Origin of the sequence: Caldifermentibacillus hisashii (assembly GCF_039654145.1) — a bacterium.
Classification (GTDB): domain Bacteria; phylum Bacillota; class Bacilli; order Bacillales; family Caldibacillaceae; genus Caldifermentibacillus; species Caldifermentibacillus hisashii.
Window position 1 is genome coordinate 1,026,372 of the sequence record NZ_CP155467.1, and the last position, 56,129, is coordinate 1,082,500.

Genomic DNA, 56,129 nt, shown 5'->3' on the forward strand with positions numbered 1-56,129 from the left:
AGCTTTAATTATTGATTATCTAATCGGAAAAATTGAAAATGGGATATCTTATACAAATAATATTGGAAACAACAAAACTGCCGCAAAGAGGACAGAAAAGAAATCTAAAAAGAAAGGCTTAATAGTAACTGCGATTGTTTTTGTCCTTTTATTAAGTGCCGGCGTTGGTTATTCCATGATGAATAAAAAAGATTCCATTGTCATCGGCTCGAAAAATTTTAGTGAGCAAATGATTTTAGGTAATATGTTGGCCGATTTAATTGAGGAAAAAACGGATTTGGACGTGGAAAGAAAATTAAATCTCGGTGGAACCCAAGTTGTCTTTAATGCGATTAACAGCGGGGAAATTGATATGTATGTTGAATACACTGGGACAGGATTGATTAATCTTTTGAAAAAGGAACTGGTGAATGATCCTGATGAGGTGTACAAAATTGTTCAAAAGAATTTTAACGAGAAATATGATTTGAAAATTTTACAGCCGCTCGGTTTCAATAACACTTATACATTGGCGGTAAAACCGGAAACGGCGGAACAATACGGATTAAAAACGTTTTCTGATCTCGCCAAGGTTAGTGACCAGTTGGTATTGGGCGGAACGATTGAATTTACAAACCGTGTGGATGGTTTAAAAGGTCTCAGTGAAAAATATAATATGGACTTTAAAAGTGTTGAAGCGGTCGATGGCGGTTTGCGCTATACAGCAATCAATAATAATCGAGCAGATGTGATCGATGCATTTTCAACGGATGGACTTTTAGAGGAATTCAAGCTAACTGTATTGGAAGATGACCAACACTTTTTCCCGCCATATTACGCAGTTCCAGTTATTAAAGAGGAAACATTAAAAGAGCATCCTGAATTGGAGGAAGTTCTTAATCTGCTTAGCGGGAAATTAACGGATGAAAAAATGCGGGAACTGAATTATAAGGTAGATAGTTTAAATGAATCACCTGAAAAAGTAGCCAAAGACTTTTTAATCGAAGCGGGTTTGATTGATAATAAATAATTTGGAAAACAGGTATTTCTATCGAGAACATAGGCATGGATGTTCCGATAGAAATGCCTTTTTCATTTTATTATAAAATTATTGAATTGCCGGGATTTTTATTTTTACTGTAAATGTTTCATCTTTATGGATAAAATCGAGGAAGCCATCATGTTTTTTTACAATGTCTTGGATAAGTTTCGTCCCAACTCCTTCATGTCCGGCACCTTTTGTTGTGTTTTCATATGTAACAAACAACTAAGTGCCCAGTAACAAATGTTTTGCAAAATATTCACCTTTTAATTGTATTCTTGTAAGGGGAAATAGCGGCTTTTTCCGCAAGCATTGAAAGCGGGGATAAGGCTACGATTACTCTGATTGGAAACTCATTTAGTCAAAATTCTTCTACTTTGATGACATTAGTAACGAATGCTTTTTCTTCGTATGAAAAGATGATTGTTTCAAGCAGATTGGAACAAACCGGAACTGACCCGAATTTGCTACAGCCATTTGTCATTGAACAAAAGGAAATTTCTGAAGATGATATTGGCAGTAATTTATTGGCGATGATGATTCCGCTTATGTTGGTGTTAGCCATTGGCATCGGTGCGGCTCCGAGTGCTTATGATTTATTTGCCGGTGAAAAAGAAAAGAAAACGATGGAAGCATTGCTGATGACACCGGTAAATCGTTCGACATTATTATTATCGAAATGGCTATCCATCTCTTCTATTGGTGTTCTAACGGGAATAATCACTTTGCTTGTTGTAATTGTGGAAATTGCCTTTTTTACAGAGAACTTAAAAAGTGGTCTTTCCTTTGGGGAGAATGTTTGGATGATTGTTCTGTTGTCATTACTTGTCATCATTGTTTTTTCAATGTTTAATGCCGCATTGCTCATGTTGACAAGTATTGTGGCAAAAACGGTGAAAGAAGCGTAAAGCTACAGTACACCAATCATGATGTTAGCTGTATTCCCAACAATGATTATTTCCAGTATCGGAGTCAACGAATTTGCCTTTTATCATTTTGCCATCCCGATTATGAACATTTTCAGTATATTGAAGGAATTACTGTTTGGCGTGATAAACTGCGAACATATACTCATTACGGTGTTGAGTAATCTTACCGCCGTGATTATTATCTTTATTCTTAGCCGAATTTTGTTTTTGAAAGATAAGTGGGTGATGAGCTAAGTTTTTCATTAAAAATAAAGTGGTACAAAAAGACCTTGGTCATGTCCTGATCAAGGTCTTTTATTTTGAATAACTCATTGAAAAATCTCACCAATCCGTACAATTTCATCTTCCGTTAATTGTACATCCAATGTTTTGAGGTTGGATAGGACTTGTTCCGGTTTTTTGGCGCCCGGGATGATTGCATCAATTCCGGCTTGGGCCAGGTACCAAGCAAGGACAACGTGGGCGACTTCAGCATTTTTTGCTTCGGCAATTGGCCGCAATTGTTCAACTTTCTCCAAATTGCGAATAAATGCTTCACCTTGGAAATGCGGTTTTTTGGCACGTAAATCATTGAATACCATATCCTTTGTATACTTTCCCGCAAGTAAACCGGATGCGAGAGGAAAATATGGGATAAAGGAAATTTGGTTTTCAATTGTATAAGGGAATATTTCTTTTTCAGCACTGCGATTTAGCAAATTATATTCACCTTGAAAAACATCAACATAGCCATCTTTATTTGCTTCTTTTAATTGCTCCAACGAAAAATTAGAAACACCGATGGCACGAATTTTTCCTTCATCCTTCAATTCTTTTAAAGCACCGACTGCTTCATATTTCGGTGTATGTTCATCCGGATAATGAATATAAAATAAGTCTATGTAATCAGTTTTAAGTCTCAACAAACTATCCTCTACCGATTGTTTTAAAAACGTTGGTGAATTATCAAAAACAACTTTATTATCGACAAATTTATGAGCAGCTTTTGTTGCTATGACTGCTTCTTGACGGTTCCCCATTTCTTGAATAACTTCACCGATTAATTCTTCGGAACGTTTCGGTCCGTAAATAAAAGCAGTATCCAGAAAATTCATCCCGTGCGTTAATGCGGTTCGAACAACTTCTTTTCCAACTTCTTCATCTAAATTTGGATACAGATTATGACCGCCGACTGCATTCGTCCCAAGACCAATCGGATTAACATATAAATCAGATTTCCCCAATTTAACATGAATAGACATTGCCACATTTCTCCTTTCTTTAAAAAACTGCCCTGTTATTACGTTTATGATAACACAATGAGATTAATTTTGGAAAATTGTGGGTTATCCCTTTTTATTTATAATGGTTTCATTTCATTGTAATTATAGATTATAATATATATAATATATAACTGTTTAAGGGGTGAATGGTTTGAATGTGGATGAATTTAAATTTTCTATTTTAAATTATTCGAGAAAAATAAATGACCATCTTACCGCTTCATTAAATAAAACCGGACTCGAGTTTGGTTTGACCGGCATGCAAGTGATTTTATTGTTGAAATTATTTAAGGATGGGACGACAACGATTGGAAATTTGGCAGAACATACTCGTGTAGCCGGAGCAAATATTTCATCAATGTGTAAAAAATTAGAGCAAAAAGGATTTTTGACAAGAAATAGGGATAAACGAGATGAAAGAATCGTTAATATATCTTTAACTGACAAAGGATTATCCGTTATGAGCGAAATCGATCAGATCTTTGAAGAAAAAATTCAATCCATCTTATCCGGGGAAAAACAGGAAACTTTGGATGCAATTATCAAAGGCCTAAAATTATTGGATATTTTATTTGAAAAGATAGAAATAGGGAATAAATAAATTGAACAACAAGTTGGAGGAATGAAAGTGAAAGAAGTAAAACCGCCGAAAAAAACTTATTTATACTATTACGGTATAATTTTATTAGTCATCATTTTATTGAATGCCTTTGTATTTCCAACGATATCCGGTCGATATGTCAAAGATGTTGATTACAGTACCTTTTTAGATATGGTTGAAAATAATCAAGTAGCTGAAGTGGAAATTGAAAACAACTATATTAACTTTGTACCGAAAGATGCAAATGATAAAAAAATGTATCGTACCGGGGTAATTGAAGACCCTGATTTAGTCGATCGCCTGCATGATGCAAATGTGAAATTTACAAAAATCGTTCCGCGGGAGCTTTCTCCGTTAATGACATTTTTAATTTCTTGGATTTTACCTTTATTGATTTTTATTTTAATCGGACGTTATCTTTCAAAAAAATTAGGTGACCGATTAGGTGCAGGTGGAGCGAGTCCGATGACATTCGGGAAAAGTAACGCAAAAATTTATGTAGAAGCTCAGACAGGAATTACCTTTGCTGATGTCGCCGGGCAAGATGAGGCAAAAGAAGCCTTACAAGAAATTGTTGACTTTTTGCATAATCCGTCCAAATACAAAGATATCGGCGCAAAAATTCCTAAAGGGGCACTGCTTGTCGGACCGCCGGGAACAGGGAAGACGTTACTGGCAAAAGCGGTGGCAGGTGAATCGAAAGTTCCGTTCTTTTCTATTTCCGGTTCTGAGTTTGTTGAAATGTTTGTTGGTATGGGTGCGGCTCGTGTGCGTGACTTGTTTAAACAAGCAACTGAGAAAGCGCCATGTATCGTGTTTATTGACGAAATTGATACGATCGGGAAAAGCCGGAATGCCGGTGGTTACGGTGGTAATGATGAACGGGAGCAGACGCTAAACCAATTGTTGACCGAGATGGATGGTTTTGATCCGGATAAAGGTGTCGTTATATTGGCGGCAACAAACAGACCGGAAACTTTAGATAAAGCGTTACTCAGACCGGGCCGATTTGACCGGCGAGTCCCGGTTGAATTACCGGATTTACGCGGTCGGGAAGCAATTTTAAGAGTTCATGCGAAAAAAGTAAAAATGGCCGGTGACGTCGACCTGAATGCAATTGCTCGTGCGACACCCGGGGCATCAGGTGCCGATTTGGCCAATATTATTAATGAAGCGGCATTGCGTGCGGTAAAATTCGGCAGAAACATCGTTGCCCAGGAAGATTTGGAAGAATCGGTTGAGGTCGTTATTGCCGGTTATCAACGGAAAAATGCAGTATTGTCAACGAAAGATAAATTACGAATTGCGTACCATGAAGTTGGACATGCCCTAGTTGCAGCCAAACAAACACATACGGCTCCGGTGCATAAGATTACGATAATCCCCCGGACGTCCGGTGCCCTTGGCTATACAATGCAAGTGGAACAAGATGAGCAAGTATTAATGAGTAAAGAGCAGGCTCTGGATAAAATAACAACCTTCATGGGTGGCCGGGCTGCTGAAGAAATTATTTTCAGTTCGATCACATCCGGTGCATCCAATGATATTGAACAAGCGACTAAAATTGCCCGGGCGATGGTTACTCGCTTCGGTATGAGTGAAAAATTTGATATGATGGCTCTTGAAACGGTGAACAATCCGTATTTAGGAGGAGATACCACGTTACTGGTCTCCTCGGAAACAGCGGCAAAAATTGATGAAGAAGTATTGTCGATTATTAAATCATGTCATGAAAAAGCCATTCAAATTTTAGAAGATAATAAAGATAAGCTCCATGAAATTACGAAATATTTATTTGAAAAAGAAACCATTACCGGTGAAGAGTTTATGGATATTTTGACGGGAAAAACAACCGCATAAAAAGAAATCAGGGGGACTTCTATCCATTTTGGACAAAAGTCCCCTTTGCTTGTTCGAAGGTTCATGGCAAATTGTTCAGTGAAAGCTTGCGTATCATCAGACATTTCCGATTATAAAATCAAGGTTTTAAACTTCAAAATTAGGTATCCTTTTTTGAATTAAAATTAAGAAAGCATGCAATCAACTTTTTCCATTTCCTGTATAAACAAAAATCGCATCCCGTAAAAACTCAGCTGCACCCGGGGCAATTTTATCATAGTTAGCTTTAAACCGTTCATCATCGACATACATTTGTGCAAGTCCTTGATGTGCTTCTTTACTGTAGTCATTCCAATAGTAGGTTAGCCATTGTTTGTGCATGTCGGCTACCTTTTGGGCAAGTTCTCCGGTTGGGTCTTGGGTTTTCATCGCTTCAGCAAGTAGCTTATTTATTGACTCCGCTAATTCAGTAACTTCGGCATACTCTTTTTCCGACAAATTCATTAGTTTCGCATTAGATGCGTCAACCGTCGTATCGCCGTATTTTTCTCGAATTTCTTTCCCATATTTCTTTTCATTTTCTTCGATTAATTGTTTCTTGAAACCAATAAACTTTTCTTGATCAGTCATGTTTCTTCTCCCCTCAAAATTTTCTACTGTATGGTGTACATTTTTTATCAAAAGATCAATTTGCTTTCTTTTTTCAAGAAGATGTTTCAAGTGATCTTGTAAAGCTTTTCTTTCATCAAACAGCGGATTTGTCATTATCTCTTTAATCGTCTCCAATGGAAATCCTAATTCCCGGTAAAACATAATTTGTTGCAGCCGGTCTACTTCTTTTTGTCCATATAATCGATAGCCGGATGAATTTATTCGTGCAGGCTTCAATAAATCAATTTCATCATAATATCGCAGTGTTCGAGTACTAATGCCCGCCAACTGAGCTAATTTTTGAATCGTGTATTCCATTTGTTACACCTCCCTTTAAAAAAACCATACACCTTAACGTAACGTAAAGGTCAATAGAAAAAATTAAACCCCGCGAATATTTTTCAGCGGGGCGTACCTTTATTTTTATATCCATCTTGTAATGCAGCCCAAAAGGCGAAAAAAATCGTTGCAAATAAAACGAGAAACGGGGCAACAAATATAAGAAATTCCTTCATTTACAAAAACCACCTTTCTTATTTTCCCGAAACATATTGTTTATTAAATAAGAACAACTTAAGCAGTAAATAAAGGGACGGGACCAGCAAGCAAAAACCGAGAATAAAGGCGACAATTAAACTAATCGCCATTGCATTATTCGTAAAGCTGTCATATAACGTTAAATGAGGATAAAGCAAATAGGGATAATGACTGATACCATAGCCAAAAAAGGCGAGGGCAAATTGAATGACAAGTAAAATAAATGCACTTCCGTAATTTCTTTTTTTCCAAAGAAACCAAACCGTGAGCAAAAAAAGTATAAACGACAGGGCGAACATCCACCATAAACTCATTAATTTTTCGTAATGGTCCGGGTTGTGCCCGCGTAATTCGACGATAATCCCGGCGGCCGTAAAAATCAGTGGAAATGCCCATAGCAAGGCATATTTTCTCATTAATCTCGTTGCTTCCGTGTCACCGGCTTGATTCGCGTACCATGTTAAAAAAGTTGCGGAAATATACAATACCGCAGTTACACTTAATAAAACGACAGCCCATGTTAACGGTTCTGTAAACAATATCCAATAATTTAAAACCGGTGCTCCATTTTCCATTGTAATAAAACCGCCTTCTGAAATCGTTAAAACAATGGAAAGGGATGCCGGAAGCAGGAGCCCGGATAAACCGTAAAGCAATGCATACCCTTTATGACCTCTTGCCCCGTAAGTTTCAAAGGCATAGTATGACCCGCGGACGGCAAGTAAAATAACACCGATACTTATCGGTACAAGCAAGGTTGTTCCGTAATAAAAAGCTGTTTTCGGAAAAAAGCCGATGATGCCAACAAAAAAGAAGACAAGAAAAACATTGGTGACTTCCCAAACCGGTGACAAATATCGTTGAATAATTTTTGTTAAAATATGTTGTTTTTCAACAATTAAGCTGTATGCATTGAAAAAACTGGCGCCAAAATCAATCGAGCCGATCATGATATATCCGAATAAAAATGTCCATAAGACGGAGATTCCGATTATTTCTAAGTTCATTTTTGCACACCGCCTTTTTCCATTTCACGATCTTTCAATTCTTGTTCCACCGGATTCCTTTTAAACATGCGAGACATAACAACAATTGTGCCGATGCCCAAGATGATATATAAGCCACAAAAAAGCATAAGCATCAAATCAACTTGGTTATTCGTTGTTGCCGCCTCGGATGTCCGCATAATCCCGCGCAAAATCCAAGGTTGTCTGCCCACTTCCGCCAGCCACCAACCCGCTTCAATGGCAAGCATCGAAAGCGGTCCGCTCAGTACACTCAATCCTAAGAAAAGTTTAGAGTGAATAAAAGCCCAGCCCCGTTTCACACCGATCCAATAAATGAGGGAAAGGACGACTAATCCCATACCAATCGTTACCATTGTATCGAACAAATAATGAATATAAAGCGGTGGGATTTCATCTTCCGGGAATTGATCCAAGCCAGTAACGACTGCCCCGGGGAGCCAATGGGCAAGAATACTTAAGGCAAAAGGAATTTGAATTGCATATTTAATATCGTTATTTTCATCGAGCATGCCCCACATAATTAACGGAGCCTCGCCATGTGTTTCAAAATGCCATTCGGCTGCGGCCAATTTTTCCGGCTGATATTCGGCAAGAAATTTTCCGGAAAAGTCACCGATTACTGCTGTTGCTATGGAAAATATAAGTCCCAGTTTCATCGTGAAAAACAATGCCTTTTTATGGTAAACATGTTTGGAACCGGTTAGCATTCGGAAAGCAGCAATGGAAGCAAGAACAAACGCTGCTGTCATATAAGCCGTTACCACGACATGAGTTACTTTGGTCGGCATAGCCGGGTTAAACATCGCAAGGAGCGGGTTAACATTTGTCAGTTTCTCATCGACTAGATCAAAGCCTTGCGGGCTGTTCATGAAAGAATTCACAATTGTAATAAAGACAGCCGAGAAGGAAGCCCCGATGGCAACGGGTACAAGCAACAATAAATGTTTCTTTTGATTTTCAAAGCGATCCCATGTGTACAAATAAATTCCTAAAAAAATCGCTTCAAAAAAGAAAGCAAAAGTTTCCATAAAAAGTGGTAGAGCAATAATATGACCGGCCAGTTCCATAAAATTTGGCCACAATAGGGAAAGCTGTAATCCAATTGCCGTCCCCGTCACAACACCGACAGCAACCGTAATAACAAAGCCGCGTGTCCAGCGCCGGGCAAGCAAAATATAATGTTCATCATTTTTTTTAATGCCTACCCATTGGGCGATCATAATCATTAGTGGAACGCCTACGCCAAGGGTGGCATAAATAATATGAAAAGTAAGGGTCGTTTCCGTTAATACACGACTATAAAAAACAGATTCCTCGTTAATCAATTGGTAACACAACCTCCTATTATGGCGAATTTATGGGAAGAATATCATTTTATCCGCCAAAAATACGACCTAAAATGGACAATAGTAAAAGAAAAGCAACCGTAAACGTAAGCCAAATCAGCTTTCGTTCGTGACTTTTATACATCCCCTTCACCTCACTTATAGTATTCCAAAAATCTCCATTTTTAAGCAGAATATTTCAATGAATCGCTTTTCAGGTTGCTCTTTTTGCAAAAACCTGCAATTCTCGATAAAATATAATCAATTTTTAAAATCAGATTTAGTTAAGAAGGGGATTCCATGTTAAAAAAAGTAACTGAAAATATAGAATTTGCTGTCGTAACTTATTCAGGCGGAATGGGTGCGACAAATTGTTATTTACTTAAAGGAGAAGACGGGTATACGGTAATTGATACCGGTATGTATTCAAAGAAAGCAATCCGTTTATGGGAAGAAATTTTGGAGACCGGTTATAAAATTGAAAAAGTGGTCCTTACCCATGTTCATCAAGACCATATCGGACTTGCCAAATGGTTTCAGCAGGAAAAGGGGGTTCCTATTGTTGTAGCCAATTTAAGTTATGGTGAAATAAAAAAATATCGTCGTCCTAATTTTAATGAACGGTTTAAAAAACTGGTGATGAGCCACGGTGTTCCGTTTGTTCCTGACCGACTGCCGGATACACGTTTTATCTATGAATTTGAACCAGATGCATTTTTTGATGAAGGGGATCACATTCAGTTAGGTATGGATATGTATGAAGTGATTTGGACACCCGGTCACGCATACGACCATTATTGTTTTTACAACCGTGAGAAAAAAATTATGATTCTCGGTGATCATGTGTTAAAACAGGTTTCACCGGTGATTGGTCTATGGGTCGGGGAAGAGATGGATTTATTAAAACTTTATTTTGATTCATTAAAAAAACTGGATGCCTATCCAACGAATATTGCACTGCCCGGTCATGGTGAGATGATTTACGATTTACAAGGTCGAGTTGAAGAGATTCAGAACAGCCATCAAAAAAGATTGCAACAAGTTTATCAATCTGTCGAAACGAACCCAAAAACGGCATTGGAAGTATGTTTGGATGTATACGGTTTATTAAGCCTTGAGAAAATGGTCAGTCCATTTATGGCGTCCTTAACACGGTTGATTTATTTGGAAAAGAACAAAGAGATTGAGAGAATAGAGGAAAATAACGTATTTAAATTTAAAGCTGTTAAAAAATGAATTAGGTTATATGCTTAATGATCCGAATCGGTTTCCGTTTACCGGTTCGGGTTTTTTGATAATTGTCATTCAATTATATTAATGAAATTACCTTTGCTGTGATAAAAATCACAAAAAGGTAAATATATGCCGCGAATTGTAAAAAATGTCACAAATTGGACGAAATGGTATGTCTGATTTGTAACAGGATTTCCAAAATAACTCCACAATAATTCCACCATTGCGATAGGAAAAACCTATATGATTAATATGTAAGTTATTATAATTCTTAAATAAGATTAGGTAAAAATGAACTGAAAATTTTAAAGGGGGAAAGCGGAAATGGAAGAAGTGTTACTGGCACGGATACAGTTTGCTTCAACAACTCTGTTCCACTTCATTTTTGTTCCACTGTCAATCGGTTTGGCGTTCATCATTGCTGTAATGGAAACACTTTATGTGGTGAAGAAGGACGAAATGTACAAAAAAATGTCCAAGTTTTGGGGCAAGTTTTTCTTAATTAATTTTGCCGTCGGTGTTGTGACCGGGATTATTCAAGAATTCCAATTTGGAATGAACTGGTCTGATTATTCGCGTTTTGTTGGGGATGTATTCGGGGCACCGCTTGCAATCGAGGCACTGCTTGCATTCTTTATGGAATCGACCTTTATCGGATTATGGATTTTTGGTTGGGAACGGTTACCGAAAAAACTACATTTGGCCAGCATATGGTTAGTTTCCATTGGGACGGCCTTATCTGCTCTATGGATACTGGCTGCTAACTCATTCATGCAAAACCCGGTTGGATATGAAATTGCCAATGGTCGTGCGGAAATGAATGATTTCTTAGGCTTGTTAACAAATCAAAAATTATTGGTGGCTTATCCACATACAATTTTCGCAAGTCTTTGTACTGCAGCATTTTTACTTATAGGTATTTCAGCTTGGAATATGATTAAAAAACGCGACATTGAGTTTTTCAAAAAATCAATGAACATTTCATTAATTGTAGGTCTAGTATCAACACTGGGGATTGCTTTTTCCGGGCATGCACAATCTCAATATTTAGTAGAAGCTCAACCGATGAAGATGGCTGCTGCTGAAGCAATTTGGGAAAATACAACAGACCCGGCTCCATGGACAGTCGTTGCCGGTATTGATACGGAAAATCAAAAAAATAATTGGTCAGTGGAAGTTCCATATTTATTAAGTTATTTATCTTATGGGAAATTTTCCGGTGATCTTCCGGGAATGAAAGCACTGCAAGCTCAATATGAAGACTTGTACGGAGAAGGGAACTACATTCCACCTGTAAAAACAACATTCTGGAGCTTCCGGATTATGGTGGCTGCCGGCGGTTTAATGATTTTATTTAGCTTAATAGGTTTGATTTTACTACGGAGGAAAAAACTTGAAACGAGTACACGTTTTTTGAAATGGTTAGTCGGAGCTTTATTCTTACCGTATATTGCTAACTCTGCCGGTTGGATGATGTCGGAAATTGGTCGTCAGCCTTGGGTAGTAAACGGATTAATGTTAACGGAAAGCGGTGTTTCACCGAGTGTTTCTTCCGGACAAATTCTCTTCTCGTTAATTGCGTTTTCATTAATTTATACATTGCTCGCTGTTGCGATGGTTTATTTGTTTATCAAAACGATTAAACAAGGACCACATGAAAAATTGAAAGACGACACAACCGCAACAGATCCTTTTGATGCAAATGCAGGGGGTGCTGTTAAATGGAATTAAGTGAATTGTGGTTTTTACTGATTGGCGTTTTATGGGTCGGGTTTATCTTTCTGGAAGGTTTTGACTTTGGCGTCGGTATGAGTACGAAATTTTTGGCGAAAAATGAAACAGAAAAACGAGTATTAATCAATACGATAGGACCGCACTGGGATGCGAATGAAGTTTGGCTATTGACAGCCGGTGGTGCGATGTTTGCTGCTTTCCCACATTGGTATGCAACGCTTTTTAGCGGCTATTATTTGCCATTCGTGCTGCTTTTGCTTGCGCTGATTGCCAGAGGGGTGGCATTTGAATTCCGGGGAAAACATCACGCGGCCAAATGGAAAACTACATGGGATTGGTCGATTTTTCTTGGCAGTTTAATCCCGCCGTTTTTGGTCGGCGTACTCTTTTCAGGATTGATTAAAGGACTTCCGATTGATGAAAATATGAATATGCACGCCACTTTCTTCGGAGATATGGTAAATCTATTTACATTAGTTGGTGGAATTGCTTTTGTTCTATTGTCCTATTTGCACGGTTTAATGTTTATTACGATGAAGACAAACGGCCAATTGCGTGCCCGTGCCCGCGAACAAGCGTTAAAAATTTATTGGGTAACCGGTGCAGTCATTGTTTTGTTCGTTGTGTTAACAGGGATATTCACAGATGCTTACGCCAACCGTGGAGCAATCATTATTCCAATGTATGCTGTAGCAGTACTTCTTTATTTAGCTTTATATAAAATGGTTAAAGATAAGAAAGAAGGATTTAGCTTTACTTTAACCGGGCTCATCTTAGTCCTTGTGACGGCATCGTTTTTCATTGCATTATTCCCGAATGTCATGATTAGCACGACGGATGTGGTAAATAATATCACGATCTATGAAGCAGCTTCGGGAGCCTACTCACTTAAAGTGATGACTATTGTTGCCTTAACAATGGTACCGATTGTATTAGCATATACGATTTGGAGCTACTATATTTTTAGAAAACGTGTGTCACATAAGGAGCATTTGGAATACTGATGGATAAAAATCTGTTTCTTTATAAAGATAGTAAAAAAACATTTGTGCTGATTGGAATCCTGACCGTATTGCAAAGTTTAGCAATTATCGCGCAGGCAGGGTTCCTTGCTAAGGCCATTATAACTGTATATGAAGGGGCGGGGTTCAGTGCCCTTCCCTTTTTTGCTATGTTTTTCCTTGCCCATGTATTCAGACATTTTCTCCAATGGTTAAAATCACGTATCGCTTATCGTTTTGCTGATCAAACATCCTCTCAACTTCAAAATGATTTAGTAGAAAAAGTTTTTATGATCGGTCCGAAAACAATCAGCAGGCAAGGTTCCGGTCATATTATTGCTTTATGTTTAGAAGGCATTCCAAGCTATAAAACATATCTTGAATTATTTATCCCAAGATTTTTATCATGTTTACTTATACCGGCAAGTATCGTTATTTATGTTTTTACGATGGATGTAACCTCAGCTGTTGTATTAATTGTTGTGATGCCAATTCTTATCATCTTCTTGATTCTATTAGGCCTTGTTGCCCAAAAGCAGAAAGATAATAAATGGGAAAATTATCAATTATTGTCTCGACATTTTGTTGATTCCTTACGGGGTTTGGTGACATTGAAATTTTTAGGGCGGAGTAAAGGACATCGCGAGGCCATTTATTCGGTGAGCAATAAATACCGGATTTCAACGGTACGTACATTGCGGGTAGCCTTTCTCTCATCCTTTTCCTTGGATTTCTTTTCCAGTTTGTCTGTTGCGGTGGTTGCGGTTGAACTTGGATTACGATTAATTAATGGACAAATAGATTTTTTGGCAGCGTTGACGATATTAATTTTGGCACCGGAGTATTTCTTGCCCGTTCGTGAACTGGGAAATGATTATCACGCAACGATGGACGGAAAGGAATCAGGGGAAAAAATCCGTGGATTACTTAATTTGGATGACGGTGAGAAGCAGGTTATGACTGTCAATTTACCCGATTGGAACAAAGAGTCAGAATTAGTTGTTCGTGGTTTAACAAAAACATTTACAGAGGAAAATCGTACAGTATTAGCGGATATTCATTTTACCATTCGCGGTTTTAAAAAAATAGGAATTATTGGATTATCCGGAGCCGGGAAATCTACATTGATTGATCTTTTATCAGGGTTTACAAAGCCGACAAGCGGGTCATTTTTTATTAATGGGGTTGAAATTCCGGATTTTTCAGTGGCAGCTTGGCAAGATCAAGTAACTTACATTCCGCAACATCCATATATTTTTTCAGGGACGGTCAAGGAAAATATTATGTGGTATGCACCGAATGCGACAGACAAAGAAATTACAGAAGCAGCGGAACGAACCGGTCTTTCAGAATTAATCAGTCAATTCCCGAATGGCCTTAATGAAAAAATCGGACAGGGTGGAAGAGCGTTAAGCGGCGGCGAAGAACAGAGGATTGCTCTGGCTCGGGCACTGTTGACGAATCGTCCGATCATGTTTTTTGATGAACCGACCGCCCATCTCGATATTGAAACGGAACATGATATAAAAGAAATCATGCTTCCATTGCTTGATAATAAGTTAGTGTTTTTTGCAACGCACAGGCTGCACTGGATGAATGAAATGGACTATATTCTCGTTATGGATGGCGGTCGGCTTGCAGAAAGCGGAACACCGGATGAACTTTTTAGAAAAAATGGTGTATTTACACAGTTAGTCAAGGTTCATCGAGGGGAGGTAAGTTAGATGAGAAACTTTAATAAATATATTCGTCCATTTATAAAACAGTATAAATGGTTCATGCTGGCAACCGTTTTTCTCGGTTTTTTAACCTTTTTAACTGCTTCGATGCTTACCTTCACCTCAGGGTTCTTAATCACACGAGCAGCTGAGGCGCCTTACAATATTTTAATGTTATATGTACCGATTGTTCTTGTGCGGGCGTTTGGTATTGCTCGCCCGGTCGTCCGTTATATGGAAAGATTGGTTGGGCACAATACGGTATTGAAAATTTTAGCGGATATGCGTGTGCGGTTGTACGACGCACTGGAGCCGCAAGCTTTGTTTATTCGTTCGCGATTCCAAACAGGGGACTTGGTCGGAACGCTGGCCGATGATATTGAACATTTGCAGGATGCGTATATTCGAACAATTTTCCCAACTATTGTTGCGTTATTCTTATTTGTTTTTTCGGTTACAAGCTTAGCGATATTTGATCCGTTTTTTGCTCTTTGGATTGCCGTATGTCTTGCCGTAATCATCGTCGTTTATCCACTTTTATCCTTGTATTTTTTGAAGAAGCGACAAATTCAAGTGAAGGAAAAGCGGAATCGACTGTACAAAATGTTTACCGACGCAGTACTTGGCATTAGCGATTGGATGATTAGCGGAAACAAGGAGCGATTTATCTTCCAATTTATGAAGGAAAGCAGGGAGACGAATAAGATTGAGAAAAAGTTAGCGGATTGGAATCATGCCCGCACATTTCAACTGCAAGTGATATCCGGACTTATTTTGATATTTGTCGGTATTTGGGCAGGTTTTGAAGCGCTTGAAGGAGAAATACTGCCGGCGTACATTGCTTCTTTCACGCTGGTGACTTTGCCGATTTTAGAAGGTTTAATTCCGGTTTCGAATGCAATCGAAAAAATTCCGGCTTATCAAGAGTCATTAGAGCGGCTGGAAAATATCGATCAATATAATGGAACTCAAGGTGTGGTTGGATCGTTTGAAATTGCAACGAATCCTGTCATTTATTTTGAACATGTTGATTATACGTATGGGTCGAATAAAGAACCGGCCTTAAAAAATATCAATCTGACAATTCGCCCCGGAGAGAAGGTAGCTTTGCTAGGTAAGAGCGGTGCCGGTAAATCTACTTTATTACAGCTGTTAATCGGGGCAATGAAACCGGATAATGGTACGGTTAAGATTGGTGACTTGTCGGCAAGCAGATATGGTGAACAGATTTATGAAGTTATCAGTGTATTGAACCAAAAACCTTATTTATTTGCAACGACGGTGGAAAACAATATTCGTTTGGGGAATCAGGAGGCAACGAGGGAAGAAATTGAAGACGTTATCCGGCAAGTGAAATTGGATCAATATATTCATTCTTTGCCAAAAGGACTGGATACCCAAATGGAAGAATCCGGGCAACGTTTTTCCGGTGGGGAGAGACAACGGATCGCGCTGGCAAGAATTTTATTGAAGAATACGCCAATTGTTGTGTTGGATGAACCAACTGTCGGTCTCGATCCATTGACGGAGCGGGATTTACTGGACACCATTTTTAAAACTTTGGAAGGAAAAACGGTTATTCTCATTACCCATCATCTAATGGGGATGGAAAAAATGGACCAAATTGTATTTTTGGACAATGGGGCGATTTCAATGCATGGAAATCATCGGTCTCTGCTTAAGGAAAACGAACGCTACCGGAAATTATATCGCTTAGACTTAGGAGAAATATAGGATGATGAATTGTGTTTGGGTAGAAAATAAACTATGTACCTGATTGGCAATCTAGGAGAATATAGGACGATGAACTGTTTCTGGGTAGAAAAAATAAACAATATCCCGGATTAATAATTATGAAATATTGGACGACCCAAAAGCTATCTGGTATGTGCAAATGGCTTTTTTAACTCGATCACTTTCTCTAATTACTATTTTTGATGGCGACGAGCCTCGTTCTCGTCACCGTTTTGAGGCGGAAAAGACCAATTTTTGACGACGAGACTTGTTCTCGTCACCGTTTTAGACGAAAAACACTCTATTTTGGCGATGAGCCTCGTTCTCGTCGCCGTTTTGAAGTGAAAAATGCTCTATTTTGGCGACGAGAATCAAACTCGTTACCATTTTAGGTCGGAAAACACCAATTTTTGACGACGAGACTTGTTCTCGTCGCCGTTTTTAGACGAAAAACACTCTATTTTGGCGACGAGCCTCGTTCTCGTCGCCGTTTTGAAGTGAAAAATGCTCTATTTTGACGACGAGACCTATTCTCGTCACCGTTTTGAAGTGAAAAATGCTCTATTTTGGCGACGAGCCTCGTTCTCGTCACCATTTTAAGGCGAAAAACACTCTATTTTGGCGACGAGGTCCGTTCTCGTCACCATTTTAGGTTGGAAAAGACCAATTTTTGACGACGAGACTTGTTCTCGTCACCATTTTGGGGTGAGAAACACTATTTTTTGGCGACGAGAATCAAACTCGTCACCATTTTAGGTTGGAAAACACCAATTTTTGACGACGAGACCTATTCTCGTCACCGTTTTGAAGTGAAAAATGCTCTATTTTGGCGACGAGCCTCGTTCTCGTCACCATTTTGGGGCGAGAAACACTATTTTTTGACGACGAGAATCAAACTCGTCACCATTTTAGGTTGGAAAACACCCTATTTTGGCGACGAGCCTCGTTCTCGTCACCATTTTAAGGCGAAAAACACCAATTTTTGACGACGAGCCCTATTCTCGTCGCCGTTTTGAAGTGAAAAATGCTCTATTTTGGCGACGAGAATCAAACTCGTCACCATTTTAGGTAGGAAAACACCTATTTTTGGCGACGAAAAATCCACCCGCCTTTAGGATCGTGCACCTCAAGTTACACAATTAACCAATTTTGAAGTAAAGGATCGACATATAACAACAAATTTTCCCCATCACTATAAAAATAGCAAAAGTCCGGTTATATAAAACTTTTGGCTTCAGGGAAAATTTCCGGATATAAAATATGTGCTAAATGTTCCAGACCTGTAACTAATCGCGGTGATGGGCGACAAAACCAGCCTTCTTCAAGAATATGGATCCTGTCTCTTTTCGCAAAAGGATACCCTCGCCACTCGGGGCGGTTGATGATTTTTTCGATTTTCACATTCTTCAACGGGATTCCTGTCCAAACAACCATTGTATAGTCCGGATTTGCCTTTACGACTCCGGCCCAGTCGGTTTTCACATTATCTTCCGGGATATCGGCAAAAACATTTGTTGCCCCAACTATTTCCGAAAGATCAGTGAGCCAATTTTTTCCACCGGGAGAAACGACTGGTTTTGGCCACCATTCCCAATAGAGGCGAAGAGGCGGATTTGCTTTCGGGCATTTTTGTCGGATTTCTTCAATCCTTTCTTTCATCCAATCTACTAAATCGCAAGCCTTTTGATAACGATCAGTTGCCTCACCTACCTTAATAATATCATTAAAAATATCACCCAGTCGATGCGGGTCGAGTATGAGAAAAGGTGTATTTAAGCTTTTAACACGTTCCACAACTTTTTCCATACCGGGAACACTTAAAGAACCGACAATGAAATCCGGTTTTAATTCGATCACTTTCTCTATATTAATATTTAAATCAGGACCGAGGTTTGGCAGTTTTTTAACGTCAGCCGGCCAATCAGAATAATGGTCAACACCGATTAGCTGAGCGGTTAACCCGAGACAAGCTAATATTTCTGTATTACTTGGACAAAGTGAAACGATACGCAAGGTTCTCACCTCATTCAATCATTTTTAAAAATCGTGTGCAACGATTGTCAACCAGTAACAAAGAGACATTATGCGTTAAACGATTTCAACACTTTCATTGATAAACACGCCACAGGGAGGTAGTTTGTTTATTATGCGCTCAATACCTTCATTGAAAAATAATCACAGAAAAGTATTTTGTTCACTGCTAAGCACAAACATTAACCGTGAGATAAATTTCTATCTCCATGTCCGGCACAATGCTATAAAATTTTCAACTATTTCCGGACAGGTGGCGAAATGGATATGGGTAAATCCCGCAACCAGATTTCTAGATTGGTAGCCCTCGTGTTTTTTGCCATATGTACTTTCTGTTTCATATGCATAAGGGACATCCCTGCTTGGAATGTAAACAGCGTAATGAAATTCATGTCCTCTTGCTGTTAATCCGTCTGTTAAAATAGGATTCCCGTTCATCCCCTTTATTTCTCGATATCCAATTGCCGCTAATCGGTTTTGCATAACGGTTTTTCCCGGAATCGCCCCAACCATTTCAAATCGGTTCCCATCATGTGTTTCAATTGCTTCTGTTAAAAACATAAAACCACCACATTCTGCAAGGGTTGGTATTCCGTCAGCTATCGCCATTTTTACTGATTGTTTAACCGCTGTTTGTTCTGATAAATTTTTTGCAAATTGTTCCGGAAAACCTCCTCCAATATAAAGACCGTCCACATTATCGGGAACTGTTTCTCCATTTAACGGTGAGAAAAAAGAAAGCTTTGCCCCAAATGATTCCAGTAGATCCAAATTTTCTTGATAATAGAAATGAAAGGCCGCATCTTTTGCAACGGCGATGTTCACCTTTTTTTCACACTTTACATCAAAAATTGAAGAACCTGTCTTCGTAATTGCCGGTACTTCTGCTAGTTGAGTCAGTAAATTCAAATCAATCGTTTTCGCAACAATTTCACCAAGTTTTTCAAAAAAGCTGTTTAAATCGCCTCTTTCAATAGAGGGAATTAGACCTAAATGCCGTTCCGGAAGAGATATATCAATCTCACTATTTACATAACCAATGACAGGAATTTGGCATTCTTTTTCAATGGCTGTTTTGACAAGGTGAAAATGCCCCTCTCCACCGACACGATTTGCGATAACACCAACAATGTTTGCCTTCTCTGTAAAAGCTTGAAACCCTTTCACAACAGCCGCTGCACTCCTCGCCATACTCCCACAATCGACAACAAGAATTACCGGGCAATTCAAAAGGGTACTAATTTCTGCTGTACTTCCTACATCCGATTCCGGCGAATGTCCATCAAAAAATCCCATTACTCCTTCGATAACGGAAATATCTGCGTCTTCACTTGCCCGTAAATAAATTTCCTTTAACAAATCTTTTCCGAACATCCAACTATCCAAATTTCTTGAAGGCCGGCCTGTTACGGCGGTATGGTAAGTCGGATCAATGTAATCCGGCCCGCATTTAAAACCTTGAACTTGCCAATTTCTTTTTCGCAGTGCCGCCATAAGTCCAATCGTTATCGTTGTTTTGCCGACACCGCTTCCAGTCCCGGCAATCACAATTCTTTTTGCAGCCATCTATTCACATCCCTTTTCGTTTTTCATTTCACCAACATTCCACTCATTATAAACAATTTGAAAAACGAATGATCAATAATAGGTTAGTAGCGATACTTATAAACGCTTACTTTTACATAACAATCACTTGCCATAGTCTACACCGTTTTCCTCACAAAATGCTATCGCTATATAAACGGGTATATCATGCTTATATACATTATACGTTTTTTCCACTGCCAGATAAATGTTTCTTTTTTATTCATTTCATAAATATTTGTCGTATTCTAGTGAGTCCACTGAAAAACTATTTAAAAAGATTTACTAACACAATATATAGTATGATAAAGCCCAGAGATACATCTAAATACGGTGTTTAGCAAGATTGTTACGCAGTTTTTCCAGTGACCTCTATTCTGGTAGCAAAAGTTGTCCACCAACTTGAAAAATGTATTTTAAAAAACAATAATTCTTGTGTATCCTCGAACAAATTGGTAAGTTTTAAATATATACCATTTTTCACAGAATAGGAAAGGAGGGCCCCCGGCTTGAGTTTGTTCCGTCCGATTCGTAAAGTTATTCAATTTTTTGTTGATAAATCGTTGGCACCGGGTGTTCATATCGATAACCGCTATCAAATTATCAAATTACTCGGTTCCAGTAGTTTTGGTCTGGTGTACAAATGTAAAGATTTACAAAAAAATCAAATGGTTGCTGTCAAACAACTGCGTCCCACTAAGCAAAAGTTCAAAAAGGAAGTTGCCCTTTTCAATCGGGAAATTTGCATGCTTGAACAATTAAACCATAAGGCACTACCAAAATTGTTGCATTCTTTTTCAGGTAATCTCGGACATTTTTATGTCATGGAATATATTGACGGGAAAAATATGGAAGAAGTAATTTTTGAAGAAAAACGTGTGTACGATGGAAAAGCGGCATTGGAATTTATTCGTGCGTTGACGGAAGCGGTAGGGTATCTCCATCGCCACGAAATATACCACGGTGATTTAAGAATTCCAAACATTATGCTAAGAGAAGAAAAACCGGTTATAATTGATCTCGGTCTGGCTTACGGGGAAAAAGAAGATTTTGTGGCACGAAATCTCTCATCCATTTTAAAATCAAAAAAGACTCAGGAAGAAAGGAAACAAGATGATTATCATGATTTAGGCGACCTATTATTATTCCTTCTATATACAACTTTTGAAAAGAAACATAAAAAAGCCCTCCCCTGGACAGAAGAGCTTCAACTCCATCATTCAACGACCAATCTGCTAAAACGGCTGCTCGGAATTGATGTACCTTATTCATCGATTAATGAAATTTTGGAGGATATCGATGTCGCTATAGAAAAGTTATGAACTGCTGCGATACTTTTTCCTTTTAAAATAGTCGCTTCCCTTATACGGGTTGTGACTATAACGACGTTTGCTGCTGCTACCGAAAAAAGATGAATGGCCGTGGCGGTGTCGACTGCTGCTGCCAAAATGGGCATGATGTCTTCGTCTGCTGCTGGAGTGTGAGCCTAACAAATGTTTTAAAATCCTCTTCAATATTCATCCTCCCTTCTCAAAATAAATCCTATATAAACACTTACGATTGTAAGTCCATGTTGGTTTCAAAAAATTTACTATTTCCACGATGTTTTTTTATTAATCATCCAAAACGACAAATTTACAGAATCTTAACAAACCTTAACAAACCATTTATACCAAGTTAATTTTTCCCCTTTATTGTTAGTTATGTAAGATAAACAAGCAAATTTCTTAGGGGGAAACGAAAATGAAAAACTATAAGAAACTGGCATTATCTGCACTCATCACGGGAGCGGTACTACTAACTGCATGCGGACCTCAAGAAGGAACGAGTGGAAACGAATCAGGATCAAATGGAAATAAAGCTTCAGAACAATCCGATCAACAACTGAAAGGAACCGTTGCAGTGGACGGATCTTCTACTGTTTTTCCGATTATGGAAGCGGTCGTTGAAGAATACAATATGAATCAACCGAATGTAAAAGTTTCTGTCGGTATGTCCGGTACTGGCGGCGGATTTGAAGCCTTTGCTGCCGGAGAAACCGATATTTCTAATGCCTCCCGTCCGATAAAAGACGAAGAAAAAGCGGCATTAGAAAAAGCAGGAATTGAATATACGGAATTTGAAATTGCCTATGACGGCTTATCAGTCGTTGTGAATAAAGATAATGACTGGGTTGACTATTTAACAGTTGATGATTTGAAAAAGATTTGGGTGGAAGATGGTACGACAAAAAAATGGTCTGATATTCGTGATGGCTGGCCGGAAGAAGAAATCAAATTTTATTCACCGGGTACTGACTCCGGTACATTTGATTATTTCGATGAAGTTGTTTTGGACGGAAAACCAATTGTTGAAAAAGCCACTTTGTCAGAAGATGATAACACACTTGTTACCGGTGTAACCGGAGATAAAAACGCCATTGGCTATTTCGGTTATGCTTACTATGCTGAAAACAAAGATCAATTAAAAGTAGTCCCGATTGATAACGGGAATGGAGCAGTTGAACCGACAAATGAAACGGTTGAAAGCGGCAAATACACTCCACTCTCCCGTCCGCTTTACATTTATGTAAAAAATGAATCCTTGTCAAAACCTGAAGTTTATGATTTTGTAAAATTTGCTCTTGAAAACGCAGGAACCCTATCTGAAGAAGTTGGCTATGTCAGCTTGCCGAAAGAAAAATATGATAAAGCTTTATCAACGCTTGAAGATTTAAAATAAAGAAAATAATCAAAGTGGGACAATCCCGGAGATATAAAGCAAAAAGGATAACATGTTTAGAGCTTTTCGATTTGGGAGGATTGTCCCAACATGTTATGGATGAAAGGGGTTTTCAACATGTCCTCGCAAAAATATGCTGCAACATTATCGGTTCAAGAAATGATCGCAAAAAAGAAACGACAAAGAAAAAATTGGAGCGAAAAGATCATGCCGGTGATCTTACAGTTGACAGCGATTATTTCTGTATTAACCACACTTGGTATCCTTTTTACACTACTTGTTGAAACTTTTGCCTTCTTTAAAGATGTTTCATTAAAAGAGTTTATTACCGGTAACACCTGGTATCCTTTTTCTGAACCTGGTCAATATGGAATTATGCCGTTAATATCCGGAACACTCAGGATTACCGGTATTGCCATCCTCGTAGCAGTTCCAATCGGTCTTGCCGCGGCCATTTATTTAAGTGAATTTGCATCGGACAAAGTGAGAAGAGTTATTAAACCGGTTTTGGAAGTGCTGGCCGGAATTCCAACGATTGTATATGGATTTTTTGCGTTAACATTTGTCACACCAATTTTACAAAAAATAATTCCTTCATTGGAAATTTTTAATGCACTAAGTCCGGGGATAGTGATTGGGATTATGATTATCCCGACAATTGCCTCCCTTTCCGAAGATGCATTAGGTTCTGTTCCAATAGCGATTCGAGAAGGGGGCCTCGCTTTAGGCGCAACCAAGCTAGAGGTGACGTTGAAAGTTGTTCTTCCTGCAGCCGTATCCGGGATTGTTGCTTCGATTGTTCTTGGGATTTCCCGTGCCATCGGTGAGACGATGATTGTCTCTATTGCCGGAGGTTCGACACCAAATCTTGGTCTAGATATAACCGGTTCCGTTCAAACAATGACTGCCTATATCGTCCAAGTTGCTCAAGGTGATGCAGGTTACGGAACTACGATTTATTACAGTATATATGCGGTCGGTTTTGCACTCTTTATTTTTACATTAATCATGAATCTGCTTGCCCAGTGGATTTCAAACCGGGTTAAGGAGGATTATTAATTTGCTGATCATTTGCCGTAATTTCTGCAGCTTTGCCAAGGAGGTATACACCAATGAAACTGATTGACCAGGAGCAAGTCATTCGTCGCATGAAACCAAGATTATTTCGTAATACATTTTTTAAATATTTATTTCTTTTAGCAACTGGATTATGTCTCATTGTTTTAGCGGTTTTATTTGGTCGAATTTTTATACAAGGTTTGCCGTACTTAGATTGGCAATTCATGAACAGTTTACCATCCAGAAAACCGGAAGAGGCCGGAATTTATACGGCACTAAATGGAACCATTTGGCTGATGGTGGTTGTGGTACCGGTCACGATGATTTTAGGAGTCGGTGCGGCAATTTATTTGGAAGAATATGCAAAAAAGAACCGTTTTACCACATTTATCCAAGTCAATATCTCGAATTTGGCCGGTGTTCCTTCTGTTGTATATGGCTTATTAGGGTTAACTTTATTCGTCCGCACTTTTGCTTTCGGTAAAAGCGTTTTGGCAGCCGGATTGACGATGAGTTTGTTAGTTTTACCGGTGATTATCGTATCTGCCCAGGAAGCGATCCGAGCTGTGCCGAGCAGTTTTAGGGAAGCCTCATACGCCATGGGGGCAACAAAATGGACGACAATTTTGCGGGTTGTCTTACCGGCATCCTTACCGGGGATATTAACGGGATCCATCCTTGCCTTATCACGTGCGATTGGGGAAACAGCACCACTTGTTGTTCTCGGTATTCCACTATTTTTAGCCTTTTTGCCAAATTCGGTTTTTGATGAATTCACGGCATTACCGATGCAAATCTACAACTGGACATCCCGCCCGCAAGATGAATTCCATGCATTGGCAGCAGCCGGAATTATCGTATTATTAGCGTTGTTAATCGTTATGAATTCGGTCGCCATCATGATTCGAAATAAATTTTCCAAACGGTATTAACAGTGCTTGAAGATTGGTGTTTTGTGAACTTTACGTATTTTAAAAAAGGAGGTTTTTATAATGGCAATTGTGGTTGAAATGAGGAAAGAAGAATTAATGATAGAGCAACCAGAGGTCAATAAAGAAGAGGTTTACCAAACAAAGGATTTGAACTTATGGTATGGGGATAATCATGCACTAAAACATATTAATCTGGATATTTTTGAAAATGAAATTACAGCTATTATCGGTCCGTCCGGATGCGGAAAATCAACCTTTATTAAAACATTGAACCGGATGGTCGAGCTTGTTCCGGCCGTAAAAACATCCGGGGAAATATACTATCGCGGCAGGAACATTTTCGATAAAAACTATGAAGTAGAGGAATTAAGAACCCGAGTCGGTATGGTTTTTCAAAAGCCAAACCCATTTCCTAAATCAATTTATGATAATATCGCCTATGGTCCACGTATCCATGGCATTAAAGATAAAAAAATTCTGGATGAAATTGTTGAAAAAAGTTTGCGGGGGGCGGCCATTTGGGATGAAGTAAAAGATCGGCTGAAGGAAAATGCTTACGGTTTGTCAGGTGGTCAGCAACAACGACTTTGTATTGCCAGATGTCTTGCCATTGAGCCGGATGTTATCTTGATGGATGAACCGACTTCCGCTCTTGACCCGATTTCAACATTGAAGGTGGAAGAACTTATTCAAGAATTGAGAAAAAACTTCAGTATCATTATCGTCACCCACAATATGCAGCAAGCGGCACGGATTTCGGATAAAACTGCATTTTTCCTGAACGGTGAAGTTATTGAGTATGACCAAACGAATAAAATTTTTTCAACACCTAGTGATAAACGGACGGAAGATTATATTACCGGACGATTTGGCTGATATAATAGGTGATATTCTTCATCCGGAGGCGCCGTTTCAATCCTTTTTTTAAAAACCATTTTTGTAGAGTAGATCATGAGTGCTGTACTACTATTGTTTGCTTAGATTTTCACTAGACTAATCTTAAGTTGACAGTAAAAACCCCAGAAAGCCCCGTTGTTAAGGCATTTTCTGCGGGTTTTTTAGTGCCAAAAAGTGCGTACTTTTTTGGTCTGCCTATAAAATTTTTATATTCTTTTGTCCCTTGCTTGATGAGATATCGAGGCTAGATTTTTACTAGAATAATCCTTCTGTTTTTAATATAATTTTAAAAAAGATGAGTCGAATAATCCATTTGCTCTTGCGCTATTGGCCGGCCAGTACCACGCCAAAACAAGAACAACCCCCGAGGAACGGTACACATATAAATGAAAACTCACAGAAATAACATCTATCTCGTTTCAAAAAATGATAAGATAAAAGGAAAACGCTTGATTTGGAGATTTTGCCGATGAGAAGCTCGTATTTAGAAATTCGCAAGGACCATAATGAATTTCCAATGGATTGCTTTTTAAATAGTGGGGATATGACATTGCTCCCCCACTGGCATAAAGAAATAGAAATCATTTATGTGAAAAACGGAACACTGAACGTTGGGATCAATGATACTATTTTCACCATGCAGGAGGGGGAAGTAAGAATTATTAATGGTGGGGAGGTCCACTACTATCTTTCCTCCCCCGATAGCGAAAGAATCGTGCTTATGTTTGACATCTCATTTTTTAAAGACATGAGATTAATCAACAACGAAGAGCTTTCCATGCTTGATATCTTTAACGGCATTGAAAAGTCCAGTCTTTCATGGCCGGGAAAAATTAAACAAAAAATCGAGGAGCTAATTCAAGAAATCTATTTAGAAATGGTGAATAAAGACAGGGGATATTTATTTGCCATCAAAGCAAAAATGTATGAAATGATTGTTACTTTGTATCGCAATGTTTATCAAGATATTTCACCGAATGAATTGAAATCGGAGCTGGTTTCCAACCCAAAATCATTTGTTGAGTCTTTAAGTAAAATTTTTGCATATATTGAAGAATATTATCAACAGAAAATTACATTGGATGACATCGCTCGCCATATGGGCTTTAACGCTCAATATTTTTCCCGTTATTTTAAAAGATTAACAGGACAAACCTTTGTGAAATTTTTAAATGATTACCGTTTAAATAAAGCAAAGTGGCTGTTGTTAAATGAGGATCTGCCAATTATTGAAGTGGCTGAACAAGCCGGTTTTAGCAGTGTCAAAACATTTCATCATTTATTTAAAACCAAATTTGGAACTTCACCTTTAAAATATAAAAAGTCAAAATACGGGAATAACATATAAATTTTCCAGGAAGAAAAAGACCTAACAGTTTTGTATGCTAAATGTACAGAAACTAGGTCTTTTTTGATTGGAGAGAATGAGATGATTAGGGTTACTGTTTGGAATGAATATCGTCATGAGCGGCACAACTCGGAGGTAAAAGCAGTTTATCCAGAAGGAATTCACGGCCAAATTGCATCATTTTTACATGAGGCCGGGTTTGGTGTGAAAACGGCTACATTGGATGAACCGGAGCATGGCTTAACAAGTGAGGTATTAGATCATACCGATGTTTTGATTTGGTGGGGACATATGGCACATCATGAGGTAGATGATCAAATCGTGGAGAAAGTGAAACAGCGGGTATTAAACGGTATGGGCTTAATTGTACTTCACTCCGGTCACTTTTCAAAAATCTTTCAATCGCTAATGGGAACAAGCTGTAATTTAAAATGGCGGGAAGCGGGGGAGAAAGAACGATTATGGGTAATTAGTCCAGGTCATCCAATCGCTGAAGGAATCCCCGAATATATCGAAATTGACCACGAAGAAATGTATGGGGAGCACTTTGATATTCCGGAACCGGATGAGGTCATTTTTACAAGCTGGTTTGCAGGCGGGGAGGTGTTTCGGAGTGGTTGTACATTTAAGCGGGGAAATGGAAAAATCTTTTATTTCCGTCCGGGACATGAAACTTATCCGACCTATTATCATAAACAAGTTCAACAGGTTATTATCAATGCCGTGAAGTGGGCAAAGCCGGTTAAACGCAGTTACCCGGTCTACGGAAATGCAAAACCGCTTGAAAAAATTTTATCCGAGGAGTGATGTTTATGAAGGAAATCCCTGTGTCCGTCCAATTATATACATTAAGAGAACAGTGTGAGAAAGATTTTGAAGGAACATTAAAAAGAGTAGCGGAATTGGGATATGACGGGGTTGAGTTTGCCGGACTTTATGGCAGATCAGCAAAAGAGATACGCAACTTATTAGATCGGCTGGGGTTAAAGGCTTCATCAAGTCATGTTCCGCTTCAGGAGTTGAAAAATGATTTAACTAAGGTAATAGAGGAGCAAAAAACATTAGGAAGCACTTATATTATCTGCCCGTTCCTAATGCCGGATGAACGGAATGAACCAGCCTATCAGGGTTTGATTTCATTTTTAAAGGATACCGGTGAACGAGTTAGAGAGGAAGGTCTTGTCCTCGGTTATCATAACCATGATTTTGAATTGGAACGGCTGAATAATGGGAAAACCGTATTAGAAACGATATTAGATGGAGCACAGTCAGTTATTGCCGAGTTCGATATCTACTGGTTGAAGAAGGCGGGGGAAAATCCGGTTGAATGGATTGAAAAATATATGAACCGGGTACCTATTGTTCATTTAAAAGATATGACAACCGATCAGTTAAAAAGCTTTGCCGAATTGGGGACAGGCGGCGTTGATCTTGAGACCGTTTTATCGCTGGGCGAAAAAGCCGGCATAAACTGGTGGGTTGTGGAGCAGGATATTTGTCAGCGTGATCCTTTCGAAAGTATTGAAATGAGCTTGAACTATTTAAAAACGAAATTGCCTTATCTAAACAAATAGAAAACTAGATATATGATGTTTTCCATCTTGTAGAGATGAAAAACGAAATCGCCTTATTTAAACATTGACGTAAAGAAATCTTTTTCTTTTAAAGGAAAATTTTGTAATTTGAAGCAAGTTCATACGTCCCTATATAAATGGGATGAATCATGAAAAAAGCAAACGGGAGGAATTGGCATATGAGTAAATTAAAAATCGGTGTCATTGGCTGCGGAAGTATTGCAAAATATCGGCATTTACCGGAATACGCTGCGAATGCCAATGTAGAAATTGTAGCGGTTTGCGACATTGTTCCGGAAAGAGCCGAAACAATGGCTGCCCAATATCGTGCAAAAGCTTTTACAGATTACCAAGAGGTGCTGAAGCTAAAAGAGGTGGACGCTGTCAGTGTATGCCTGCCTAACTATTTGCATGCACCGGTATCCATTGCTGCATTGAATTCCGGCAAACATGTGTTATGTGAAAAACCGATGGCCACATCAAGGGAAGAAGCAGAGGCGATGATCCAAGCGGCAAAAGCAAACGGAAAGAAATTAATGATTGCTCATAATCAACGCTTTGTGGCATCTCATCAAAAAGCAAAGGAAATTATTGAGAGCGGCAAGTTGGGCAAAATATACAGTTTTAAAACTACTTTTGGTCATAGTGGTCCGGAAGGCTGGAGTGCAGACGGTAAAGACAGTTGGTTTTTTAATAAAGAAAAAGCCTTTATCGGGGCAATGGGCGACCTTGGTGTACATAAAGCCGATTTAATGCGGTATTTGCTTGGTGAATTTAAAGAAGTTGGAAGCTTCATTGAAACAAATGCAAAATCTTATTCTGAAGTAGATGATAATGCAGTATGTGTGTTACGTACAGAAAGCGGCATCATCGGTACATTGACGGCTAGCTGGGCATATACAGCAGGAAGTGATGATAACTCGACGGTCATCTATGGAGAAAATGGGATTTTGAAACTGGAAGCTGATCCTGAGTATTCGTTAATCGAACAATATCGTACCGGCGAGGTTGTCAAACATCAATTAAGCAGAATCCAAACCAATGAAGAAGGCGGCCAGACGACATCCCATGTTATTAATCATTTTGTTGAATGTATTTTAGAAGACAAAGAGCCACTTATTACCGGTGAAGAAGGGAAAAAATCGTTGGAAATTATCTTAGCAGCCATCGAATCACAAGAAACAAAGCGGATTGTCATATTGTAATTTTTCAATAAACATAATGGACCCAACGACTCCCATAGTGATGTTGATTTTTGAACGGGTCCCACTGTTTGTCTGAAAATTAATTTTAGGAGGTTTTTCAATGAAATTAGGTGTATTTACCGTATTATTTTCCAATAAATCCTTTGAAGAAATGCTGGATCATGTGAAGGCTTCCGGTCTGGATGCAGTTGAAATCGGAACAGGAGGCTATCCGGGAAATGCCCATTGTCCATTAGATGAGCTTTTAGAAGATGAAAATAAACGAAAAGATTATTTGAATGCGGTTACTGCCAGAGGTTTAACCATCAGTGCCTTTAGTTGTCATGGCAATCCGCTTTCGCCTGATAAAGCATTTGCCAAACAATCGGATGAAACGCTGCGCAAAACGATTAAACTCGCATCATTGTTAGGTGTGCCAGTCGTAAACGGTTTTTCAGGAACGCCGGGAGACAGCGAGGATGCTAAACAGCCAAATTGGCCGGTTGTTGCCTGGCCAACGGAATATGCCGATATTTTAACATGGCAATGGGAAAATAAATTAGTTCCGTATTGGAAAGAAATTGGCGAATTTGCCCAACAACATCATGTCAAAATTGGCCTTGAATTGCATGGCGGTTTCCTCGTCCATACACCATATACCATGTTGAAATTGCGTGAATTAACTTGTGATGCGATCGGTGCCAATTTAGACCCGTCCCATATGTGGTGGCAAGGTATCGATCCGGTTGCCGCTATTAAAATTTTAGGAAAAGCAGGAGCCATTCACCATTTTCATGCAAAGGATACGTATATTGACCAGGATAATGTCAACATGTATGGCCTAACAGATATGCAACCATACGGAAATGTACAAACCCGTGCCTGGACATTTAGAAGTGTCGGTTGTGGTCATAGTATGCAAGAATGGTCGGATATGATGAGTGCCTTACGTACCTATGGGTATGACTATGTTGTAAGTATTGAGCATGAAGACCCATTAATGTCCATTGATGAAGGCTTCAATCGTGCCGTTAAAAACTTAAAAGATGTGATCATTCGTGAAACACCTGCTGATATGTGGTGGGCATAAGAGGAGGCTTCTATGACAACGAGAACATACAATTTAGCAGTCGTTGGCTATGGCGGCATGGGCAGCTACCATGTCGACCATTTGCTTAAAAGTAATCCGCAAATTCATGTGAAAGGCATTTTTGATATTAAGCAAGAAAGAAATGATGTGGCACTATCAAAGGGGCTGCAGGTGTACGAGTGTCTGGATGCCTTGCTTTCGGATAAGTCGATTCATATTGTATTAATTGCAACACCAAATGACGTCCATAAAGAAATTGCAATAAAAGCTTTAAAAGCTCACAAACATGTAGTTTGCGAAAAACCTGTAACGATCTATGCCCGTGATTTAGAGGAAATTATGACGGTAGCTGAGGAAACCGGACAAGTGTTTATGGTTCACCAAAACCGACGCTGGGATGAGGATTTTTTAACCGTGAAAAAAATATATAATGAAAAAATGACGGGTGAAATTTTTCATATTGAATCCCGTGTCCATGGTGCCAATGGGATTCCGGGTGATTGGCGCCATTTAAAGAAAAACGGTGGCGGCATGGTGTTGGATTGGGGCGTTCACCTGCTTGATCAGCTGTTGTTTATGATTCATAGCCCGGTTACGAGTGTATATGCAAATTTAAGTTATGTACTGGGCGATGAGGTGGATGATGGCTTCCAAACCTATTTGACTTTTGCCAATGGAATAACCGCACTTGTAGAAGTAGGAACAACGAACTTTATCTCGCTGCCGAGATGGTATTTAAAAGGAACAGAAGGAACCGCCATTATCGAGGATTGGGGTCTTAACGGAAAAATTGTTAAACAAAATAAAGATATCATAGCTTCTGCACCGAAGCCGATTAAAGCAGGGCAGGGCTTAACGAAGACGATGGCCCCTCCATCAGAGGAAGCAACTACAATGGTAAATCTTCCGGCAGCTTCCGTATTATCTCAAGATTTTTATGATAACCTTGTATCAGTTATTGAAGGTCGTACCGAAGCCATTGTTAAAAATCACGAAGTACTGCGTGTATTAAAGCTGATGGAAATTATTTTTGAATCTGCAGAAAAAAATGAAGTGGTTAAAACCAGTTTGTAGATTCAATTTTGTATTCGGATTGAATTCAACCCCTCTTCATTTGTCCCCGAGAGTCAATCTCGGGGATATTTGTTCTTCTATTGTTGCTTCTTTTGTTCTAGAGCGTTTCGAGACCGTTCTTCCTTTTATCGCTGCTCAATTTGTCCGTAAGTTTCGGCTGGTTGCCCTCGTAATATGTCCATAAGAACGATTTTATTGGACAGTTTCAGGAGGTTGGCTTTGAATTTTGTCCAAAAGAGTGGTTTTAATGGACAGTTTTAGTTGATTGGCATTGCATTTTGTCTAATAGAGCTGTTTTAATGGACAGTTTTAGTAAATTTCCCTCACATTTTGTCTATAAGAACCATTATATTGGATAAAGCCAATCTCGCGGACCAGGGGAGACCTATCTCGCGGGCTGGCAGTGACTACCAAGGAGAAATCGGCTCAACCCAAGCAACCGCGTAACCACAAGCTAACCCTGCCAATTATGAGAAAAAACGCCTTCTTGACAATTTGTAAAGATAAAATTATATTAAAATATAACTTTAGCACTTAAACGCTTTTATGTGATAAAGTAAATATTGTAGCATTATAATTTGAATTACGACTCAGGAGGAACAGCATGAATATAAAAAAAACCTATTATACTCCATCTGTAGTAGAAGCTGTGCTGCTTTCGGCAATAAGTATTTTCTTACTAAGTTTTGGCATCATTAAATTCGAGGCTGCACCACATATCCCCATTTTAGTGGTTATTATCTTTTTATTATTTTATGGCTTATTGAGGAAAATCCCTTTTAAAGTAATGGAAGAAGGATTAATTAATGGAGCAATGGCAGGTATTGGGGCGGTCATATTGCTCCTGTTTATCGGTTTATTGATCGGAAGTTGGATGATTAGTGGAACCATTCCAACTTTAGTGTCTACAGGTTTTTCACTGGCCACGAGCCACTATTTTTATGCCATTGTGTTTGTAATAACGGCACTTGTCGGCGTGAGTATTGGCAGTTCACTGACGACAGTCGCGACTATCGGTGTTGCTTTTATTAGTATTGCCCAAACGATCGACCTTTCTATGGCGATCACAGCCGGAGCCATTGTTTCCGGTGCTTTTTTCGGGGATAAAATGTCACCGTTATCCGATACAACCAATTTGGCATCGACAATTGTAAAAGTTGATCTGTTTGAACATATTCGTAATATGGGATGGACAACTGTACCGGCATTTTTATTGTCATTGCTCTTTTTTATTTTTGTTTCCCCACCCGTAGAGGAAGCGGATCTATCAAATATTAATCATTTTCAAGATTCATTGTACTCAACAGGGCTAATTCATTGGTATAGCTGGCTGCCTCTAGTTTTATTAATTGTCCTTTCGATAAAAAATGTCCCTGCGATTCTTTCTTTGGCAGCAAGTTCACTTTTGGCCGTTGTTCTTTCTTTTATTAATCAAATGTTGCCAATTGGAGACTTACTTAATGTTTTGTTTAACGGCTATGTGTCAGAAACCGGAAATACAGCACTAGATGAACTGCTGACAAGGGGTGGCGTCAGCAGCATGTTTTTTACGGTAAGCCTGGTTTTGCTTGCTTTAGCAATGGGTGGTCTGCTCTTTACGCTTGGTATTGTCCCGCGACTTATAGAATCCATTGCAGGCCTTTTAAATAATGTCGGAAGTGTGATTACTGCATCAGCAATGACTGCAATTGGCCTAAATGTCATGATTGGTGAGCAATATTTGGCGATTTTACTTACCGGCGAATCGTTCCAGTCCCAATTTGCTAAGGTTGGTTTGGCAAACAAAAACTTGTCCCGTGTATTAGAAGATGCTGGTACAGTAATTAATCCGCTTGTGCCATGGAGTGTTTGCGGTGTTTTTATTACGAGTATGCTTGAAGTGCCGGTTTTGAGCTATATTCCTTTTGCAATTTTTTGTTGGTTATCTCCAATATTATCTATACTATTTGGTATTTCCGGGAAAACATTGACGTATTTAAAATAAGGTATGAAGAATGCATGATTGCTAGGGAGGAAAGGATGTTGGTCACACAAGTGTTGTCATAAGGTTGTGGTGCTTTTAGCTTGTGTTCTATGTTAAGAATTATAAATTTTCAGCAGAGATGCGAATTCGAAGTAGTGAGAAAAAGTATAAGCTCACAAGAAAGGCTATGAAGAACCGAAAGTATAGGCTCCGTAGTTGAAAAAGCAATGTCTTTTTCAACGAATACATCGTACCAGAAAAAATTTTATATTTTTTCGGTGAACTTACGCATCACATGTGGCCTAAAGGCATAGACGCCCTAGTTTTCTTATTTGAAAAGAAGTGAAAGATAATTCCAAATTAATTCGTTTGTAGTATGTCTTTTGCAGTTCAGTTTGACCGTTTCCGCCATCAATTAAAATCCTCTTTTCTTTTTGGGGATATTTTCCAATATGTAGAAGAGTATAAATATATTTGAAAATCATATTGTCTTATAACAAATGATAAATTATAATAATCTATTATATCGCCAAGTTTCTAATTTTTTGAAAAAGTATTGTTTATAAAAACAAGGGGGTAGTGCAATGGCTGATTTTATTAATACGTTATATAGCTGGCTCTGGAGTACACCAATGATTGTGTTCTGTATTGCAGCTGGGGTTATTTTTACATTAATGACGAAATTTGCCCAAGTACGATTAATTGGGGACATGATCAAACAAATGTTTAGAGGAAAAAGTTCAAAATCCGGAATTTCCTCATTTCAGGCATTATCTTTAGCTTTATCCGGTCGTGTCGGTACGGGGAATATTGCAGGGGTAGCAACGGCAATTGCTTATGGTGGTCCCGGTGCTGTTTTTTGGATGTGGTTAATCGCTTTTTTCGGAGCTGCGACTGCATATGTAGAATCTACGCTCGGCCAAATTTATAAAGAAAAAGTCGATGGTGAGTATCGCGGCGGTCCTGCTTATTATATTGAAAAAGGTTTGAATCGTCGTTGGGCAGGAATGATTTTTGGGGTTGCCGGTTTGCTAGCAATGGCTGTTCTTATGCCGGGGGTTCAATCAAATGCCATCTCTGCCGGGTTTGATAATGCATTTTCGATTAGTCCGTGGATTACGGGGATCTTTTTAGCAGTTTTATTAGGTGTTATCATTATTGGGGGAGTTAAACGGATTGCCAATGTTGCCCAATTGGTTGTTCCATTTATGGCTCTTGGTTATATTCTTGTTGCGCTCGTAATCATTTTTATGAATATTGAAGCTGTTCCGGGCGTTTTTAAATTGATTTTTACTAGTGCATTTGGTGCTGATCAATTGTTTGGCGGTATTTTAGGAAGTGCCATCGCGTGGGGAGTAAAGCGCGGAATTTATTCGAATGAGGCAGGACAAGGAACCGGACCGCATGCTGCCAGTGCCGCTGAAGTATCTCATCCTGCAAAACAGGGATTGGTTCAAGCGTTTTCGATTTATATTGACACATTGCTCGTATGTTCCGCAACTGCATTTATGATTTTATTTACTGGTTCCTATAATGTATATGAATCTGACCAGTCAACGCTTATTGTCAATAATATCGGTGATAGTGTAGAAGTAGGGACAGCTTATACACAAATGGCCGTTGACAGTCAATTACCTGGTTTCGGCTCACCGTTTGTTGCAATAGCTCTGTTCTTTTTTGCCTTTACAACTATTATGGCTTATTACTATATTGCTGAATCGAATGTCGTTTACTTATTTAAAGGCCGTAATTTAAAAATTCCGATGATGATTTTAAAAATAGCTATGATTGCGGCAACTTTCTATGGTACGGTCAGGACTTCAACACTGGCTTGGACATTGGGTGACATTGGTCTCGGCTTCATGGTTTGGACTAACTTAATCGGCTTAGTATTCCTTTACAAACCGGCCATTCAGGCATTAAAAGATTATGAAGAACAGAAAAAGCAAGGTCTTGACCCGGAATATAATTCAACAAAACTTGGTGTGAAGAATGCTGATTTTTGGGAAGACGGGTATAAGAAAGAAGAAGAAGCTGTTTAACCAAGATTTCCTTTCAAGTAGCCACAAAACCTGGCTACTTTTTTACACCAGAAAGTATAAATTTCCAGGAAAGATTGTACGTTGTTGGAAATTTTAGTATAAGTATAAGTGCAAAATGCTACAACTAGAGAGGCTTCGGTAGCATTACCTCGCATGCGAAAATGTTTTTTCGCTGACTACGGCTCTGCCTTCGCCTAAAGGCTTGGCAGTCGCCGTTTTTACTAACGGATCATGTGTTAAGTTTTTTTATGACAAAAGGTAAAGTGGGGCCGGCATTGCAACAGGAGGGTGCGATTTAAGCCGGCCAAGATGTACGACGCTAAGCGGGCGCCTTGCACTTTCTTAATCGCGTTAAAATTTATCGCAGGAAGGGTGAGATGTAATAGGAGCAAAAGAAAGGGAACCCTTCAGATGAAGAAGAGTTCCTAAAAAATCTATTTATGATTGTTTAGCAATAGATAATTTTTGAAAAACGAAAAGTTGGCTCACGAGTCAATTTATTTTCTTTTTCCTCGCGCTTTTACCCGACTGTCGGCTGCATTGGATCGCGCAATAGCTTCTCGGTCTTGCAAGTCCGCCAATTCCTGTGCATACTCGATATCAAGACCATCTGACTTCATATTTTTCGGAACTTGAGGTAAGTTTGCTTTATTTTTGTCGCGAGTTCTTTGTCCACGAGCTCGTCCCATGTTGAGACCCCTTTCGTCAGGAGTTTTGAAGATAAATGATCTTCATCTTTTAGATTAGCCAAGTAACTCGCGAATATGACAGGTAAGTGTTAGCAAGTCTGTTATTATTCCCGGGCAGCTCTGTCAGCTCGTTTAAAATCGCGACCATAAATAATTTCCTGTGCTTTTTTCAACTGTTTCTTTTCTTCTCCCCGGTTTTTCTTTGGATTAGCCATCGCTTTTACACCTCCGTGTTTTCGTGTACACACTATATTTTTAGTTTTTCCATTCCCCGGCAAAGCATACGTAGACGAGCGAAATTGCATACAAATTTTCTATTTTATGATACATTTGTGCTAAAGAAACATGAATGGAGGTGTTCATCCTGCCAATCATAAAAAAGATTACCGTTCAGAAAAGAAATACGGATCGCTATAATGTGTTTTTTGACGATGGAAAAGATGGTCAATACGCCTTTAGTGTCAGTGAGGATATTTTAATAAAATATGATTTACGAAAAGGGAAAGAATTGGATGAACAACAACTTGCGGAAATTTTTTATAATGAGGAAATACAAAAGGCGTACATTCAAGCTGTTCATTACTTATCATTCCGCATGAGATCGATAAAAGAAGTTAAAGAACATTTACAGGAAAAAGGTTATGAGGAAAATGTAATTCAAGAAGTGATTGGGCGCCTTTTGAATCAAAAATATTTAGATGATCGGGAATTTGCACTTGCTTTTGTAAAAACACAAATCAATACCTCGGATAAAGGTCCGAATGTTATTAAAGAAGGTCTGCGGAAAAAAGGAATCCATCCGAGTATCATTGATGAATCATTGGCGCTTTTTACGAATGAAGAAAAACTGGAAAAAGCAGTTAAGCTTTGTGAAAAACAAATATTGAAAAATAAAACAGTTTCCACTAAGCAGTTGAGCAGTCATTTGCGTATTTTTTTAGTCCGGAAAGGGTTTGAACAGGTAACGATTCAGAAAGCCGTTTCACTTGCATTGGAAAATGTTCCCGATCACCGTGATGAAGAAACGATTCAAATTCAAGGTGAGAAAGCGTTGAAAAAATATCGACTAGTACCACCTGAAAAAAGGATTATGAAAGTTAAGCAATTTCTTTATCGTAAAGGATTCCAACTTGCTGATATTGAAAAATTTCTTGATGGAATTGACATAAATAATCATGAATAAAGAATGTATTAGCACGTTTACAGAAAAAAAGACAAAAAATGATGTGGAAGGTGTTTTCAATGACTAAAAAAAGGTATAGTGAAATGTCGGAAATTGAATTGAAACAAGAAATTGCACATTTAAGGGAGCAGGCAAGGAAAGCAGAGCAGCTCGGTATTATAAATGAATTTGCCGTGCTTGAAAGGAAAGCTTTGATGGCTGAGTGTTATTTACTGAACCCGGAAGATTTTAAAAAGGGTGAAATCTATCGACTGCGTAATGAACCGGATACGTACTTCCGAATAAAATATTTGAAAGGTTTCTTTGCTTGGGGAAATCGTCTGAATGGTGAAGGAAAAGAAGAAGGAATTCCGATTTCGCTTTTGGAAAAAGTAAAAAAATGTACTAAACTTACTGGACGGGCTGATTTATATAGAAGCAGCATAGTGGAGTAAAAGATGAGCATGAAGATTAACTGGAGGGAGCCCGCACTTCCTGGACTCCCGTTTCCGTTTTCAAGAGCTATGAATCGTCTCTTTCTCTTTGATTTGAGGCGTGCATCCGTTCCTGTGGTCTTGTATTGATCGTCCCGTCTGCCCTTAATGAGGCAAATCTTGCTTGTGCACGGGGCATTCCTTCCAATTTTTGGTCCTTTTGATTGGGGAACCCTCTTTCCTTGTTACGCACCATCGCTATTCCTCCTATAAGGATGCTATTTACCGTACCAGTTGTCGGAAACAGTAAATTTACATATAATGGTATAGAGTTTTTGACAAATCACGTTAAACTAAACAGAAAAAAATAGTGCGCAAATAATACGCACTAATAGTATGGCTAAAAAAAGATTTCGTTTACGACAATTTTTCAGGGAATTATTGGGGAAGGATTTCCAGCTTTTTGCGAATTTTTTCTTTGCTATAAATCCAACCGGTATATGAAGTTAGAATGTTCATATTATGATCCATCTTAACAACAGCAAAAAACGGGTAATGATCTTTACTGCGATAGCGTAAATCGATAAAGCGAACTTCAATATAACGGATTCCTTCTTCTATTTCCCAGCGATAAACCGGTGAAAAAGAAAGGAAGGCGGCGACATTAGTATCTTTAATAGCTGTATTCATAACCGGTGTATCCGGTAAAGGAATTCGCTCAAATTCATCAACGATTGTAAAACTGCTTTGATAAGCGTAGGCAACATAAAATTTGTTTTTGGTAATAACGGCAATACGCCATTGAAAAAATTTCATCGTTGGACTTAAGATGACTTGTTCTGTATCGGGAATTCGTTTTTTAATTACAGATACTAATGTTTTCCTTATAGAGTACCGGTACAAATAATAGCCAATCAAGACAATGTACATAGTAGAAAAGATTACCCTTGGATCATTTCCGAATATCCAGAATACGATACCGAGTGCATGAATGCCGAAAATAAACGGATCGAACGTGTTAATCCAACCGAGTGCAACCCATTTGGAGGAAAACGGACGTAAAGCTTGGGTCCCATAGGCATTGAAAATATCAACAAATACATGCAAGAAAACAGCAAGAAAAGTCCATAACCAAACATGCAGCAGATTAACTTCAGGATAAAATAAATACAATAGTAAGGCTATGATGAACGGCCACAAAACAACTGCGGGAATTGAATGAGTAATACCGCGATGATTTCGGATATATATCGCATTATTACGTAATTTTAATACTGTATCAATATCCGGAATTTGTGAACCGACAATCGTTGCGATCAAAACGGATTGATAGGTATCAGGATGATTGAATACAACCGGATCAATGGTGGCCAATCCACCAAGGGCAATACCCATGACAAAATGTGTACCAGTATCCACAAAAATACCTCCAGTATGATAACTCTTTAGATGACAAGCATACGATTAATATATGTACCATATCAAATAAATTTTGTGCGAATAATAAACTCTGCTTAATTTTATTAAAAATGATATGATTATTTTTAGCATAATTCAAAGAACGCATTATATACAAATTTTATTTTAACCAACTCTTAATCAGATTTTATCATGTGGAGGACAAGCTGTGAATGAAAGAGTATCCGTACTTTTAAAAAATTTTAACATAGAGGAATTTCAAAAATCTTTAATTGAATGGTTCCAAGAGGAAAAGCGGAACCTTCCGTGGCGTGCAGATAAGGACCCTTATAAGATTTGGGTTTCAGAGGTCATGTTACAGCAAACCCGGGTCGATACGGTGATCCCTTACTTTTACCGCTTTATTGAGAAATATCCGAATATCGAAGCATTAGCTAATGCGGATGAACAAGAGCTGTTGAAGACGTGGGAAGGATTAGGCTATTACTCACGTGTGAAAAATCTACAAGCAGCGGTAAAGGAGGTGCAAACTCAATACGGCGGGGTTGTCCCTGATGAGAAAAAAACGTTCAGTAAGTTAAAAGGGGTCGGACCTTACACGACCGGAGCCGTTTTAAGTATTGCTTATAACAAACCGATTCCGGCTGTTGACGGCAATGTGATGCGGGTATTATCCCGGATTTTTGAAATTGAGGATGATATTATAAAGGTAAGGACAAGAAAGCTTTTTGAAGAATTAGTGGAAGAGATCATTTCCCGTGAAGATCCGTCCAGTTTCAATCAAGGGTTGATGGAACTCGGTGCATTGATTTGTAAACCGACTTCACCGGACTGTTTGTTATGTCCGGTTCGTGACCATTGCCGTGCCTTTCAACATGGTACAGAAACGAGGCTTCCGGTAAAAAGCAAACAGAAAAAGGGAAGGACCGTTCAGTATGTTGCAGCAATTTTGCTGGATGAAAGAGGAAAAGTCGTTATTCGTAAACGCCCTGATGAAGGATTGTTGGCAAGTCTTTGGGAATTTCCAAACGAAGAAGTTATTAGCGGAAAGAAAAATATGATTATCGATTTTGAAAATGAATGGTTGGACAAGTATGGGGCAAATGTGGATTTATTGGAACCATTATGTGTTGTTGAGCATGTGTTCTCCCATTTAACATGGAAGATTCATGCATTTGTCGGCTTGGTAAAGGGGGAGTTGCCACAAAATATGAAAGTTGTGGCTTTTGAGGAAGTAGATGAATATCCGTTTCCGGTTCCGTATCAAAAGATGTGGAAAGAGTATAAAAAGAAGATCGCTATATAAGTATGCGTCCATATGTAATGTCCCACAATATTTACTTTAGAAAGGAATGAGTATATGTCGAACAAAGTAGCATTAGTAACCGGGGCCAGCCGCGGGATCGGCAAAAAAACAGCTCTTCGCTTGGCAGAAGAAGGTTATGATATTGTCATTAACTATGTTCGCAGTAAATCAGCTGCAGAGGAAACGGCTAAAGAAATTGAACAAATGGGGAGAAAAGCGCTTGTTGTCAGAGCCCATGTAGGGGATGTAGATAAAATCAAAGCAATGTTTCAAACGATTGATGAAACATTTGGCCGTCTGGATGTCCTTATTAATAATGCAGCTTCCGGTGTTTTACGTCCGGTAATGGAGATTGAAGAAACTCATTGGAACTGGACAATGAATATAAATAGTAAGGCACTGCTGTTTTGTGCGCAAGAAGCGGCAAAATTAATGGAACGGAACGGTGGCGGCAAAATAGTCAGTATTAGTTCGATTGGTTCCATCCGTTATTTGGAAAACTACACACTTGTTGGTGTTTCAAAAGCAGCCCTCGAAGCATTAACCCGTTATTTGGCTGTTGAATTGGCACCGAAAAATATTGTTGTGAATGCCGTTTCCGGGGGTGCGATAGATACAGAAGCACTTCAACATTTCCCAAATCGAGAGAAATTGCTGGAAGATGCCAGAAAAAACACGCCGGCCGGAAGAATGGTGGAGATGGATGATATGGTCAATGCAATTATGTTTTTCATATCCGATCAATCATCCATGATTCGTGGGCAAACGTTGATCGTTGACGGTGGAAGATCACTGTTAGTTTGAATGATTTTTTGCCATGGATGTTTCATGAACAAAACATTACCGTATTTTTCAATGCGTTCTATAGGAATAGAAATGCCGGAAAAATAAACTTTTGGTTATTTGAAAAGTGAAATCGTCAATTAATTGGTGATACCAAAAATTTCCACAAAATCTTTGGATACTTATCCCTCCACTTGGATATGTTAAGAACGTGGAGGTGATAACAGATGGCAAAAAACAATAAAACACAAGCTGGTACAAATTTTCAATCTGCACAAGGCGGACAAAGCCAATTCGGTACCGAGTTTGCTAGTGAAACGAATGTACAAAAAGTAAGACAACAAAATGCTCAATCTGCACAAGGTGGACAAGGTCAATTTGGTACTGAGTTTGCTAGTGAAACGAATGCACAAGAAGTACGTCGTCAAAATCAACAAGCAGAGGCTAAAAAAAATAAAAATTCATAACATATACATCACATATACATCTAGGGTGAACCATAAAGAACCAACCCCTTATAAGTTCCAAAAGGTGCTTCATTATCGGAGCACCTTTTTTGGCTAATAGGAAAGTAGAAATTTTTTAATTTCTACTTTCCTAACGCATAAGTGCTCTTGCGGCTCTGCTCTCGCCTAAAGTCTCGGACGCCCGAGTTTTCTTTATATCCCGGTTTTAAAAATTTGGTTGAAACGTTATAATATAAAAATAACGAATATAAATTGGAAACAATTATTTTATTGTCAGATAGAAAACTTGAGCGGGATGTAGAAAGTAGGGATTAAAAATGGGAGTTCCCATGGAAGGAGAAACAATCCAAATACATAGTTATAAACATAATGGACATATTCATCGCATATGGGAAGAAACAACGGTGTTAAAAGGAACAAACACAGTCGTCATTGGGGGAAATGATCGAACAATGGTAACAGAATCAGATGGACGAACTTGGATCACGAGAGAACCGGCGATTTGTTATTACCATTCCCAATATTGGTTTAATATTTTAGGCATGCTTCGAGAAGACGGAATTCACTATTATTGTAATTTAAGTTCACCATTTGTGTTCGATGATGAAGCATTAAAATATATCGATTATGACTTAGATATAAAAGTATTTCCGGATATGACTTATGTTTTACTTGATGAAGATGAATATGAAGAACACCGAAAATTAATGGGATACCCGGATGTTATCGATAAAATTTTGAAAGCAAATATGGAGAAATTAATTGATTGGATTCGTCAAAAAAAGGGACCGTTTGCACCGGATTTTGTTGATCAATGGTATGAACGATTTTTAACATATAGAAATTTTTAATAAGAATTCGGTTGGTAAAAAAAGGTCCGTGAATTTTTTTGTCAATACAATTAAAGGATATCGTTTCTTCACGCCATGTTGATCAAGTGGTGAAAAATGAATTTTTGAAATACTGAAGATACAAGAACCGAATCAATAAATGGTTATTTCGGATTCGTTTTGAAAGAAGCAATCTTAGTCATTTTCGTTTAGTTTGGAATAACGTGGAATGATTTTTTAGGGAGAGAAAAAAATGGGGAGTATCAAACGGTACATGCAATTCGTGAAACCGTATCGAGTTCAAATCATTGCTACACTGTTTATCGGTGTGATTAAATTCGCCATACCATTACTAATTCCACTACTATCGAAATATTTGATTGATGATGTCATTGTTAATGAAGCGTTATCGAAACAGGAAAAATTTTCCCAATTAGGGATAGCAATGGGACTAATGGCCCTTATTTTTATTTTTTTACGTCCACCGGTAGAATATTATCGCCAATACTTTGCTCAATGGACGGCAAATAAAGTGTTATTTGATATACGTGAAAAATTATATGCACATTTGCAAAAACTGGGATTGAAGTATTATTCAAATAAGAAGACAGGAGAAATTATTTCCAGGGTCATAAACGATGTCGAACAAACGAAGGATTTTGTCGTAACCGGTCTTATGAATGTATGGATAGACTTGACGACTATTCTGATTACAATAACGATTATGTTCACAATGAATGTAAAATTAACATTAATCTCCTTACTTATGTTTCCGTTTTATGGTTTTTCCGTCAAATACTTCTTTGGGAATTTGAGGAAGTTAACTCGGGAACGATCACAAGCTTTAGCTGAAGTTCAAGGATATTTGCATGAACGTGTTCAAGGCGTTTCCGTTATTAAAAGTTTTGCCATTGAAGAACATGAGAAAAAACGATTTTATAAAACGAATAACAATTTCTTACATCGAGCGATAAAACATACAAGCTGGAATGCAAAAGCGTTTGCTGTTGTCAATACGATTACGGATATTTCACCGCTCTTGATAATTGCTTTTGCGAGTTATGAAGTCATTCTGGGGAATTTAACGGTTGGTACAATGGTTGCCTTTATTGGTTATATAGACCGACTCTACAATCCACTTCGAAGACTCGTCAACTCATCGACAACATTAACCCAAGCAATTGCATCAATGGATCGCGTCTTTCATTTGCTGGACGAAGAGTATGACATCGTTGATAAGATAGATGCAAAACCGATTAAGAAAACGGAGGGAAATATTGAGTTTGACTCGGTTTCTTTTGCCTATGAAGAAACGGAGCGCCCCGTTCTTGAACATATTAACTTACAAATAAAAAAGGGACAAACGGTTGCTTTTGTTGGAATGAGTGGGGGTGGCAAATCAACTTTAGTCAGTTTGCTTCCACGATTTTATGATGTAACGGGAGGAAGTATTTTACTTGATGGTACGGATATTCGTGATTTGAAAGTGAAGGACTTGCGGGATCAAATTGGAATGGTTCTCCAGGACAACATTTTATTCAGTGATACGGTAAAAGAAAATATTTTATTGGGGAAACCGGATGCATCAGATGAGGAAGTGATTCATGCTGCAAAACTCGCCAATGCCTACGATTTTATTATGAATTTACCTCAAGGATTCGATACAAAGGTCGGGGAAAGGGGGGTGAAATTATCTGGTGGGCAAAAACAGCGAATCGCGATCGCTCGAGTTTTTTTGAAAAATCCGCCAATAATTGTATTGGATGAAGCCACTTCCGCACTAGACTTGGAAAGTGAACACTTGATCCAAGAAGCATTGGATAATTTAGCGAGAGATCGGACAACTTTAATCGTTGCCCACCGATTGTCGACAATTACCCATGCTGATTGTATCGTCCTTATCGAGCATGGAAAAATTGTCGAGAAAGGAACGCACGATGAATTGATGGCAAAAAAAGGTCATTATTATGATTTATTTACGGTCCAACAATTTGATTAAGAAGACAGGTTGTCGTATTTTGGCAGATTGATAGAGCAATCGTGCAATGATAATTTCAATTGCCAAAGGTTGAACAAAGTCCCACTATCTTGTTAATGGTGACAAAGTACAATTGGCCTGTCTCCTTTTTTGTAAAAGAAGTTCCGCGTGTTGTATTGTTGTTGAATGTACGCCCGATTTACATATTTACTTGTAAAAGCTCTAAGTAATGCTGAGTAATTCATATAAAACCGCACAGAATCTCCAACTTTGTAATCCTTTTTACATTTTGTTAAGTCCAAAATAAGGTGATCGGAACTTGCCCCTACGATTTCTATTCTTTTGTCGATTGGAACAAGACCTAAATGATCAATGTCCTGTCTGCCGATTGCGACAATTCCCCGGAGCATTTGTCCCTTATCGACAAATACCGGTTTTTGACCAAATGCATCCATACCGATATTTCCAAAGGGTACAGAAGGCTTTTCCTTTATTTCTACCAATTCAGCTGAAAGGGTAAATACGTCATGATGCATTTCGTCATAAAATTGTCCGAAAGCGGTTTCCTTTCCAATGACAATCGCTTCACCCAAACGTAAATTATTAATGCCCTCAGGAATTCCGTCTTTATCCAGTAAATAAAGCGAGCTTGAGTTGCCGCCGGAAATCATTGACAGTGACAAGCCGTATGAAGACTCGATTGAATTTTTATAATCAACAAGTTTTTGTAGAATACCTTTATCAGGAATGACGCCACCAAAACAGGTTAAATTGACAGCCAACCCGAATAATTGAATATTTGTCATGGTCACTATTTCGGCAACCGCTTTATGTAATTCTTTCACATCAAAATAGCCTTCGCGAAGATCGCCTAAATCAACCATGAGGACAACTTTATGGATCTTCTTTTGTCTTTTTGCTTCATTGTTTAAAAAACGGATCGTACTGATTTCGGAATTGAAACTAATATCAGTATAGCGAATCACATCCTCTATTTCACTATGCATCGGAATACGAATAAGTATTTTTGGTTTACTGACTTGGGGATAATTTTTAATGTTTTCAATTCGAGCATCGCCTAGATAATCAACATATTTGTTTTCGTCCGCTGCCTTGACAATTTTCGGATCAGCGGCGTATACCTTGGTTATATGAGTTAACGTTAGACTTTTTGCTTTCATTTTTTTGCCAATATAATCAAGATTATCCGTAAATTTGTTCAGGTCAATGATAATTTTTGGATTCATGCAAATACCTCCTTTTAAATCTCACTTGACTAGTAAAAACACAAGATCGATATTTCAAAAGGAAAGCAAATGATGAAACATTTCCACTCTTCACTACTTGGCTTACTTTTATTTTAGAATAGAGATTACAAAAGACGCAAGGAAGATGCTCCTTTCAAAACAAGTATCACGAATGACCGAACTCCCCTTGATTATGCCAAAATAATGTTTTTTTCCTCAAAACGATAAGTATTTTTATTTATTTTACATAAAAAACAGTGTTATACTATTCCCATCAATCTTCTTTGTTTAACCAAGGGAGTTTTAACACCCTGTTTAGAGTGGGATAAAAACGCAGAAATTTTTATACTACCAGATTTGATTTAGGAGGGAACAGCAATGAGTTTGAAAAAAACATTAACGCTTGCCGGATCAGATACGAGTGGCGGAGCAGGAATACAAGCGGACTTAAAAACATTTCAAGAACACGGAACATATGGCATGACTGCCCTTACATCAATCGTAGCAATGGACCCGAATGAAGGGTGGAAACATAATGTTTTTCCAATTGAAGCGAATATCGTGGATAAACAATTGGAGTGTGCCTTTTCTGTTGGTTTGGATGCAATGAAAACCGGTATGCTCGGTTCGGTTGAAATTGTTCAACTTGGAGCAAAGTATATCGACCAATACAGCTTAAAAAATGTTGTCATCGACCCGGTTATGGTTTGCAAAGGGGAAGATGAAGTCCTTTTACCGGAAACGGTCGATGCTTCCCGAGAGCTTCTTTTACCGAGGGCACTTGTTACAACACCGAATCTTTTTGAAGCTTGGCAATTATCAAAAGTAGGTCCAATTAAAACGGTAGCTGATATGAAAAAAGCGGCTGAAAAAATTCATGCCCTCGGTGCAAAAAATGTTGTTATTAAAGGCGGGAAAGCTTTGGATCATGAAAAAGCGGTGGATCTGTTCTATGATGGAAAAGAGTATGTCCTTTTAGAAACGGAAAAAATTGATACAACGTATAACCATGGTGCCGGCTGTACATTTGCTGCCGCGATAACAGCAAACTTGGCAAAAGGTGAAGAGGTATTTACAGCTGTGCTCAAAGCCAAACAATTTGTTGCTGCAGCCATCCGACATGGTTGGAAATTGAACGATTTTGTCGGTCCGGTCATGCATGGCGCATACAATCTGTTTAAAGACGATGTTTCGGATATCAATCAAGTGACAGTATAATCATCTGTCATTAGGTATAGACCGGGTGCAGAGCTTTTTTGTTTAATGAAAAAAAGAAAAGTACAGGCCTCGTACTTAGTGACGTATGTCGCTTAAGCGGGCGCCTTGTACTTTTCATTAAGAAAATTTTTTTTATGAAACATCAACCTCTATTTCTTCACGGTGATATTGTTGCAAACTGCTGATAAGGATTTCCAGTTTTTCGAGTTGCTCGTTATAATCAAGAATGGTAGCCATAAATTGTAACATATGGTCCATTGTCAACTGTTCGGAGCTGATTTTTTGCATGTCACCAAATAAATGTAGTAACTCATTTCTCTTTGCCACGTATTCTTCCATTTCTTCCGTATGAACTTGAACTGCTTTTCCAATATATCGGAGTAATAGGTGTTCGTGATTGTTATTTAAATGGGAAATTACACTTAATAATTGCTCCCTAATATTTTTTGGTAACTGGTAAAAATCATATTGATAGTGGTGCAACTTTCTCAAAATTTCCAATGCCTTTTTAGCCGTTGTAATCATTTGCCGGTAAATAACGACCTTCCGTATTTTCCCCCGCTTGTTCTTTTTCAAAAAAGTCCTTTCTTCTTTATAGAATAAATAAATTTGTTCAACATGGATAAATTGTTCTTTTAATAATTCGAGTTCTTTTTTTATTAAGGTATGGTCAACTGCATCATGGTTTGTAATCCGTGTCCATTTTAAAATATCATTCGTTATATCGGAAATGGATGTATAAAGTTTTGTTTCATATTTGGGTGGTAAAAAGATCAAGTTAATGATAAAAGCTGACAAAATTCCCAGCATGATGGTTGCAAATCGTAAAATCGCAAAAGTAATAAACTCATCTTGAGGTGTTTCCATAATAACGATTAAGGTTACAACCGATAATGATACGGTATCAATTTTTAATTTTAAATTGATAATAATAAGAATAATTGCTGCCAGCCCAACGATTAAAAAATGATTTCCAAATAACAAAACAAATACAATAGCGATAATCGCCCCTATGACATTTCCTTGTACTTGTTCCAGAATGGTTAAGTACGACCGGTAAATGGATGGCTGGATGGCAAAAACGGCAGAAATTGCTGCGAAAACGGGTGATGGCAGATGGAATAGTTCACCAAGCATAAGAGCCAATACGACTGCCAACCCCGTTTTAAAAATGCGGGCACCTAGTTTCATGAAAATAACCCCTTCTTATTAGAAGTTTACTATTCTTAAAAAATTGTGGAATTCTTTATATGAGAGATGCATCCACATAAGTTTACTATCCTTGAAAAATTGTAGTGTACTTGTGGGTCAATAACAATAGGCAAAACATATATTTTTAAACAACTGCATCCGGACCTGAATTTTACCAATTATTGGCAAAAGATGTCTACAACAATGAAAGTGAGTGAATCGATAACTTGAATAGTAGCTAAGGATGTCCGGAAGCAGATTAAGTGTGTAATCCAGAACTTGAATTTAACCAATTATCCCCGTTCTTTCTTAAAATCGACGACCGTTCTGACGATAAAGGAAGCTGGAACGGTATACCCAATCAATGCTTCAATAATCGCAATTCCCCTCCCTATACCGACCGGAACAACATCTCCATAGCCGACTGAGAATAAAGTAAGCCCACTGAAGTAAAAACATGTATGCAGTGAAGTTATCGTATCTTTTACTTCATTCCCGTTTACAAGCAAAATGGTAAAACCGTTTTGAATAAAAATAAAATAAATAAGACCAAAACCAAGAAAAATGGTCGAAAATATAAAAATTAAATAGATAAAACTTTCCCAGGATAAAAATTTCTCCTGTAAAGCAGTAGGAACAAATAAAGTTCTTAGACTCGACGTGATTATAAATATAATAACAAATAATAATAGATATCCAAGCATTTTGACCACATCCGTAACTTAATTAAAGATTTGGTTATATCACAATTTTAACGGTAAGTCGAGGACTCCCGCTGCAAAATTCGAGTGAGGTGGGAGTTTTTTGTCTCGTCGTTAAGTGGGATAAATGGGAACTGTTCCCTTTTTTATAGAATAAGAAAGTTTTAAAATACAAGTAATTAGCTTGGGATTAGTTTTATTGTCTAGCTCCGAGCGCCAGCGACTGAGAAACTAGCTCCCCTTTAATGTGCTCCTGCGCCATAGCCTATTCGAGGAAGCGGATGTTCAGCTCGTCGCAAAGCTTCATGAAGTATTTCATGGAAGATTACTCATGAAGTTCGCTCAAGTAGTAGCTTCACTACGATAAGTCAACATCGGCTCGTGCCTCGCCGTGTTTCCTATATCTTATTGCGGGGCGCTCCAGTTTGTACGTCGCTGAGCGGGCGCTCCAGTTTGTACGTCGCTGAGCGGGCGCTCTCCGCTTTTCTTATAATATACGCTTGTCCGTTCCGAAAAATGTCAAAGAGGAAAAGACAGGATGTTTTAGTTGTTTTATTCAAGGGATTGTTTTAATCTAATGCTTAGAAGGTGAATATGGAGGGACGTAAGATGACAATTACAATTGGAGAAAAAGTACCTGATTTTGAACTGTTAGCAAGTAATGGTGATAAGATGAAATTATCTGATTTCCACGGCAAACATGTAGTTCTATATTTTTATCCAAAAGATATGACCCCGGGGTGTACGACAGAAGCCTGTGATTTCCGTGATTATCATCAAGATTTTGCAGATGTAAATGCAGTTATTTTAGGAGTAAGTGCCGACCCGCTCGAAAAACACCAAAAATTTATTGAAAAACATGGATTACCCTTTTTGTTATTAGCAGATGAAGATCATAAATTAAGTGAACAATTCGGTGTATGGAAAGAAAAAAATGTTTTCGGGAAAGTCGGCTTTGGTATTGAACGTTCGACATTTATTATTGATAAGGATGGCGTTCTCGTTAAGGAATGGCGAAAAGTGAAAGTGCAAGGTCATGTTGAAGAAGCATTGCAATTTATTAAAATCAATTTGGCATAATTTTCTAACGGTAGAGAGCAGGGAGTTAGTCATGAGCCTGTTTTATGTAAACAAGGCATTCATCCATGCAAGTATACGGACAGTGCATATAGTAAAGTAGGGCATACCTCCTCATGGAATTTCACTCTAAATCTGCCGGCAAAATCATTAAAGCATTTTGCCGGTTTTTCTTATACGCTAAGAATGTATAAATTTCCAGCAAAGAAGCAAATTCGACATAGTTGGAAATTTTAAGAATTAAGTATAAGTGCATAAGGAAAGCTTCACTGGAATACATCGCAGCCGAAAAAATTTTATATTTTTTCGGTGAACTAGAGAAGCTTCGGTAGCATTACCTCGCAAGCGAAAATGTATTTTCGCTGACTGCGGCTCTGCCGTCGCCTGAAGTCTCGGCAGTCGCCGAGTTTTCTTTACGCTTATTCTTAGATTTACGGCAATGTGCGCACTTTATTTTATGTAATACTTTTTGATATAATAGATAAGTGAAATTTTTACGACAATTAACATAATTATATTAATAACCGTACAGAGACATTTTTGAAAGGAAGATGGGAATGCAAGTTGTGGCAACCGTAGGACGAAATGAAGCATTAGAAAAACGAATTCAGAGCGAATTTCCGACCGTTCAATTTACTTTTCTAAAAAAAATGAAGGAAATTGGGGAAAATCGGTATACTGCTGAAATATTGGTAACTTATGGTGAAGATCTTGATGAAAAATTAATTAATGAGATGAAAAACTTGCGATGGATTATGGTTATGTCGGCAGGGATTGAAAAATTGCCGCTTGTCGCAATCAAAAAGAATCATATTATTGTCACAAATGCACGGGGAATCCATAAAATCCCAATGGCAGAATTTGTCTTTGGCTACATATTACAATATGCAAAACAACTCCCTCTTTTTAAAAAGCAGCAAAGTGAAAAAGTTTGGAACAGGAAAGTACATCTTCAAGAAATTTATGGAAAAACTATGCTTGTTGTCGGTGCCGGTGCAATCGGATCACAAATTAGTCGTTATGGTAAAACATTTGGTATACACACAATCGGAATCAATCGCAGCGGGAAGGAAAACCCTGATTTTGATGCAACCTATTCGCTAGAACAACTAAATCATATTTTACCGGAAGCAGATTATGTTATTTCTGTTCTGCCCAATACCGTATCGACAAATAAAATTTTTTCAAGACAACAATTTTTTAAAATGAAAAAAGAAGCGGTTTTTATTAATATTGGCAGGGGAAATGCTGTTGATGAGCATGCATTAATGGAAGCATTGGAAGAAGGACAACTGGCCCATGCCTTCTTGGATGTGTTTGAAAAAGAACCATTACCGGCTGATCATCCATTTTGGAAATCGGATAAGGTGACGATTACACCACATTTGTCAGCAATATCGGATATGTATTTACCACGAGCCTATGAAATTTTTGTGAAAAATTTATGGAACTATGTAAATAAAGAAAACAACTGGATAAATTTGGTCGATTTAAATAGGGGGTATTAACGATGAGAATTTATACAAGATCTGGTGATAAAGGAACCACATCATTAGTATATGGAGCCCGAGTTCCGAAAGATGATCCGCGTGTGGAGGCGTACGGAACATGTGATGAAGCCAATTCATTTATTGGCTTAGCCGTTAGTTTTTTAAGGAATGAATCATTTCAAGGAAAAGAGAGAATATTAAAGATATTCCATGAGATTCAAACGATACTTTTTCACGTAGGAGCGGAAATTTCAACACCGGCAGGAAAAGAAGTTGTTTGGAAACTTAAGGAGGAGTATGTAAAAACTTTAGAAACTTATATCGATGAGCTTGATGCCAACCTTCCTGCTTTGAAAAATTTTATTTTACCCGGGGGTCATCCGGCCGGAGCAGCCCTTCATTCTGCACGGACAATTGTACGCAGGGCTGAAAGATGTTCAATCGGAATAGAGAATCTAAGTCCGGTTACGCTTGCTTACCTCAATCGGCTTTCGGATTTTCTCTTTGTGGCCGCCCGATATATTAATTTCATTTTACAAGTGGAAGAGCAACATTTGCATCAGGAAGAAAATGCTTAGAAACCCGAGTTATAAAGGATTAATTGACAAAACAGGGGTTAAGTGGTTACAATTATTATAGAAGTTATTATTTAATAATTTTTCTTAATAGAAAAGAGGTGCATGGCGGTGTCTCCCAATCAATTGAAAGAAGCATTAGATACGTTAAAAGTGTCTGGCGTTCGCATAACACCACAACGTCATGCGATACTTGAATATTTGATTAATTCGATGGCTCATCCAACTGCAGATGAAATATACAAAGCTCTAGAAGGTAAATTTCCAAATATGAGTGTCGCAACAGTTTACAATAATTTGCGTGTTTTTAAGGATGTGGGTTTGGTAAAGGAACTAACTTACGGGGATTCTTCAAGCCGTTTTGATTTTACCACTCATGACCATTATCATGCAATATGTGAAAGTTGTGGGAAAATTGTTGATTTCCAATATCCGGGTCTTGATGAAGTAGAACAATTTGCATCACATGTTACCGGTTTTAAAGTAAGTCATCATCGCCTGGAAGTATACGGATTATGTCCGGATTGTGCGAAAAAAGAGGCACATTAATTAATCTGATACAAACGAAAAACAATGCTCCCGATTATCGTTCGGAAGCATTATTTTTTTGCAACGGCTTTACTATATGAGTAGTTATGCCCCCAAGATTTCATAAAACAAAATCAGTAACTATGCTCCAGCAAAAGCAAGATTTTCCGCTAACTATAGAAGCCATTCAACATTCACGTCAAAAGAACTATTTTGACCAAGCATAGCAGTCAACGGCAAACGAGCAATTAGCTTTTTATAAACCATAGCAGTCAACCGATCCACCAGCAATTACTTTTTTCATAAAACAGAGCGACAGCGGATTTCAGCAAAAGTACTTGTGATAAAATACAACCATCACGCAGATTTAAAGCTTAGTAACTTTATTTTTTTTTCTGTTATAAGTCTCATCGAACTCTTTCCCCTCTAATTTGCGATCGAGTGTCAACGGTTCACGGCAATACATGCATATATCAACACGTCCCAGCATTTTGGTCACTTTGTTGCATGAGGGACAAACAACCTGTACGGCTTTTGTTGATAACATCCCGATCATAAAATAAACGACACAACTGGCAATGATCGATAAAAATCCAAGAAACATAAAAAGCATCATGAGTATTGGTGAATTTTTAAAAAGTAGACCTATGTACATAATAATAAACCCAATAAATATTAAACTTAAAGCAAATGTCCGAATTTTATTAATTTTACTTGAATACTTCATCGTGATTATTCCCCCTCTATAAACTATATCATAAATTAGCAATAAAATAGAAAATAAAGTGAAACTTCAATCAGGGGGCTTTATCTCCACTGGTGGTTAGTTGATCGATTTTCTTAAAGCTTTCTCTATGTTGACTCAACTTTATAAAAAATTATTGATTGCTCTGTCCGTCGCTTAACTGCGAGGTCAAAAACTCGTCGCAGAATTCAAGTCAACGGGGAAGTTAGCAGGGAGCGGAGAAGCTTGTATACGTTCAATAGGTTTTGATAGCAATCAGTGGGATTATTTTACTTTATTCCGCACAAACGGCCACTATATCTTCCTCTTGTGGCTTAAAGGAAATCAAAGATGTTAAGGAGGACGATAAGTGCCCGTAAGTGTCCGATTAGTTTGCAAAAGAACGTTCTTTTTTTACGTGAATAATCTGGAAACCACCTTCCATTCTTCAAGAAAAATTCCACCTATGAGCCGTCCTATACATCGAAATTCATAAAATTGTAAAGAACAAGGAAAAAAAGTTAGGAAATATGGAGGATTTTGATTGATTTTGTCGAAATGAACATAGGATTATATTTTTGGAGGATTTATTATGGATAATTTTGTTCGAACACTATATCAGGAAAGAGCGAGTCAACCTTCTACACTAGGTGTATTGTTAATCGAAAATACAGATCAATTACTTGCAACAACGGATACATTTGATTTGATTATTTTTATTATTTCTACTGATGAAGAGAAGGATTTGTATTTAAAACATTATTACTATGAAGAAAAAAAGCTTGCCCTTTATATGGTTAATAATAAAAAACTGAATGAATGGCTGATGGCTGGATCAAACAGGAGGATATATGATTGGCTGCTTAATGGAAAAATCCTCTTTGATCGAAATGATTTCGTGCATCAATTAATCCAGGATTTAAAAGATTTCCCTTTCCATGAAAGAAAATTAAAGATAGGTCTGGAATTTGCCAAACTAATTAGACGTTATACAGATGGTAAAAAATTGTATGAACAAAAGCATTTATTCGATGCATATAACCATGTTATCCACTCACTTCATCATCTTGCCCGGCTATCTTTAATCGAAAAGGGATTTCAACCGGAAGTAACTGTTTGGGATCAAGTGAAAAGTATTGAACCTGAAATTTATAAAGTTTATGAAGAACTTATTAATAGCGGGGAGCCGTTAAAAAAGAGATTAGACTTACTCTTTTTAGCAAGTGAATTTTTTATCCACATGAGGACAGATCTCGGAAGTTCACATCTTCTTGAAGTATTGGATAAAAAATTAAAATGGTCGATTCAAGATATTGTTGAGGAAGAAGAACTTAAGCTATATTCCATTGATATTTTTGCCCTTCTTGAATATTTAGTGGATAAAGGCTTTTTACATATTGTATTGGAGGAATCAAAAGGAAAGAAGATTTATCACCGATACTATACGACAAAAAATATTTAATTAAAGACCGATAAAAGGATCATCTTAATTAATGTTACACTCTAGCGGCGAATGGATAATATGCTTTATGAATAAGGATCCTAGATAATTAAACTTTTTTGGATGCCCCCGCTTTAAAATCTACTGGTAATTTAAGTGGTGGGTAGTCCAACATCTTTAGGTGAGGAGACCTTTCTCCCTTAAAACGTGATAGTGAACGGTGGGAAATGTCTCACTACTTAATCGACTATATATATGGAAAAAATGTTAACTTATTTACTAACATTCAGTTGAGAAAGGACCAGTACTTATATCTGAAAGAGCTTAGTCCTGTTTTTTAAAACTTGTATAGCGTAGGTTTGTATAATGATCAACGATATTATTTTGAGCAGAAAGCGTATCATAAATGCAAGATACAACATCATTTTGCGGAACTTTAGGCTACTAAACAGCAATATGGCTCAGCAATTCCTTAAGGAAGCTGAGCATGCTTTTCATTATCGATGGTCCACTAGGATTAAAGTGATAAAGTAGTTCAAAATGGATGTTGACAAAGGTCTTTTTTGTTAGTATACTGATATTCGTCGCTGCAAATTAGCAACAATAAAATTTGCAAAAAAGACAAAAGTTATTGACAAAGATAATATTTTTTGTTATTATATTAAAGTCGCTTTTGAATTGATTTGAAGTCAGTTGGTTTTTAAAAAAGTTCTTGACTTCAAAATCAATATTGTGATATAATAATAAATGTGTTTTC

55 protein-coding genes (1 of these 55 only partly in view) are annotated in these 56,129 nt (G+C 38.1%); 37 read left to right on the top strand and 18 right to left on the bottom strand.

Annotated elements, in window-relative coordinates; translation table 11 throughout:
• Positions 1 to 1,009 carry the 3' portion of a glycine betaine ABC transporter substrate-binding protein gene (locus tag NSQ14_RS04775; RefSeq protein WP_034768623.1) on the top strand. It extends 569 nt beyond the left edge of the window, so 1,009 of the gene's 1,578 nt are visible here — the last part of the coding sequence; the start codon falls outside the window, past its left edge; the stop codon is at positions 1,007 to 1,009.
• Positions 1,010 to 1,087: 78 nt separating this feature from the next.
• Here the strand turns inward: NSQ14_RS04775 and NSQ14_RS04780 are convergent, their stop codons facing one another.
• The gene (locus tag NSQ14_RS04780; protein WP_081912272.1) at positions 1,088 to 1,246 is read right to left on the bottom strand and encodes a GHKL domain-containing protein; all 159 of its coding nucleotides are present in this window, start codon (positions 1,244 to 1,246) and stop codon (positions 1,088 to 1,090) included.
• 86 nt (positions 1,247 to 1,332) lie between these two features.
• On the opposite strand from NSQ14_RS04780, the gene NSQ14_RS04785 reads away from it, so the two are divergent.
• Together NSQ14_RS04785 and NSQ14_RS04790 are read left to right on the top strand one after the other, a co-directional pair.
• Entirely contained in the window at positions 1,333 to 1,929 is a 597-nt protein-coding gene (locus NSQ14_RS04785; RefSeq protein ID WP_412679855.1) for an ABC transporter permease subunit, read from the top strand.
• Positions 1,930 to 1,947: 18 nt separating this feature from the next.
• Complete coding sequence (locus NSQ14_RS04790) at positions 1,948 to 2,184, top strand: hypothetical protein (RefSeq protein ID WP_346216950.1); 237 nt, start codon at positions 1,948 to 1,950, stop codon at positions 2,182 to 2,184.
• A gap of 74 nt (positions 2,185 to 2,258) precedes the next feature.
• Here the strand turns inward: NSQ14_RS04790 and NSQ14_RS04795 are convergent, their stop codons facing one another.
• A complete protein-coding gene (locus NSQ14_RS04795; protein WP_034768625.1) occupies positions 2,259 to 3,191 on the bottom strand; it encodes an aldo/keto reductase in 933 nt (310 codons plus the stop codon).
• Positions 3,192 to 3,369: 178 nt separating this feature from the next.
• Here NSQ14_RS04795 and NSQ14_RS04800 point away from each other — a divergent pair, with 178 nt between their 5' ends.
• Both NSQ14_RS04800 and ftsH read left to right on the top strand, forming a co-directional pair.
• A complete protein-coding gene (locus NSQ14_RS04800; RefSeq protein ID WP_251246247.1) occupies positions 3,370 to 3,813 on the top strand; it encodes a MarR family winged helix-turn-helix transcriptional regulator in 444 nt (147 codons plus the stop codon).
• Between the two features lie 27 nt (positions 3,814 to 3,840).
• Entirely contained in the window at positions 3,841 to 5,673 is a 1,833-nt protein-coding gene (gene ftsH, locus NSQ14_RS04805; protein WP_346216951.1) for an ATP-dependent zinc metalloprotease FtsH, read from the top strand.
• Positions 5,674 to 5,853: 180 nt separating this feature from the next.
• On the opposite strand, the gene NSQ14_RS04810 is transcribed toward ftsH, so the two are convergent.
• The 4 genes from NSQ14_RS04810 to NSQ14_RS04820 all read right to left on the bottom strand — a co-directional run bounded on the left by NSQ14_RS04810 (position 5,854) and on the right by NSQ14_RS04820 (position 9,193).
• A complete protein-coding gene (locus NSQ14_RS04810) occupies positions 5,854 to 6,621 on the bottom strand; it encodes a MerR family transcriptional regulator (protein WP_346216952.1) in 768 nt (255 codons plus the stop codon).
• 83 nt (positions 6,622 to 6,704) lie between these two features.
• Positions 6,705 to 6,818 carry a cytochrome bd oxidase small subunit CydS gene (cydS, locus tag NSQ14_RS18875; RefSeq protein ID WP_375293555.1) on the bottom strand — a complete coding sequence of 38 codons (114 nt, stop codon included), beginning with the start codon at positions 6,816 to 6,818 and terminating at the stop codon, positions 6,705 to 6,707.
• Positions 6,819 to 6,836: 18 nt separating this feature from the next.
• Positions 6,837 to 7,847, bottom strand: coding sequence for a cytochrome d ubiquinol oxidase subunit II (locus NSQ14_RS04815; protein ID WP_251241526.1), 1,011 nt, complete (start codon positions 7,845 to 7,847; stop codon positions 6,837 to 6,839).
• Entirely contained in the window at positions 7,844 to 9,193 is a 1,350-nt protein-coding gene (locus NSQ14_RS04820; protein ID WP_346216953.1) for a cytochrome ubiquinol oxidase subunit I, read from the bottom strand. The genes NSQ14_RS04815 and NSQ14_RS04820 overlap by 4 nt, the downstream gene beginning before the upstream one ends.
• 300 nt (positions 9,194 to 9,493) lie before the next feature.
• Between NSQ14_RS04820 and NSQ14_RS04825 the strand changes: the two genes are divergently transcribed.
• The 5 genes from NSQ14_RS04825 (at position 9,494) to cydC (ending at position 16,613) form a co-directional block, all read left to right on the top strand.
• Complete coding sequence (locus NSQ14_RS04825; protein ID WP_346216954.1) at positions 9,494 to 10,429, top strand: MBL fold metallo-hydrolase; 936 nt, start codon at positions 9,494 to 9,496, stop codon at positions 10,427 to 10,429.
• Between the two features lie 321 nt (positions 10,430 to 10,750).
• On the top strand, positions 10,751 to 12,157 hold the full coding sequence (locus NSQ14_RS04830; protein ID WP_251241523.1) for a cytochrome ubiquinol oxidase subunit I: 1,407 nt from the start codon (positions 10,751 to 10,753) through the stop codon (positions 12,155 to 12,157).
• Entirely contained in the window at positions 12,148 to 13,164 is a 1,017-nt protein-coding gene (cydB, locus tag NSQ14_RS04835; RefSeq protein ID WP_034768638.1) for a cytochrome d ubiquinol oxidase subunit II, read from the top strand. The genes NSQ14_RS04830 and cydB overlap by 10 nt, the downstream gene beginning before the upstream one ends.
• A complete protein-coding gene (cydD, locus tag NSQ14_RS04840; protein ID WP_034768640.1) occupies positions 13,164 to 14,885 on the top strand; it encodes a thiol reductant ABC exporter subunit CydD in 1,722 nt (573 codons plus the stop codon). Before cydB ends, cydD begins: the two co-directional genes overlap by 1 nt.
• On the top strand, positions 14,886 to 16,613 hold the full coding sequence (cydC, locus tag NSQ14_RS04845) for a thiol reductant ABC exporter subunit CydC (protein ID WP_034768642.1): 1,728 nt from the start codon (positions 14,886 to 14,888) through the stop codon (positions 16,611 to 16,613).
• 457 nt (positions 16,614 to 17,070) lie between these two features.
• Here the strand turns inward: cydC and NSQ14_RS04850 are convergent, their stop codons facing one another.
• Positions 17,071 to 17,208, bottom strand: coding sequence for a hypothetical protein (locus NSQ14_RS04850; RefSeq protein ID WP_346216955.1), 138 nt, complete (start codon positions 17,206 to 17,208; stop codon positions 17,071 to 17,073).
• Between the two features lie 127 nt (positions 17,209 to 17,335).
• On the opposite strand from NSQ14_RS04850, the gene NSQ14_RS04855 reads away from it, so the two are divergent.
• Positions 17,336 to 17,599, top strand: a complete 264-nt coding sequence (locus NSQ14_RS04855; RefSeq protein ID WP_346216956.1) for a hypothetical protein — start codon at positions 17,336 to 17,338, stop codon at positions 17,597 to 17,599.
• 229 nt (positions 17,600 to 17,828) lie between these two features.
• Here the strand turns inward: NSQ14_RS04855 and NSQ14_RS04860 are convergent, their stop codons facing one another.
• Both NSQ14_RS04860 and NSQ14_RS04865 read right to left on the bottom strand, forming a co-directional pair.
• A complete protein-coding gene (locus NSQ14_RS04860) occupies positions 17,829 to 18,626 on the bottom strand; it encodes an ABC transporter substrate-binding protein (protein WP_346216957.1) in 798 nt (265 codons plus the stop codon).
• A gap of 219 nt (positions 18,627 to 18,845) precedes the next feature.
• The gene (locus tag NSQ14_RS04865; protein ID WP_251241518.1) at positions 18,846 to 20,210 is read right to left on the bottom strand and encodes a cobyrinate a,c-diamide synthase; all 1,365 of its coding nucleotides are present in this window, start codon (positions 20,208 to 20,210) and stop codon (positions 18,846 to 18,848) included.
• 527 nt (positions 20,211 to 20,737) lie between these two features.
• Here NSQ14_RS04865 and NSQ14_RS04870 point away from each other — a divergent pair.
• The 13 genes from NSQ14_RS04870 (at position 20,738) to NSQ14_RS04930 (ending at position 36,112) form a co-directional block, all read left to right on the top strand.
• Positions 20,738 to 21,550 (top strand): serine/threonine protein kinase, encoded by an 813-nt coding sequence (locus tag NSQ14_RS04870; protein WP_051989006.1) that lies wholly within the window; start codon positions 20,738 to 20,740, stop codon positions 21,548 to 21,550.
• Positions 21,551 to 21,971: 421 nt separating this feature from the next.
• The gene (locus NSQ14_RS04875) at positions 21,972 to 22,949 is read left to right on the top strand and encodes a PstS family phosphate ABC transporter substrate-binding protein (protein ID WP_346216958.1); all 978 of its coding nucleotides are present in this window, start codon (positions 21,972 to 21,974) and stop codon (positions 22,947 to 22,949) included.
• A 117-nt stretch (positions 22,950 to 23,066) separates the two neighbouring features.
• Complete coding sequence (gene pstC / locus NSQ14_RS04880; RefSeq protein ID WP_034768650.1) at positions 23,067 to 24,008, top strand: phosphate ABC transporter permease subunit PstC; 942 nt, start codon at positions 23,067 to 23,069, stop codon at positions 24,006 to 24,008.
• A 53-nt stretch (positions 24,009 to 24,061) separates the two neighbouring features.
• Positions 24,062 to 24,940 (top strand): phosphate ABC transporter permease PstA, encoded by an 879-nt coding sequence (gene pstA, locus NSQ14_RS04885; protein WP_034768651.1) that lies wholly within the window; start codon positions 24,062 to 24,064, stop codon positions 24,938 to 24,940.
• A gap of 78 nt (positions 24,941 to 25,018) precedes the next feature.
• The gene (gene pstB, locus NSQ14_RS04890) at positions 25,019 to 25,816 is read left to right on the top strand and encodes a phosphate ABC transporter ATP-binding protein PstB (RefSeq protein WP_396122059.1); all 798 of its coding nucleotides are present in this window, start codon (positions 25,019 to 25,021) and stop codon (positions 25,814 to 25,816) included.
• Between the two features lie 490 nt (positions 25,817 to 26,306).
• Complete coding sequence (locus NSQ14_RS04895; protein WP_034768652.1) at positions 26,307 to 27,185, top strand: AraC family transcriptional regulator; 879 nt, start codon at positions 26,307 to 26,309, stop codon at positions 27,183 to 27,185.
• An 81-nt stretch (positions 27,186 to 27,266) separates the two neighbouring features.
• The gene (locus tag NSQ14_RS04900; RefSeq protein ID WP_034768654.1) at positions 27,267 to 27,992 is read left to right on the top strand and encodes a ThuA domain-containing protein; all 726 of its coding nucleotides are present in this window, start codon (positions 27,267 to 27,269) and stop codon (positions 27,990 to 27,992) included.
• A 5-nt stretch (positions 27,993 to 27,997) separates the two neighbouring features.
• The gene (locus NSQ14_RS04905; RefSeq protein ID WP_034768662.1) at positions 27,998 to 28,759 is read left to right on the top strand and encodes a sugar phosphate isomerase/epimerase family protein; all 762 of its coding nucleotides are present in this window, start codon (positions 27,998 to 28,000) and stop codon (positions 28,757 to 28,759) included.
• Positions 28,760 to 28,938: 179 nt separating this feature from the next.
• Positions 28,939 to 29,964, top strand: coding sequence for a Gfo/Idh/MocA family protein (locus NSQ14_RS04910; RefSeq protein ID WP_034768664.1), 1,026 nt, complete (start codon positions 28,939 to 28,941; stop codon positions 29,962 to 29,964).
• Positions 29,965 to 30,064: 100 nt separating this feature from the next.
• Positions 30,065 to 31,033 carry a sugar phosphate isomerase/epimerase family protein gene (locus NSQ14_RS04915; RefSeq protein WP_034768666.1) on the top strand — a complete coding sequence of 323 codons (969 nt, stop codon included), beginning with the start codon at positions 30,065 to 30,067 and terminating at the stop codon, positions 31,031 to 31,033.
• Positions 31,034 to 31,045: 12 nt separating this feature from the next.
• Positions 31,046 to 32,107 carry a Gfo/Idh/MocA family oxidoreductase gene (locus NSQ14_RS04920; RefSeq protein WP_095141527.1) on the top strand — a complete coding sequence of 354 codons (1,062 nt, stop codon included), beginning with the start codon at positions 31,046 to 31,048 and terminating at the stop codon, positions 32,105 to 32,107.
• A 604-nt stretch (positions 32,108 to 32,711) separates the two neighbouring features.
• Positions 32,712 to 34,091, top strand: a complete 1,380-nt coding sequence (gene nhaC / locus NSQ14_RS04925) for a Na+/H+ antiporter NhaC (RefSeq protein WP_216405410.1) — start codon at positions 32,712 to 32,714, stop codon at positions 34,089 to 34,091.
• Between the two features lie 563 nt (positions 34,092 to 34,654).
• Positions 34,655 to 36,112, top strand: a complete 1,458-nt coding sequence (locus NSQ14_RS04930; protein WP_034768671.1) for an alanine/glycine:cation symporter family protein — start codon at positions 34,655 to 34,657, stop codon at positions 36,110 to 36,112.
• A 497-nt stretch (positions 36,113 to 36,609) separates the two neighbouring features.
• Here NSQ14_RS04930 and NSQ14_RS04935 read toward each other — a convergent pair whose 3' ends face one another.
• Both NSQ14_RS04935 and NSQ14_RS04940 read right to left on the bottom strand, forming a co-directional pair.
• Positions 36,610 to 36,801 carry a YfhD family protein gene (locus NSQ14_RS04935; protein WP_034768673.1) on the bottom strand — a complete coding sequence of 64 codons (192 nt, stop codon included), beginning with the start codon at positions 36,799 to 36,801 and terminating at the stop codon, positions 36,610 to 36,612.
• 104 nt (positions 36,802 to 36,905) lie between these two features.
• Positions 36,906 to 37,016: a YfhE family protein gene (locus NSQ14_RS04940; RefSeq protein ID WP_072012641.1), complete on the bottom strand. Its 111-nt coding sequence runs from the start codon at positions 37,014 to 37,016 to the stop codon at positions 36,906 to 36,908.
• A 134-nt stretch (positions 37,017 to 37,150) separates the two neighbouring features.
• Between NSQ14_RS04940 and recX the strand changes: the two genes are divergently transcribed.
• Together recX and NSQ14_RS04950 are read left to right on the top strand one after the other, a co-directional pair.
• The gene (gene recX / locus NSQ14_RS04945; RefSeq protein WP_051989008.1) at positions 37,151 to 37,984 is read left to right on the top strand and encodes a recombination regulator RecX; all 834 of its coding nucleotides are present in this window, start codon (positions 37,151 to 37,153) and stop codon (positions 37,982 to 37,984) included.
• A gap of 59 nt (positions 37,985 to 38,043) precedes the next feature.
• The gene (locus NSQ14_RS04950) at positions 38,044 to 38,418 is read left to right on the top strand and encodes a YfhH family protein (RefSeq protein ID WP_051989009.1); all 375 of its coding nucleotides are present in this window, start codon (positions 38,044 to 38,046) and stop codon (positions 38,416 to 38,418) included.
• Positions 38,419 to 38,485: 67 nt separating this feature from the next.
• Here the strand turns inward: NSQ14_RS04950 and NSQ14_RS04955 are convergent, their stop codons facing one another.
• Both NSQ14_RS04955 and NSQ14_RS04960 read right to left on the bottom strand, forming a co-directional pair.
• The gene (locus NSQ14_RS04955; protein WP_034768730.1) at positions 38,486 to 38,650 is read right to left on the bottom strand and encodes a small, acid-soluble spore protein K; all 165 of its coding nucleotides are present in this window, start codon (positions 38,648 to 38,650) and stop codon (positions 38,486 to 38,488) included.
• A 185-nt stretch (positions 38,651 to 38,835) separates the two neighbouring features.
• A complete protein-coding gene (locus NSQ14_RS04960) occupies positions 38,836 to 39,816 on the bottom strand; it encodes a metal-dependent hydrolase (RefSeq protein ID WP_034768674.1) in 981 nt (326 codons plus the stop codon).
• A 208-nt stretch (positions 39,817 to 40,024) separates the two neighbouring features.
• Here NSQ14_RS04960 and mutY point away from each other — a divergent pair, with 208 nt between their 5' ends.
• The 5 genes from mutY (at position 40,025) to NSQ14_RS04985 (ending at position 45,201) form a co-directional block, all read left to right on the top strand.
• Complete coding sequence (gene mutY, locus NSQ14_RS04965) at positions 40,025 to 41,122, top strand: A/G-specific adenine glycosylase (protein WP_095141522.1); 1,098 nt, start codon at positions 40,025 to 40,027, stop codon at positions 41,120 to 41,122.
• A gap of 54 nt (positions 41,123 to 41,176) precedes the next feature.
• A complete protein-coding gene (gene fabL, locus NSQ14_RS04970; protein ID WP_034768678.1) occupies positions 41,177 to 41,926 on the top strand; it encodes an enoyl-[acyl-carrier-protein] reductase FabL in 750 nt (249 codons plus the stop codon).
• Positions 41,927 to 42,132: 206 nt separating this feature from the next.
• Positions 42,133 to 42,372 (top strand): gamma-type small acid-soluble spore protein, encoded by a 240-nt coding sequence (locus NSQ14_RS04975; protein ID WP_034768680.1) that lies wholly within the window; start codon positions 42,133 to 42,135, stop codon positions 42,370 to 42,372.
• A 317-nt stretch (positions 42,373 to 42,689) separates the two neighbouring features.
• Positions 42,690 to 43,223 carry a nucleoside tri-diphosphate phosphatase gene (ntdP, locus tag NSQ14_RS04980; RefSeq protein WP_034768682.1) on the top strand — a complete coding sequence of 178 codons (534 nt, stop codon included), beginning with the start codon at positions 42,690 to 42,692 and terminating at the stop codon, positions 43,221 to 43,223.
• 232 nt (positions 43,224 to 43,455) lie between these two features.
• Entirely contained in the window at positions 43,456 to 45,201 is a 1,746-nt protein-coding gene (locus NSQ14_RS04985; protein ID WP_041845744.1) for an ABC transporter ATP-binding protein, read from the top strand.
• Positions 45,202 to 45,293: 92 nt separating this feature from the next.
• Here NSQ14_RS04985 and orr read toward each other — a convergent pair whose 3' ends face one another.
• Positions 45,294 to 46,427, bottom strand: coding sequence for an ornithine racemase Orr (orr, locus tag NSQ14_RS04990; RefSeq protein ID WP_082041222.1), 1,134 nt, complete (start codon positions 46,425 to 46,427; stop codon positions 45,294 to 45,296).
• A gap of 378 nt (positions 46,428 to 46,805) precedes the next feature.
• On the opposite strand from orr, the gene pdxK reads away from it, so the two are divergent.
• Positions 46,806 to 47,645 (top strand): pyridoxine/pyridoxal/pyridoxamine kinase, encoded by an 840-nt coding sequence (gene pdxK / locus NSQ14_RS04995; protein ID WP_041845745.1) that lies wholly within the window; start codon positions 46,806 to 46,808, stop codon positions 47,643 to 47,645.
• 132 nt (positions 47,646 to 47,777) lie between these two features.
• Here the strand turns inward: pdxK and NSQ14_RS05000 are convergent, their stop codons facing one another.
• Both NSQ14_RS05000 and NSQ14_RS05005 read right to left on the bottom strand, forming a co-directional pair.
• Positions 47,778 to 48,836: an FUSC family protein gene (locus tag NSQ14_RS05000; RefSeq protein ID WP_041845746.1), complete on the bottom strand. Its 1,059-nt coding sequence runs from the start codon at positions 48,834 to 48,836 to the stop codon at positions 47,778 to 47,780.
• A 293-nt stretch (positions 48,837 to 49,129) separates the two neighbouring features.
• Entirely contained in the window at positions 49,130 to 49,540 is a 411-nt protein-coding gene (locus NSQ14_RS05005; RefSeq protein ID WP_041845747.1) for an ion channel, read from the bottom strand.
• Positions 49,541 to 50,146: 606 nt separating this feature from the next.
• On the opposite strand from NSQ14_RS05005, the gene bcp reads away from it, so the two are divergent.
• Positions 50,147 to 50,617, top strand: a complete 471-nt coding sequence (gene bcp / locus NSQ14_RS05010) for a thioredoxin-dependent thiol peroxidase (RefSeq protein WP_346208312.1) — start codon at positions 50,147 to 50,149, stop codon at positions 50,615 to 50,617.
• 121 nt (positions 50,618 to 50,738) lie between these two features.
• Here the strand turns inward: bcp and NSQ14_RS05015 are convergent, their stop codons facing one another.
• Positions 50,739 to 50,870, bottom strand: coding sequence for a hypothetical protein (locus NSQ14_RS05015; protein ID WP_342019877.1), 132 nt, complete (start codon positions 50,868 to 50,870; stop codon positions 50,739 to 50,741).
• A gap of 301 nt (positions 50,871 to 51,171) precedes the next feature.
• On the opposite strand from NSQ14_RS05015, the gene NSQ14_RS05020 reads away from it, so the two are divergent.
• The 3 genes from NSQ14_RS05020 (at position 51,172) to perR (ending at position 53,228) form a co-directional block, all read left to right on the top strand.
• Positions 51,172 to 52,122, top strand: a complete 951-nt coding sequence (locus tag NSQ14_RS05020; protein ID WP_346208313.1) for a D-2-hydroxyacid dehydrogenase — start codon at positions 51,172 to 51,174, stop codon at positions 52,120 to 52,122.
• Positions 52,123 to 52,124: 2 nt separating this feature from the next.
• On the top strand, positions 52,125 to 52,682 hold the full coding sequence (locus tag NSQ14_RS05025) for a cob(I)yrinic acid a,c-diamide adenosyltransferase (RefSeq protein ID WP_041845750.1): 558 nt from the start codon (positions 52,125 to 52,127) through the stop codon (positions 52,680 to 52,682).
• Between the two features lie 102 nt (positions 52,683 to 52,784).
• Complete coding sequence (gene perR / locus NSQ14_RS05030) at positions 52,785 to 53,228, top strand: peroxide-responsive transcriptional repressor PerR (RefSeq protein ID WP_034768694.1); 444 nt, start codon at positions 52,785 to 52,787, stop codon at positions 53,226 to 53,228.
• A gap of 346 nt (positions 53,229 to 53,574) precedes the next feature.
• Here the strand turns inward: perR and NSQ14_RS05035 are convergent, their stop codons facing one another.
• The gene (locus NSQ14_RS05035; RefSeq protein ID WP_041845752.1) at positions 53,575 to 53,940 is read right to left on the bottom strand and encodes a YgzB family protein; all 366 of its coding nucleotides are present in this window, start codon (positions 53,938 to 53,940) and stop codon (positions 53,575 to 53,577) included.
• A gap of 583 nt (positions 53,941 to 54,523) precedes the next feature.
• On the opposite strand from NSQ14_RS05035, the gene NSQ14_RS05040 reads away from it, so the two are divergent.
• The gene (locus NSQ14_RS05040; RefSeq protein ID WP_034768696.1) at positions 54,524 to 55,393 is read left to right on the top strand and encodes a nucleotidyltransferase-like protein; all 870 of its coding nucleotides are present in this window, start codon (positions 54,524 to 54,526) and stop codon (positions 55,391 to 55,393) included.
• Positions 55,394 to 56,129: the final 736 nt, after the last annotated feature.

Bases quoted from the DNA above. Each gene is read 5' to 3' on its own strand.
- NSQ14_RS04790 (WP_346216950.1), top strand. From the start codon at position 1,948: ATGATGTTAGCTGTATTCCCAACAATGATTATTTCCAGTATCGGAGTC.
- NSQ14_RS04795 (WP_034768625.1), bottom strand. From the start codon at position 3,191: ATGTCTATTCATGTTAAATTGGGGAAATCTGATTTATATGTTAATCCG.
- NSQ14_RS04810 (WP_346216952.1), bottom strand. From the start codon at position 6,621: ATGGAATACACGATTCAAAAATTAGCTCAGTTGGCGGGCATTAGTACT.
- cydS (WP_375293555.1), bottom strand. From the start codon at position 6,818: ATGAAGGAATTTCTTATATTTGTTGCCCCGTTTCTCGTTTTATTTGCA.
- NSQ14_RS04815 (WP_251241526.1), bottom strand. From the start codon at position 7,847: ATGAACTTAGAAATAATCGGAATCTCCGTCTTATGGACATTTTTATTC.
- NSQ14_RS04825 (WP_346216954.1), top strand. From the start codon at position 9,494: ATGTTAAAAAAAGTAACTGAAAATATAGAATTTGCTGTCGTAACTTAT.
- NSQ14_RS04830 (WP_251241523.1), top strand. From the start codon at position 10,751: ATGGAAGAAGTGTTACTGGCACGGATACAGTTTGCTTCAACAACTCTG.
- cydB (WP_034768638.1), top strand. From the start codon at position 12,148: ATGGAATTAAGTGAATTGTGGTTTTTACTGATTGGCGTTTTATGGGTC.
- cydD (WP_034768640.1), top strand. From the start codon at position 13,164: ATGGATAAAAATCTGTTTCTTTATAAAGATAGTAAAAAAACATTTGTG.
- cydC (WP_034768642.1), top strand. From the start codon at position 14,886: ATGAGAAACTTTAATAAATATATTCGTCCATTTATAAAACAGTATAAA.
- NSQ14_RS04850 (WP_346216955.1), bottom strand. From the start codon at position 17,208: ATGGTGACGAGAACGAGGCTCGTCGCCAAAATAGAGCATTTTTCACTT.
- NSQ14_RS04865 (WP_251241518.1), bottom strand. From the start codon at position 20,210: ATGGCTGCAAAAAGAATTGTGATTGCCGGGACTGGAAGCGGTGTCGGC.
- NSQ14_RS04875 (WP_346216958.1), top strand. From the start codon at position 21,972: ATGAAAAACTATAAGAAACTGGCATTATCTGCACTCATCACGGGAGCG.
- pstC (WP_034768650.1), top strand. From the start codon at position 23,067: ATGTCCTCGCAAAAATATGCTGCAACATTATCGGTTCAAGAAATGATC.
- pstA (WP_034768651.1), top strand. From the start codon at position 24,062: ATGAAACTGATTGACCAGGAGCAAGTCATTCGTCGCATGAAACCAAGA.
- pstB (WP_396122059.1), top strand. From the start codon at position 25,019: ATGAGGAAAGAAGAATTAATGATAGAGCAACCAGAGGTCAATAAAGAA.
- NSQ14_RS04895 (WP_034768652.1), top strand. From the start codon at position 26,307: ATGAGAAGCTCGTATTTAGAAATTCGCAAGGACCATAATGAATTTCCA.
- NSQ14_RS04900 (WP_034768654.1), top strand. From the start codon at position 27,267: ATGATTAGGGTTACTGTTTGGAATGAATATCGTCATGAGCGGCACAAC.
- NSQ14_RS04905 (WP_034768662.1), top strand. From the start codon at position 27,998: ATGAAGGAAATCCCTGTGTCCGTCCAATTATATACATTAAGAGAACAG.
- NSQ14_RS04910 (WP_034768664.1), top strand. From the start codon at position 28,939: ATGAGTAAATTAAAAATCGGTGTCATTGGCTGCGGAAGTATTGCAAAA.
- NSQ14_RS04915 (WP_034768666.1), top strand. From the start codon at position 30,065: ATGAAATTAGGTGTATTTACCGTATTATTTTCCAATAAATCCTTTGAA.
- NSQ14_RS04920 (WP_095141527.1), top strand. From the start codon at position 31,046: ATGACAACGAGAACATACAATTTAGCAGTCGTTGGCTATGGCGGCATG.
- nhaC (WP_216405410.1), top strand. From the start codon at position 32,712: ATGAATATAAAAAAAACCTATTATACTCCATCTGTAGTAGAAGCTGTG.
- NSQ14_RS04930 (WP_034768671.1), top strand. From the start codon at position 34,655: ATGGCTGATTTTATTAATACGTTATATAGCTGGCTCTGGAGTACACCA.
- NSQ14_RS04935 (WP_034768673.1), bottom strand. From the start codon at position 36,801: ATGGGACGAGCTCGTGGACAAAGAACTCGCGACAAAAATAAAGCAAAC.
- NSQ14_RS04940 (WP_072012641.1), bottom strand. From the start codon at position 37,016: ATGGCTAATCCAAAGAAAAACCGGGGAGAAGAAAAGAAACAGTTGAAA.
- recX (WP_051989008.1), top strand. From the start codon at position 37,151: ATGGAGGTGTTCATCCTGCCAATCATAAAAAAGATTACCGTTCAGAAA.
- NSQ14_RS04950 (WP_051989009.1), top strand. From the start codon at position 38,044: ATGACTAAAAAAAGGTATAGTGAAATGTCGGAAATTGAATTGAAACAA.
- fabL (WP_034768678.1), top strand. From the start codon at position 41,177: ATGTCGAACAAAGTAGCATTAGTAACCGGGGCCAGCCGCGGGATCGGC.
- NSQ14_RS04975 (WP_034768680.1), top strand. From the start codon at position 42,133: ATGGCAAAAAACAATAAAACACAAGCTGGTACAAATTTTCAATCTGCA.
- ntdP (WP_034768682.1), top strand. From the start codon at position 42,690: ATGGGAGTTCCCATGGAAGGAGAAACAATCCAAATACATAGTTATAAA.
- NSQ14_RS04985 (WP_041845744.1), top strand. From the start codon at position 43,456: ATGGGGAGTATCAAACGGTACATGCAATTCGTGAAACCGTATCGAGTT.
- orr (WP_082041222.1), bottom strand. From the start codon at position 46,427: ATGAATCCAAAAATTATCATTGACCTGAACAAATTTACGGATAATCTT.
- pdxK (WP_041845745.1), top strand. From the start codon at position 46,806: ATGAGTTTGAAAAAAACATTAACGCTTGCCGGATCAGATACGAGTGGC.
- NSQ14_RS05000 (WP_041845746.1), bottom strand. From the start codon at position 48,836: ATGAAACTAGGTGCCCGCATTTTTAAAACGGGGTTGGCAGTCGTATTG.
- NSQ14_RS05005 (WP_041845747.1), bottom strand. From the start codon at position 49,540: ATGCTTGGATATCTATTATTATTTGTTATTATATTTATAATCACGTCG.
- bcp (WP_346208312.1), top strand. From the start codon at position 50,147: ATGACAATTACAATTGGAGAAAAAGTACCTGATTTTGAACTGTTAGCA.
- NSQ14_RS05015 (WP_342019877.1), bottom strand. From the start codon at position 50,870: ATGCACTTATACTTAATTCTTAAAATTTCCAACTATGTCGAATTTGCT.
- NSQ14_RS05020 (WP_346208313.1), top strand. From the start codon at position 51,172: ATGCAAGTTGTGGCAACCGTAGGACGAAATGAAGCATTAGAAAAACGA.
- NSQ14_RS05025 (WP_041845750.1), top strand. From the start codon at position 52,125: ATGAGAATTTATACAAGATCTGGTGATAAAGGAACCACATCATTAGTA.
- perR (WP_034768694.1), top strand. From the start codon at position 52,785: ATGGCGGTGTCTCCCAATCAATTGAAAGAAGCATTAGATACGTTAAAA.
- NSQ14_RS05040 (WP_034768696.1), top strand. From the start codon at position 54,524: ATGGATAATTTTGTTCGAACACTATATCAGGAAAGAGCGAGTCAACCT.